At 58.3% G+C, this 57,671-nt stretch carries 50 protein-coding genes and 1 pseudogene (1 of these 51 running past the window's edge); 42 read left to right on the top strand and 9 right to left on the bottom strand.

Annotated elements, in window-relative coordinates; translation table 11 throughout:
- The 3 genes in view from AO068_RS15205 to AO068_RS15195 are tightly spaced (at most 5 nt apart) and all read left to right on the top strand, a layout consistent with a single transcriptional unit that may run on beyond the window.
- A protein-coding gene (locus tag AO068_RS15205) for an SDR family NAD(P)-dependent oxidoreductase (protein WP_058408792.1) crosses the window boundary here: on the top strand, positions 1 to 143 show its 3' end. Its footprint begins 619 nt before the window's first position; 143 of the gene's 762 nt are visible here — the last part of the coding sequence; its start codon lies beyond the left edge, outside the window; the stop codon is at positions 141 to 143.
- On the top strand, positions 140 to 781 hold the full coding sequence (vioB, locus tag AO068_RS15200; protein WP_058401307.1) for a dTDP-4-amino-4,6-dideoxy-D-glucose acetyltransferase VioB: 642 nt from the start codon (positions 140 to 142) through the stop codon (positions 779 to 781). Before AO068_RS15205 ends, vioB begins: the two co-directional genes overlap by 4 nt.
- 5 nt (positions 782 to 786) lie before the next feature.
- Positions 787 to 1,803, top strand: a complete 1,017-nt coding sequence (locus AO068_RS15195) for a ketoacyl-ACP synthase III (RefSeq protein WP_057455990.1) — start codon at positions 787 to 789, stop codon at positions 1,801 to 1,803.
- Between the two features lie 63 nt (positions 1,804 to 1,866).
- On the opposite strand, the gene AO068_RS15190 is transcribed toward AO068_RS15195, so the two are convergent.
- The 3 genes from AO068_RS15190 to vioA form a co-directional block, all read right to left on the bottom strand.
- Positions 1,867 to 5,388 (bottom strand): glycosyltransferase, encoded by a 3,522-nt coding sequence (locus tag AO068_RS15190; protein ID WP_058408783.1) that lies wholly within the window; start codon positions 5,386 to 5,388, stop codon positions 1,867 to 1,869.
- Positions 5,389 to 5,462: 74 nt separating this feature from the next.
- Positions 5,463 to 6,188 carry a class I SAM-dependent methyltransferase gene (locus AO068_RS15185; RefSeq protein WP_057402142.1) on the bottom strand — a complete coding sequence of 242 codons (726 nt, stop codon included), beginning with the start codon at positions 6,186 to 6,188 and terminating at the stop codon, positions 5,463 to 5,465.
- On the bottom strand, positions 6,188 to 7,306 hold the full coding sequence (gene vioA / locus AO068_RS15180; RefSeq protein ID WP_058408782.1) for a dTDP-4-amino-4,6-dideoxy-D-glucose aminotransferase VioA: 1,119 nt from the start codon (positions 7,304 to 7,306) through the stop codon (positions 6,188 to 6,190). The genes AO068_RS15185 and vioA overlap by 1 nt, the downstream gene beginning before the upstream one ends.
- Positions 7,307 to 7,690: 384 nt before the next feature.
- Here vioA and AO068_RS15175 point away from each other — a divergent pair, with 384 nt between their 5' ends.
- Together AO068_RS15175 and AO068_RS15170 are read left to right on the top strand one after the other, a co-directional pair.
- Positions 7,691 to 8,932 carry a glutamine synthetase family protein gene (locus AO068_RS15175; RefSeq protein ID WP_161936592.1) on the top strand — a complete coding sequence of 414 codons (1,242 nt, stop codon included), beginning with the start codon at positions 7,691 to 7,693 and terminating at the stop codon, positions 8,930 to 8,932.
- Positions 8,933 to 8,986: 54 nt separating this feature from the next.
- A complete protein-coding gene (locus tag AO068_RS15170; protein WP_004664422.1) occupies positions 8,987 to 10,396 on the top strand; it encodes an MFS transporter in 1,410 nt (469 codons plus the stop codon).
- A 78-nt stretch (positions 10,397 to 10,474) separates the two neighbouring features.
- On the opposite strand, the gene AO068_RS15165 is transcribed toward AO068_RS15170, so the two are convergent.
- The 4 genes from AO068_RS15165 to flgA all read right to left on the bottom strand — a co-directional run bounded on the left by AO068_RS15165 (position 10,475) and on the right by flgA (position 13,055).
- Complete coding sequence (locus AO068_RS15165) at positions 10,475 to 11,221, bottom strand: flagellar brake protein (protein WP_004658708.1); 747 nt, start codon at positions 11,219 to 11,221, stop codon at positions 10,475 to 10,477.
- A gap of 82 nt (positions 11,222 to 11,303) precedes the next feature.
- Positions 11,304 to 11,771 carry a flagella synthesis protein FlgN gene (locus tag AO068_RS15160; protein WP_002554325.1) on the bottom strand — a complete coding sequence of 156 codons (468 nt, stop codon included), beginning with the start codon at positions 11,769 to 11,771 and terminating at the stop codon, positions 11,304 to 11,306.
- 49 nt (positions 11,772 to 11,820) lie between these two features.
- Complete coding sequence (gene flgM / locus AO068_RS15155) at positions 11,821 to 12,135, bottom strand: flagellar biosynthesis anti-sigma factor FlgM (protein WP_058408781.1); 315 nt, start codon at positions 12,133 to 12,135, stop codon at positions 11,821 to 11,823.
- Positions 12,136 to 12,296: 161 nt separating this feature from the next.
- Entirely contained in the window at positions 12,297 to 13,055 is a 759-nt protein-coding gene (gene flgA / locus AO068_RS15150; protein ID WP_002554323.1) for a flagellar basal body P-ring formation chaperone FlgA, read from the bottom strand.
- 78 nt (positions 13,056 to 13,133) lie between these two features.
- Between flgA and AO068_RS15145 the strand changes: the two genes are divergently transcribed.
- A complete protein-coding gene (locus AO068_RS15145; RefSeq protein ID WP_002554322.1) occupies positions 13,134 to 14,060 on the top strand; it encodes a chemotaxis protein CheV in 927 nt (308 codons plus the stop codon).
- 51 nt (positions 14,061 to 14,111) lie between these two features.
- Positions 14,112 to 14,939, top strand: a complete 828-nt coding sequence (gene cheR / locus AO068_RS15140; protein WP_005744560.1) for a protein-glutamate O-methyltransferase CheR — start codon at positions 14,112 to 14,114, stop codon at positions 14,937 to 14,939.
- Positions 14,940 to 15,031: 92 nt separating this feature from the next.
- On the opposite strand, the gene cynR is transcribed toward cheR, so the two are convergent.
- Entirely contained in the window at positions 15,032 to 15,943 is a 912-nt protein-coding gene (gene cynR, locus AO068_RS15135; protein WP_058408780.1) for a transcriptional regulator CynR, read from the bottom strand.
- Positions 15,944 to 16,016: 73 nt separating this feature from the next.
- Here cynR and cynS point away from each other — a divergent pair, with 73 nt between their 5' ends.
- The 7 genes from cynS (at position 16,017) to AO068_RS15100 (ending at position 22,103) form a co-directional block, all read left to right on the top strand.
- Complete coding sequence (gene cynS / locus AO068_RS15130) at positions 16,017 to 16,484, top strand: cyanase (RefSeq protein ID WP_058408779.1); 468 nt, start codon at positions 16,017 to 16,019, stop codon at positions 16,482 to 16,484.
- 10 nt (positions 16,485 to 16,494) lie between these two features.
- A complete protein-coding gene (locus AO068_RS15125) occupies positions 16,495 to 16,968 on the top strand; it encodes a nuclear transport factor 2 family protein (protein ID WP_058401315.1) in 474 nt (157 codons plus the stop codon).
- A 279-nt stretch (positions 16,969 to 17,247) separates the two neighbouring features.
- Positions 17,248 to 17,655, top strand: a complete 408-nt coding sequence (gene flgB, locus AO068_RS15120) for a flagellar basal body rod protein FlgB (RefSeq protein WP_003370068.1) — start codon at positions 17,248 to 17,250, stop codon at positions 17,653 to 17,655.
- Between the two features lie 3 nt (positions 17,656 to 17,658).
- Positions 17,659 to 18,099, top strand: a complete 441-nt coding sequence (flgC, locus tag AO068_RS15115; protein ID WP_002554316.1) for a flagellar basal body rod protein FlgC — start codon at positions 17,659 to 17,661, stop codon at positions 18,097 to 18,099.
- 15 nt (positions 18,100 to 18,114) lie between these two features.
- Positions 18,115 to 18,801: a flagellar hook assembly protein FlgD gene (flgD, locus tag AO068_RS15110; protein ID WP_058408778.1), complete on the top strand. Its 687-nt coding sequence runs from the start codon at positions 18,115 to 18,117 to the stop codon at positions 18,799 to 18,801.
- A gap of 25 nt (positions 18,802 to 18,826) precedes the next feature.
- A complete protein-coding gene (flgE, locus tag AO068_RS15105) occupies positions 18,827 to 20,152 on the top strand; it encodes a flagellar hook protein FlgE (protein ID WP_054078063.1) in 1,326 nt (441 codons plus the stop codon).
- A gap of 190 nt (positions 20,153 to 20,342) precedes the next feature.
- Positions 20,343 to 22,103: a flagellar hook protein FlgE gene (locus AO068_RS15100; protein WP_058408777.1), complete on the top strand. Its 1,761-nt coding sequence runs from the start codon at positions 20,343 to 20,345 to the stop codon at positions 22,101 to 22,103.
- On the opposite strand, the gene AO068_RS28810 is transcribed toward AO068_RS15100, so the two are convergent.
- Entirely contained in the window at positions 22,104 to 22,295 is a 192-nt protein-coding gene (locus tag AO068_RS28810; protein WP_005754776.1) for a hypothetical protein, read from the bottom strand. It lies immediately after the preceding gene.
- 283 nt (positions 22,296 to 22,578) lie between these two features.
- Between AO068_RS28810 and AO068_RS15090 the strand changes: the two genes are divergently transcribed.
- From AO068_RS15090 to AO068_RS14955, 28 genes and pseudogenes are all read left to right on the top strand, one after another.
- Positions 22,579 to 23,319, top strand: coding sequence for a flagellar basal body rod protein FlgF (locus AO068_RS15090; RefSeq protein WP_058401318.1), 741 nt, complete (start codon positions 22,579 to 22,581; stop codon positions 23,317 to 23,319).
- A gap of 46 nt (positions 23,320 to 23,365) precedes the next feature.
- Positions 23,366 to 24,154: a flagellar basal-body rod protein FlgG gene (flgG, locus tag AO068_RS15085; protein ID WP_058401319.1), complete on the top strand. Its 789-nt coding sequence runs from the start codon at positions 23,366 to 23,368 to the stop codon at positions 24,152 to 24,154.
- An 84-nt stretch (positions 24,155 to 24,238) separates the two neighbouring features.
- On the top strand, positions 24,239 to 24,952 hold the full coding sequence (flgH, locus tag AO068_RS15080) for a flagellar basal body L-ring protein FlgH (protein ID WP_003370084.1): 714 nt from the start codon (positions 24,239 to 24,241) through the stop codon (positions 24,950 to 24,952).
- Positions 24,953 to 24,965: 13 nt separating this feature from the next.
- On the top strand, positions 24,966 to 26,075 hold the full coding sequence (locus tag AO068_RS15075; RefSeq protein ID WP_058401320.1) for a flagellar basal body P-ring protein FlgI: 1,110 nt from the start codon (positions 24,966 to 24,968) through the stop codon (positions 26,073 to 26,075).
- 10 nt (positions 26,076 to 26,085) lie between these two features.
- Entirely contained in the window at positions 26,086 to 27,330 is a 1,245-nt protein-coding gene (flgJ, locus tag AO068_RS15070) for a flagellar assembly peptidoglycan hydrolase FlgJ (protein WP_058408776.1), read from the top strand.
- A gap of 11 nt (positions 27,331 to 27,341) precedes the next feature.
- On the top strand, positions 27,342 to 29,402 hold the full coding sequence (gene flgK / locus AO068_RS15065; protein ID WP_058408775.1) for a flagellar hook-associated protein FlgK: 2,061 nt from the start codon (positions 27,342 to 27,344) through the stop codon (positions 29,400 to 29,402).
- 13 nt (positions 29,403 to 29,415) lie between these two features.
- Positions 29,416 to 31,008 carry a flagellar hook-associated protein 3 gene (locus AO068_RS15060; RefSeq protein WP_058408774.1) on the top strand — a complete coding sequence of 531 codons (1,593 nt, stop codon included), beginning with the start codon at positions 29,416 to 29,418 and terminating at the stop codon, positions 31,006 to 31,008.
- An 88-nt stretch (positions 31,009 to 31,096) separates the two neighbouring features.
- On the top strand, positions 31,097 to 34,672 hold the full coding sequence (locus tag AO068_RS15055) for a glycosyltransferase (RefSeq protein ID WP_058408773.1): 3,576 nt from the start codon (positions 31,097 to 31,099) through the stop codon (positions 34,670 to 34,672).
- A 141-nt stretch (positions 34,673 to 34,813) separates the two neighbouring features.
- Positions 34,814 to 37,720, top strand: coding sequence for a glycosyltransferase (locus tag AO068_RS15050; RefSeq protein ID WP_058408772.1), 2,907 nt, complete (start codon positions 34,814 to 34,816; stop codon positions 37,718 to 37,720).
- Positions 37,721 to 38,004: 284 nt separating this feature from the next.
- Positions 38,005 to 38,931 (top strand): ketoacyl-ACP synthase III, encoded by a 927-nt coding sequence (locus AO068_RS15045; RefSeq protein WP_002554302.1) that lies wholly within the window; start codon positions 38,005 to 38,007, stop codon positions 38,929 to 38,931.
- 327 nt (positions 38,932 to 39,258) lie between these two features.
- A complete protein-coding gene (locus tag AO068_RS15040) occupies positions 39,259 to 40,107 on the top strand; it encodes a flagellin domain-containing protein (protein WP_058408771.1) in 849 nt (282 codons plus the stop codon).
- 72 nt (positions 40,108 to 40,179) lie between these two features.
- A complete protein-coding gene (locus AO068_RS15035; protein ID WP_058408770.1) occupies positions 40,180 to 40,572 on the top strand; it encodes a flagellar protein FlaG in 393 nt (130 codons plus the stop codon).
- Between the two features lie 82 nt (positions 40,573 to 40,654).
- On the top strand, positions 40,655 to 42,133 hold the full coding sequence (gene fliD, locus AO068_RS15030) for a flagellar filament capping protein FliD (RefSeq protein ID WP_058408769.1): 1,479 nt from the start codon (positions 40,655 to 40,657) through the stop codon (positions 42,131 to 42,133).
- A 125-nt stretch (positions 42,134 to 42,258) separates the two neighbouring features.
- Complete coding sequence (gene fliS / locus AO068_RS15025) at positions 42,259 to 42,657, top strand: flagellar export chaperone FliS (protein ID WP_058408768.1); 399 nt, start codon at positions 42,259 to 42,261, stop codon at positions 42,655 to 42,657.
- A 26-nt stretch (positions 42,658 to 42,683) separates the two neighbouring features.
- Complete coding sequence (gene fliT, locus AO068_RS15020; RefSeq protein ID WP_002554297.1) at positions 42,684 to 42,980, top strand: flagellar protein FliT; 297 nt, start codon at positions 42,684 to 42,686, stop codon at positions 42,978 to 42,980.
- A gap of 177 nt (positions 42,981 to 43,157) precedes the next feature.
- Positions 43,158 to 44,633, top strand: coding sequence for a transcriptional regulator FleQ (gene fleQ, locus AO068_RS15015; protein WP_002554296.1), 1,476 nt, complete (start codon positions 43,158 to 43,160; stop codon positions 44,631 to 44,633).
- A gap of 122 nt (positions 44,634 to 44,755) precedes the next feature.
- A complete protein-coding gene (locus tag AO068_RS15010) occupies positions 44,756 to 45,970 on the top strand; it encodes a sensor histidine kinase (protein ID WP_058408767.1) in 1,215 nt (404 codons plus the stop codon).
- Positions 45,970 to 47,385, top strand: coding sequence for a sigma-54-dependent transcriptional regulator (locus AO068_RS15005; RefSeq protein WP_058408766.1), 1,416 nt, complete (start codon positions 45,970 to 45,972; stop codon positions 47,383 to 47,385). Before AO068_RS15010 ends, AO068_RS15005 begins: the two co-directional genes overlap by 1 nt.
- Positions 47,386 to 47,628: 243 nt before the next feature.
- Positions 47,629 to 47,958, top strand: a complete 330-nt coding sequence (fliE, locus tag AO068_RS15000) for a flagellar hook-basal body complex protein FliE (protein ID WP_002554293.1) — start codon at positions 47,629 to 47,631, stop codon at positions 47,956 to 47,958.
- Between the two features lie 15 nt (positions 47,959 to 47,973).
- Complete coding sequence (gene fliF / locus AO068_RS14995) at positions 47,974 to 49,758, top strand: flagellar basal-body MS-ring/collar protein FliF (protein ID WP_002554292.1); 1,785 nt, start codon at positions 47,974 to 47,976, stop codon at positions 49,756 to 49,758.
- Complete coding sequence (gene fliG / locus AO068_RS14990) at positions 49,751 to 50,767, top strand: flagellar motor switch protein FliG (protein WP_002554291.1); 1,017 nt, start codon at positions 49,751 to 49,753, stop codon at positions 50,765 to 50,767. The genes fliF and fliG overlap by 8 nt, the downstream gene beginning before the upstream one ends.
- Before the next feature lie 15 nt (positions 50,768 to 50,782).
- Entirely contained in the window at positions 50,783 to 51,607 is an 825-nt protein-coding gene (fliH, locus tag AO068_RS14985) for a flagellar assembly protein FliH (RefSeq protein WP_058408765.1), read from the top strand.
- A pseudogene (locus AO068_RS14980) lies at positions 51,597 to 52,936 on the top strand (flagellar protein export ATPase FliI). The gene fliH and the pseudogene AO068_RS14980 overlap by 11 nt, the downstream one beginning before the upstream one ends.
- A 6-nt stretch (positions 52,937 to 52,942) precedes the next feature.
- On the top strand, positions 52,943 to 53,392 hold the full coding sequence (fliJ, locus tag AO068_RS14975; protein ID WP_002554288.1) for a flagellar export protein FliJ: 450 nt from the start codon (positions 52,943 to 52,945) through the stop codon (positions 53,390 to 53,392).
- A gap of 85 nt (positions 53,393 to 53,477) precedes the next feature.
- Entirely contained in the window at positions 53,478 to 53,828 is a 351-nt protein-coding gene (locus AO068_RS14970) for an STAS domain-containing protein (RefSeq protein WP_002554287.1), read from the top strand.
- The gene (locus tag AO068_RS14965) at positions 53,785 to 55,491 is read left to right on the top strand and encodes a fused response regulator/phosphatase (RefSeq protein WP_058408764.1); all 1,707 of its coding nucleotides are present in this window, start codon (positions 53,785 to 53,787) and stop codon (positions 55,489 to 55,491) included. Before AO068_RS14970 ends, AO068_RS14965 begins: the two co-directional genes overlap by 44 nt.
- A 33-nt stretch (positions 55,492 to 55,524) precedes the next feature.
- Positions 55,525 to 55,881, top strand: a complete 357-nt coding sequence (locus tag AO068_RS14960; protein WP_058401335.1) for an Hpt domain-containing protein — start codon at positions 55,525 to 55,527, stop codon at positions 55,879 to 55,881.
- Between the two features lie 126 nt (positions 55,882 to 56,007).
- Positions 56,008 to 57,411 (top strand): flagellar hook-length control protein FliK, encoded by a 1,404-nt coding sequence (locus AO068_RS14955; RefSeq protein WP_058408763.1) that lies wholly within the window; start codon positions 56,008 to 56,010, stop codon positions 57,409 to 57,411.
- Positions 57,412 to 57,671 lie beyond the last annotated feature (260 nt).

Raw genomic sequence — 57,671 nt, 5'->3', positions numbered from 1 at the left:
TGGCCGTGGTTGAGCAGAAGCACCCGCTGGGGTTTGGTGAGCCGCTGGACATAGCCTATGCGGTCAATTACCTGTTGTCTCCGGCGGCTCGCTGGGTGACCGGAACATCGATGGTTGTGGATGGAGGATACCTGGCGCAATGAATGCCAATAGATTGCTCATCGTAGGTGCCGGTGCTTTCGGCCGTGAAGTGCATGCGTGGCTGACCGATTGGGTAGAGAAGAACCCTGGATGGCTTATCGCCGGATTCATCAATGACGGCCCCGGCTCGACCGAACGCTTCGAGCATTATCCGCCTGTCGTTTCGACGGTGGATGGCTACCAGCCAAAGCCTGAAGAGTATCTGGTCTGTGCGATCGGCGACCCGAGCGGCAAGCGCCTGGTTGTGGAAAAACTCCTCGCCAGGGGCGCGCAATTTTTCACCCTCATTCACCCTTCGGTCATCATTGGCGAAAATGTTTCCATTGGTCAGGGTGCGGTGATCTGTCCTTCAACGGTGCTCACGGTCGATCTTCGCATCGGCGCATTTGTAACCCTCAATATTGGCTGTCTGGTGGGGCATGACGCAGACATCGGCGACTTCTCCACCTTGAGCGGGCATTGCGATATCACTGGCGGTGTCGTGCTGGAGGAAGGTGTTTTCATGGGGACGCATGCCAGCGTCCTGCCAAAGGTAAGGATCGGCAAACAGGCTGTGGTCGGAGCGGGTAGCGTTGCAATACGCAATGTAGCCGCTGGCACTACAGTATTCGGTGTACCTGCCACACGCATATCGGGGTAACGCTCATGGGCGCTCATGCCAGGATCGTGAACATAGAATATGAACTGCCTGCTCATTCGCTAGACAATGAAACACTGGCGCGCGAATTTCCCGAGTGGGATGTCGAGAAAATCTTCTCGAAGACCGGTATTGGCGAGCGGCGTATCGTCGACAAGGATGAAACTGCGTCCGACCTTGCGTACCGCGCCTGCGAGAAGTTGTTTCTCAACGGAGATATTCAGCGCAGCGAAGTAGACGCGTTGATTTACTGCACGCAAAGCCCGGATTATGTATTGCCCGCCACCGCCTGCATTCTGCAGCACCGCTTGCAGCTCCCCACCCACTGCGCCGCCTTCGATTTCAATCAGGGCTGTTCAGGCTACATTTACGGACTTGGCATCGCCAAAGGGCTGATCGAGTCAGGGCAATGCCGGAATGTGTTACTGGTGACGGCGGAAACCTACAGCCGCTACATTCATCCGCAGGATAAAAGTGTTCGTACCCTGTTCGGTGATGCCGCGGCCGTGACCCTGCTCAGCGCGACCGAGGGCGGGCCTTTCCTGGAGCGTTTTCGTTATGGCAGTGATGGCTCCGGGGCGGAAAACCTGATGGTCCCGATTGGCGGTGCGCGAAGACCCTCGGCGGAAAACCTTCAGCCTGCCGAGTATCAGGATGACGGCGGCAGTGTGCGTACCGATGCACACCTGTACATGAATGGCCCGGCGATTTTCGAGTTTTCCATGACCCGCGTACCGCAGTTGTTCGCGTCGTTGTTCGATGACGAACTGGGTGTAGCCGATGTCGATCTGTTCGTGTTTCATCAGGCCAACCACTTCATGCTGGATGCCCTGCGTCGGCGTTTGAAGTTGCCGGTCGAGAAGTTCGTTTCTGCCTTCCAGCACTGTGGCAATACGGTGTCGTGCACCATTCCCATTGCGCTGAAGGAATCCTTGAACCGGGGTACGCTGAAACCGGGCGACCGGGTTGCTGCGGTCGGGTTCGGGGTGGGCTATTCGTGGGGGGCGTGCGTCATACGCTGGTAAACATCATCGCTCTGCGTCACCGCCCGGACGCAGAGCTTGTTGTCGGTTTGAATCCTTCCCTGATCAGCCCTTCAGCCAGGCATCGCGCCAGGCTTGCAAGTGATCGGCCTCAAGCATCCAGTTATCGATGACTGCCTGCCTCAAGGCATCGCCCTTGCGTGCGCACTCATCCAACTGGTCAATGTGTTGCTCGATGGCACTGACCCAGGCATTGGTTTCGTTTTCCACCCGAGTGACGGGCAGGTCTTCAGGCACGCTGAGCACATCACTGCAAATGACCGGAAAACCGCAGGCACCAAACTCCAGCAAGGCCACCGGGCTTTTGCTCCGGTTGATCAGATTCGACTCGGCCGGCACCACTACCAGATCCAGATTCAGACTGGCCAACGCCTCGGGGAACAAGGTGCCCTCCACGGGCGAACGCAGTTCATGAATGTAAGGGCGTAGCCAGCGCGTGCAAGGTCCCATGATGACCCACTCCACACGGTCTGCCAGCGCCTTGATGACTTCTGACAGAATCAGCAGGTCGCCTGTTTCTGTCGCCGTGCCTACCCAACCTACACGAGGTCTGGGACGAGTCTGGCGCTGGCTTCGCAGATTGCGCCACGGATCAGGCGCAAGTCGGGTTTCAACCACCTGAATGTTGAGGTGTGAGCCCTCTAGCAGCTCCGCCAGTGCTGTTGTGGGGACGGTGATCAGATCTGCCCGCGCCAGCCCGTGGCGCAGGGAAGCCTGCACTGTAGCGAGTGGCGCAGCGCTCTTGTCGATTTCAGCGTACGCCGGGTAGTGCGGCAGGTCGTAGGCCACCCAGGCGTTGGTGTGGTCCTTGATCGCGTTGATGCTGGCAATCAGGCTTTCATCTATCGGCCCCTGGATGACCACTGCATTCGGGCTGAGCCTGGCAATTTCCACGAATGGAAGCGGCGCATGGCTGATGATGCCGTCTGCCTCGCGCTCGGCGCTCAGGCTTTGCAGCGCGGTGCTGATGCGATTGCCGGCAGCCGCATGATTGCAGGGCAGAGCAAGGACCACCGGCAGTGGACGGTGGGTCAACGGCCGCCAGCTCAACTGCGGGTTGCTCTGGGCGACGAAACTGTCAGTCAGCATCAGGTTCTTGTTGTATGCAGGGTCCCAGGCCATGTAATGCAGCCAGCGGTGGTAGAGCGCGCGCGTCGCGAAATCCAGTGCTTCAGCGTCGCTCTGTGCGTTGTTCGGGCGCAGCGCAACGATGGCGTGCGGTGTCCAGACGACCAGATGCCCGGTGCTGCGCGCCTTCAGGCACAGGTCAACGTCATTGAAGTGCAGGGGGAACAAGTGTTCGTCCAGGCCTTGCACCTCTTCATGCACGGACTTGCGAATCATCAGGCAGGAGCCGCTGACCGCGCTGTAGTTCTGGTCTGTTTCCAGACGTTGCGCATCGCTCGCAGACCCTGCGATGTCGCTGGCAGTGACAGTCGCAGCGGTGCCATTGAGGCCTATGATGATGCCGGCCTGCACGACATTGCCATCCGTCGAAATGAGTTTCGCGCCGACAACGCCCACTTCAGGGCGCAGTGCGTGGTTGAGCAGGTGGTTGAGCCAGTCCTGCTGGATGATCAGGGCGTGGCTGTCGAGCATCACAAGATAGTCGCCCAGCGCGTGTTCGGCTGCGGAGTTGAGCAGCGCCGACGGGCTCAGTGCCTGCTCATGGCGAACGATGCGGATCCGTTCCGACTGCATCGACTCGATGGTCGCCAGCCATTGCGTGGTCTGTGCCGACTGGCTGTTGTTGTCGCAGATCAGAATTTCATAGTGCGGATACGTCGTGTTTTCCAGAATGCTCTCTACGCAGGGCAGCAGCGTTTCGAGCTGATCCTGCGAGGTAACGAGAATGGAGACCAGAGGCTGATCGGCATGGCCGTAATCGATCCGGTAAAGTCCCGACTCCAGCGCATGCACCTTACTGCCTGGGTAGCCACGCACGTGCAGATGCCGTTGCACGGTGCGCGCCTGATCGTAGTTCTCCTGTGCCTGCCATAAGGGCGAGATGATCATCGGCTCGCAAGAGTGCGCAAATTCGGTATAGCCCGGACCCTCGATCATGCGCAGGATCAGGTCGAGTTCAATGGCCTGCGCGTGGACTGGGTCGAAGCCGCCCACCTCCAGAGCTTTTTCACGATTGAACAGCCAGTTGCGGCTGGTTGCCGCCGGGCAGGTCAGCAGGTAATCCAGGCTGAAGTCCGGGCGAAAGGCCAGATGCGCGCCTGCCTGCGCATGCAGGGTCACTTCGTCGCCGAACACTGCGCAGGCTTCGGGCGTTTCGATCATTTTCATGACGGCGCACAGCAGGCCGCTCGAGGTGAACGTCGTGCCGGCGTCGACCAGGATCCACCAAGCTTGATCGTTTTCCTGCATCAGCGCGTTGATGACCGTTGCACGATTTTCCATGCTGGCATCCCGCCAAGGCAGTTGCGCTTGCAGCGGCGTCTGCTGGTCCCGGTCGTAGTCGGCAAGGACAAACACCTTGAGCTTGTCGAGCAGCGGCGCGTCGGACGCCAGGCTTTGCAGCGTGCTCAGCACGCTCTCGGGCTGCTGATTGAAATCCGACACGACAATCGCAATAGCAGGGCCGCCGTTGTGTTGTTGCAGGTGCTCGTTGAGCAACGCATGCTGGGCTGGCGTAGGTCTGCGCTGACCGAGCCAGCCAGCGACACGGGTATTTCGAACGGTAGCTTCGGGCCTTCTGTCGAAGTAGGCCAGCAGGTCCATTTCCTGAATATTGTCGCGTTGTGACAGCGGAGCAACCTTGACCTTGCCATTGAACTCGTCAGGCCTTACCCAGCCCAGCTCTGCGGGAATGCGTTTGAAGTTGGCGTGACCTTCGCGAGGCAGGGTCGGGTCTTTTCTGAATGCCTCGCTGCTCTGCTGATCCGACACCCGGAAATAGGAGAGCGGGCGGGCGAGCATCGCCAGGTTGCCATGACGCAAGAGCTTTGCGTACATGGCCAAATCACCCAGCCCCCAGATCAGCACCTGTTGCAGGGACATGATGTCCTGCCCGAATACCAGCAGGTCTTCGCGACGACACATGACTGCACTGGGCTCGCCGACGAAGTTGATCGGGTGACTGGCCAGAAAGGACACCAGCTCCGGACCGTCCAGAACGACGTTTTTGCCGAATGGGTAGGCCGTGTAGAGGTTGTCTGCCAGCAGAGTGCCGTTGGCGTCGATCCTCTTTCTGGTCGCGGACACCACTTTGATATCAGGGCTGTCGTGCATGACATCGAACATCAGGCGCACGCAGTCCGGGAGAAGGATGTCATCGTCGTAGAGAAACTTGATGTACTCACCCTGCGCACGCGCTATGGCGTGTGCGATGTTGTGAGGTTCGCCCAGCGGCGTTGCGTTTTTGAAATAGTGAATGGGCCAGCGGCTGTCCGGGCTGAGCTTTTCGACAATAGCCTTGATGCCATCGTCACGGCAGTCGTCGGTAATGATGATCTCGATGTCGTCGTGGTTCTGGCGCAGCGCGCTGGCAAGCGCTGCTTCGAAGAAAGCCGGTTTGTAAGCGGGGATGACAATACTGACCAGGCGTGAAGAACTCATCGCAATACCACTTTTGAAAAAGTTTTAAAAACCAACCGGGCAACGCAGTCGGCGTCCATGATCTGCAGTTGTCGTCAGCTTTTTTGGCCTATATACAAAACCGACTGTTCCGTAATGCCGTGCTGCTTGAAGACGCCTTCACCGAATGCCTGCGAGCCGAGGGCCTTCACGTCGAAACCGGCCTGCGTCAAACGGGACTGGAAGTCTTGCCTGGCATACATCCGCACATGATCGTCCTGGCCGAAGCGCGCCCAGCGCTCATCGACGCTTGGCTCGTCCGGGTCTTCTTCGGTTTCGGTGGCGGTCAGCAGAATCGGCACCATCAGGATGGCAGAGCCGCCTTTGGCCAGTACCCGAAACAGCTCGGACATGGCCTTGCGGTCATCAGGTACGTGCTCAAGTACGTGCGAGCACACGATGAAATCGAAGGACTCGTCGGCATACATGTGCATGTCCATGATATCGACCACGTCATCAGCCAGCGGCGAGAACAGGTCGGCCGAGCGATATCGGGCGTTGGGCAGGCTGCGCAGAAACTTCGAGAGCACCACTGCTGGCGCGATATCGAGGATACGCAACGGTTTGCCCGGCGGGTTGTCGAGCATGTTCATGGCAAACAGCGCGTAAAGCCGGTCGCGGTCCGACGCCATGCATTCGGGGCAGCTGTATTGCCCGACGTTAAGGGTTTCGAAGTCTTCGATGCAGTAGTGGACGTTCAGGCGGTGGAGGATTTCCAGATGGCTTCTACCCAGCGGATAGAAGTTCGGGAAACGACAGGAGCAGACTGGGCACGTTCGCATTAGCAGTTCTCTTTACTGGCTTTGACGATCACATCAATGATGCTGTCGAAGGCTTCATCCGTCAGGCTGTCGTAGATCGGCAGGCACAGGATCTGACTGGACAGGCCGGTCGCGACACGCAGGCGATCGGGTTTTGCCGAGTCAAGGCCCCGGTACATCGGGAATGTGGAAATGAGCGGGTAAAAGTAACGGCGCGCCAGAATGTTGTGGTCGCGGAACCGCTGATAAAGGTCATCGCGGGAAATCGCGAAGTCTTCGGTGACCAGCACCGGGAAGTACGAGTAATTGTGTTTTTCGGTGCTTTTCCAGAGAATTTTCAGCCCCTGCACCGTTGCCAGCGCATCGCGATAGCGTTCATCGATACGTTGCCGTTTCAAGAGCGCTTCGTCGATGTACTTCAACTGAAGCAGACCGAACGCAGCGTTGATCTCACTCATCTTGCCGTTGATTCCCGGCGCGACTACGGTCACTTCGTCAGCAAAGCCGAAGTTCTTCAGGTAATCGATGCGTTGCTTGGTCTTGGCATCCGGACTGATGATGGCCCCGCCTTCGAAGGTGTTGAACACCTTGGTGGCGTGAAAGCTCAGCACCGACAGATCCCCGTGATTCAGCAGGCTTTGCCCGCGATGCTGGACACCGAACGCATGGGCGGCATCGTAGATGACCTTCAAGCCATAGCGATCGGCGATCTGCTGAATGCGGTCGACGTCACACGGGATGCCGTAGCAGTGTACGGGCATGATCGCCGTGGTAGCCGGAGTGATGGCTTCTTCAATGCGCTCCGGGTCCAGGTTATAAGTACCCGGGTCGATGTCGACAAACACCGGCGTCAGGCTGTTCCAGAGCAGCGAATGGGCGGTTGCCACGAACGAGTAGGGCGTGGTGATGACTTCGCCCTTGATGCGCAGCGCCTGAATGGCGGTCATCAGCGCCAGCGTGCCATTGGAAAACAGCGAGAGATGCTGCACGCCCAGGTACTCGGCCAGCTCCTTTTCAAGCTGCTGGTGAAACGGACCGCCATTGGTGAGCTGGCGGCTTTCCCATATGTGTTCGAGGTAGGGAATGAACTCCTCCAGAGGCGGTAACAGAGGACGAGTTACTGGAATCGGTGCGCTCATGGAGGGTTCTCTGCTCGTGTTTTATCCGATTGCTGTTCGAAAGGGCATCTGCTTCAAGGGCTTCCGGCAAAGGCGTTGCCATTGACATAAAAATGACAGTCGAACTGTTGTGACCGGGGTACACAGCAAGAACCCGGCCAAGACCGCTTTTGCCGGATCAGGTAGAGGTCGGGTAGTGATCCTTCTCACGAAGGTGTTTCAGTGCTTGATATCCCGAACGCCCGCTGCGTATTTTGTACGGGTTGCCGCCGAGCGGCCTGGCCCACGACAAAGGAATGAACCATGACACGCAATGACCCCCATCCGCTGGCACAGCTGCTGATGGGCATTGATGAAGTGGAGTGTGTGACCCCGGACCTGAACGGCGTGCCACGCGGCAAGGTGATGACCGCTGCCGGTTTTCTGCAGGGCAGGCGATTGCAGCTTGCGCGGGGTGTGTTGCTGCAATGCATCATGGGCGGGTACCCGCCGTCACGGTTTTACGGTAGCGATGATGGCGACCTCGCGCTGCTCAGCGATCCGCAGCAGGTCCATCGTCTGCCCTGGAGCGAGCAACCGCGCGCCCTGGCCATCTGCGATGCGGAGGAGTTGAGCGGCGAGCGTTGCATGCTCTCGACGCGCAGCCAGCTCAAGGCCGTCATTGCCCGCTATGCCGCACGTGGGCTGGCCCCGGTTGTGGCCACTGAACTCGAGTTCTTTGTCTTCGCGCCCAACCCCGAGCCGCTGTATCCGTTCGTGCCGCCGACAGGGCTGGACGGACGACGCGAGCAGGGGCATTCAGCGTTCAGTATCAGCTCGAACAATGGCTTGCGGCCTTTTTTCGCCGAGGTATACGCCTGCATGGCGGCGTTGGGCCTGCCGCGGGACACGGTGATGCACGAAATGGGCGTCAGCCAGTTCGAGATCAACCTGCTGCATGGCGACCCGCTGCTGCTCGCCGACCAGACCTTTCTGTTCAAGCACCTGCTCAAGGAAGTCGCGCTCAAGCACGGGCTTATTGTGGTCTGCATGGCCAAGCCGCTCGCGCACACGGCGGGCAGTTCGATGCATCTTCATCAGAGCGTGGTGGCAATAGACTCCGGGGTAAACGTCTTCAGTGACGCAGATGGCCAGCCGACTGACACGTTTCGTCACTTTATCGCGGGTCAGCAGGTCTGCATGGCTGACTTCACCGCGCTGTTCGCGCCCAATGTGAATTCCTATCAGCGCCTGTGCCAACCCTATGCTTCGCCCAATAACGCCTGCTGGTCCTACGACAATCGCGCAGCCGGCCTGCGCATCCCGTCGAGTGCAGCGGCGGCTCGAAGGGTGGAGAACCGTTTGCCAGGCGCCGACGCCAATCCTTATCTGGCCATCGCCGCAAGCCTGGCGGCCGGGCTGCATGGCATCGAGCAAAAGCTGGAACCCACCCCGCCCATGCAAGGCGAGATTGAGGTGCCGGAAGAATTGTCATTGCCGTGTACCCTGCACGCCGCTCTGGAGCGTCTGAAAAGCAGTCAGTTGGCCAAGGAACTGTTTGGTCATGAATTCATCGAAGGCTACATCGCGTCGAAGACCCTGGAACTGACCAGTTTTTTTGACGAGATAACCCCCTGGGAACGGCGCGTTCTGGCTGCTCAGGTTTAAGAATCGCAGTGTTGGGCTCGCCCGGTCGGGCGACTCCCTATTTTTGGAAAGTTGATGCGCCAAATCTGGAAGTCCTTTCGAGCGCTTTATTTTGCCTCGTTGATGATGTTGATCGGTTCAGGTCTGCTGAGCACTTATCTGGCCCTGCGCCTGGCGGCCGATCAGGTCGACAGCCTGTGGGTCGGTGCGCTGATGGCCGCCAACTATTTCGGTCTGGTCCTGGGGGGCAAGATCGGTCACCGTCTGATCGGCCGTGTCGGTCATATTCGGGCCTATGCCACCTGCGCCGGTATCGTTGGTGCTGCGGTGCTAGGGCATGGCCTGATCAGCTGGTTGCCCGCCTGGCTGGTACTGCGGGTGATTGTCGGTCTGGGCATGATGTGCCAATACATGGTCATCGAGAGCTGGCTGAACGAGCAGGCCGCCGCGAAACAGCGCGGCATGGTGTTCAGCGGTTACATGATTGCGTCCTATCTGGGCCTGGTGCTGGGGCAACTGGTACTGGTGGTCCACCCGCAACTGGGCCCTGAGCTGCTGATGCTGGTGGCATTGTGCTTCGCGCTGTGTCTTGTGCCGGTCGCCATGACCCGGGCAATTCACCCCGCACCGTTGCACCCGGCACCGCTGGAGCCGCTCTTCTTCATGAAGCGTGTGCCGCAGTCGCTGACGGCGGTGTTGGGTGCCGGGCTAATCATCGGTTCGTTCTACGGTCTGGCACCGGTTTACGCCGCCGAACAGGGGCTGTCCACCGAGCAGGTCGGTCTGTTCATGGGCTGCTGCATTCTGGCCGGGTTCCTGGTGCAGTGGCCATTGGGTCTGCTTTCCGACCGCTATGACCGATCCGTACTGATGCGCATCTTTGCCGCTGCACTGGTGGTGGCGTCATTGCCGCTGGCGGTGTTTCCGAGTGTGCCGGTCGAAGTCCTGTTCGGCGTCGGCTTTCTCGCCTCGCTGATGCAGTTCTGCCTCTATCCACTGGCGGTGGCATTTGCCAATGACCACGTCGAGGCCGAACGCCGGGTGTCGCTGACGGCCATGTTGCTGATGACCTATGGCATCGGCGCGAGTATCGGCCCGTTGGCTGCCGGCGTGGTCATGAAGCTGTTTGGCGGCCACATGCTGTATGCGTTCGTCTGTGGTGCCGGGGTGATTCTGGTGCTGCTGATCAGACCCAAGGCCGTTACCCATTTGCATCAGGTCGAAAACGCACCGCTGCATCACGTCGCGATGCCGGACAGCATGTCCAGCTCGCCGCTGGTGGTTGCACTGGACCCGCGTGTCGATGAGCAGGTGGTTCAGGAGCAGATGCAGACCACCGTCGAGCCGGAGTCCGAACCTGAGTCTGAGGTGGTGGCCGACGCCGACGCAGAAACCGAGGCACAGGCCGAGCCGGTCGCGGGCACGGAAACAGCCGAAGCTGAAGAGCACGAACGCGAGCGTGAAAGCGAGACCTGGAAGGCTTGAGTGTAGCGGGGGGCAGAGCAGGGGATTACGGTGTGATTGCGGCAGGTTGCCGCAATCACCAGCAAGCAGAAGCGGGGATCAGAAGTCGTCGTCTTTGTCGAAGCGGCGAGCTTCACGCTGCAACTGGTAGACGAAACGCTCAACCTGACGCTGCACAAGCCCACTCATGTTGTGGAAGCGCACGCCGGCAAAGGTGGTGTGAAATCTTTCTTCGAAGTGCAGATAACGCAGCTCTACGGGGGCTGTCATTGCTCCGAATGGCAACTTCGCAATAAAGCGTTCGTATACCTGGCCCAACTGCATGCGCTCGGACACATCGCCTTCAAAGCGCAGTTTGCAACCGGTTGCAGAGATGTCCAGCAGTTTGCCGGTCAGAGGGGATTTCAAACGGTCGCCGCCGATCTCGATGTCGACCAGCTGTGCCAGCTTCAGCGCTGCACGAAATGCGTTGCGCCGCTGGTGGTAAATCACTTCTTCAGGCAGCGGTCCGCGGTACAGGCGCTGCCCGTCGGTATCGACAATCTCCATCTGAGACGAGCTTTCCCAGGCGATACGCACGCCGTCGTGAAAACCTTCGACGCGGAAAGACTCGCCATTACTTAAAAAGCGTTCGCCATCACGGGGGATCATTTCGTCGAGCGCCATGACGTTGCTGTCACGGTCGACTTCAAGCAGGTAGCTCTGAAAGCGTTGGGCACGCTCATGGAAGGTAATGATCAGAGGATCATGACTCTCGAGTAGCAACCGCAGGTTAGCGGCAATTTCCAAAGGTGTGTTGAGGACCTTCGGGGGCTGCGGAGCATCGTCCGCGCTTGAGCCATTCACGTTCTTGAATCTCCAGGCAAAATACTACGGCAACGCAACAACAGGCATTCTGCCACTACGCACGAAACCTTGATACAGGAAGTTACGCCTGACTCAGAGGGCGTGGTTTTGCTCTAAGCGCAGTTGACCCGCGACTGTCATAGAGCGTGGGCGTCTCACCGCCGTTCAGTATGCGAAGCTGATGAGCGGTGCTGATCTGTTGCAGCTGGATCAGACTACCATTCTGCTCGTTCAGCGTCTGGCATTCATTGATCAACGCATTCAGTTCGTCACCGGCCATCAGCAATTGCTCGCCGACATCCGACTGGCTGGCCAGTTGCTGGAGACCACTGCGATTGGCTGGCAGCCCCATGCCCGCAAGCACCTGGCTACGTTTGCGCCCATGTTGATCGAGAAGAATGACCAGCGCCTGTTTCTGCGCCAGCACCTGCTCCATCTCGCCCATGTCGCGGCCGTGAAGAATCAGGGATTCGGCCTGCAGCAGCTCTAGAAGCTGTCGGGCCGAAACCATGTCGTCAGTGATCATCTGCAACAAAGTAGTGTCTTGCATCGCATGCTCTGGTTTTTAAGCGTCCAGAATATCCAGCGCCAGCCTTGGCTTAGCGTTGGGTTTCGAAATTCAACAGCTTGCTGGCGACACGGTTGCTGTCCACTGTGTAACTACCGTCGGCGATGGCCTGCTTGAGCTCGGCAACGCGAGCACTATTGACGGTTGGCAGATCGGTCAGCTTGTCCGTGATTTTCTGCAACTGTTGAGCCTCACTGCTCAAAGAAAAAGTTTCCCCGGTGCTTTTGACACCTGCGGTGGATGCAGGAGCTGTCGCATCGGTTTTGACGGTGTCTTTGCTGGCGCTGGTACGTGATGTACCGGCAACAGACTGTGAATTGTTAAGGCGACTGAAATCTATGACCATGATTGAAAAAACCTCTGGGTGTTTGGACGCTTGCCTTGTTTTCGGCCAACCCCTATCAAACTTTAGGCCGATTGTGAGAAAGCTTCCCAATAGACGCTTTTCACCGTCGGATATTCCCCGCAGTCTAAAAAAAACACACCCTGTGCGCCAGCATCAATGCATTACATGGCCACTTCCACCTGCCCTGGGCCGGTGACATTCGCTTTGATCACCCGCTGGGAATTAAGGTTTTTCACCCGTATCTGTTCGTTGAAACCTCCGTCGGACATCGCTTCGCCGGGCATACGCACCGCCAGCGAACCGCTGCGGGCGATGATGACCACCTGGTCGCCCTTGTGAATCATTTGTGGCTGTTCCAGCGCCACCGGGGTGACGACCTGGTCGATGACCATTTGTCGGACAACCTTTTGACCGACGGCCTGATCAAGAGAGGCCAGAAATCCCTGGCCCAGGCTGCTCACGTCGCGCTCACGCAGCGCAACGTCTTCTTCAGTAACGATGGCATCGCGTTTCAGCGGGCGCATCACGGTCACAACGTTGCGATACAGCAGCACCTGGGCTGGCACAAATACTGTCCAGGGCGAAGAACCTTCGCAGCGTACCCGCACCGTAACCCGGCCGACCGGGCGCGGGCTTTCCAGTGTGGCTGTCAAATCCTTGTCACAGGCACCCATCCGTAAACGCGGGTCGAGCTGCTTGACCTGTATGTCATGACGCCCGTCAATCTGGTTGGTTGCCAAATAGTCTTCTACTGTGAACTCAAGAAACCCTTGGGTGACGCCGATAAGCTGTTCAGGCAGTGTGAAATTCTCTGCGCGAGCGAGGCTCACCGTGCCACAAAGGCACAGCAGAGCGATTGCGCACAGAAGCCTGCGGGTTTCTAATGCGAGGTGTCGAGAAATTGTCGTCTTTGCGTTCATGAGGTAATAAATAGCAAAGCCCGTGCCGCTTGTTGATCTAGTGTCTGGGCGGCGGTCATTTTGGTAAGGGGGTTCGGCATGGCAGGTGTAATGGATTCGGTAAACCAGCGAACTCAGCTGGTGGGTCAGAATCGCCTGGAGCTGCTCTTGTTCCGTCTCGACGGCAAGCAGCTCTACGGGATCAACGTCTTCAAGGTAAAAGAAGTACTGCAATGCCCGAAACTCACCATCATGCCCAAATCGAGCAAGATCGTCCGGGGTGTGGCCAATATCCGTGGCGGCACGATCCCGATCATGGATCTGGCGATGGCGACGGGTTCCACGGGCATGATTTCGCTGGTCAATTCCTTCGTCATCATTACTGAGTACAACACCAAGGTTCAGGGTTTTCTGGTGCATTCTGTAGAACGCATCGTCAACATGAACTGGGAGGAGATTCATCCACCACCCAAGGGGACCGGGCGCGATCATTACCTGACCGCCGTCACCCGGGTGGATAATCAGTTGGTGGAAATTATCGACGTCGAGAAGATTCTTGCCGAAGTCGCACCTATTTCCGAAGAAGTGTCAGTCGGTGTGATCGATGCCGAGGTTCAGCACAAGGCGATTTCGCTGCGTGTTCTGACGGTCGATGACTCGTCGGTGGCCCGCAAGCAGGTCAGCCGCTGCCTGGAAACCGTCGGTGTGGAAGTGGTTGCCCTGAACGATGGCCGTCAAGCGCTGGATTACCTGCGCAAAATGGTCGAAGAGGGTAAAAAACCGGAAGAAGAGTTCCTGATGATGATCTCCGACATTGAAATGCCGGAGATGGATGGCTATACCCTTACAGCTGCGATACGTAATGACCCGCGTATGCAGAAGATGCACATCACCTTGCATACCTCTCTGTCCGGGGTATTCAACCAGGCGATGGTCAAGAAAGTCGGCGCTGATGATTTTCTCGCGAAATTCCGGCCTGATGATCTTGCGGCCAGGGTTGTTGCGCGGATCAAGGCAGCAGAATAACCAGCCGGGGGCGTCGTCCCCGGTGATTCACATGATTTGAGAGGCGGCACCTTGTCTACGGGTAATTTGGATTTTGATCAGTTCCGGGTATTTCTGGAAAAAGCCTGTGGCATCTTGCTTGGGGAAAACAAGCAGTATCTGGTGTCCAGCCGCCTCAACAAACTGATGGAGCAGCAAAGCATCAAGTCGCTTGGCGAGTTGGTTCAGCGCATCCAGACCCAGCCGCGCAGTGGGTTGCGCGAACAGGTTGTCGATGCGATGACCACCAACGAAACCCTGTGGTTTCGCGATACCTATCCGTTCGAAGTGCTGAAGAACAAAGTGCTGCCCGAGCAGATCAAGGCCAGCCCTGGTCAGCGACTGCGCATCTGGTCGGCGGCCTGCTCATCGGGCCAGGAACCGTACTCACTGTCGATGTCGATCGATGAGTTCGAGCGCGCCAATCAGGGCCAGCTCAAATCGGGCGTGCAGATTGTTGCCACCGATTTGTCTGGTGCAATGCTCAACAACTGCAAGACTGGCGAGTACGACAGCCTGGCTATCGGCCGCGGCTTGTCGCCGGATCGTCTGCAGCGTTTCTTTGATGTAAAAAGTCCGGGTCGCTGGGTCGTCAAGACGCCGATCAAGAGCCGTGTGGAGTTCCGCTCGTTCAACCTGCTCGACAGCTACGCCTCGCTGGGCAAGTTCGACATCGTGTTCTGCCGCAACGTATTGATCTACTTCTCCGCTGAAGTGAAGAAGGACATCCTGCTGCGCATCCACGGTACGCTCAAGCCAGGCGGTTACCTGTTTCTGGGGGCTTCCGAAGCGCTCAATGGTTTGCCGGATCACTATCAGATGGTTCAGTGCAGCCCCGGGATCATCTATAAGGCCAAGTGACGGTCTGTCAGTTGCCTGCGATGAAAAAAGAGACCTTCGGGTCTCTTTTTTTGTGCGCAGCTGAAAACAGCTTCGATCATCTGCCCATCGGTTCATGTTTGCGTACTGTTACTCACCAGTTTTGCAAAAGCGTTGGCGGCGGCGCTCTGGTAGCCGTTTTTACGCCGCAGCAGCGCAACCGTCCGCCCAGGCAGGGCAGGGGTCGTCTGAACTTCGCGCAACCCGGGCTGCTCGCGAACGATGGCATCGGGAAGAATGGTCGCCATACGCCCCTGGGCAACGACCTTGAGCAAAATGGCGATCGAGTTCGCCTCCAGGCCGACCGTAGGCTTGAAATTCTGCGTCTGGCACCAGGCATCCAGTAGCTGGCGAGTGGCGAATCCGGGGGCGAGCAAGGCAAAGCGAAGCGTTTGCAGGTCCTCAAGTGTCAGTGCGGTCTGTTTTTCGGGGGCAGACTTGGCCATGACCAGGCACAGTTGTTCATCGAACAGAGGCTGGCTGTCTATCTCGACGGCATGACTGCCGGCAAAACCGATGGCCAGATCGAGCGCGTCACTGATCAATGCCTCGGTGATCTGCTCCAGAGGCAGCTCCGTGAGGATGATTGTTACGCCGGGATACAGCGCGCTGAAGCGTTCGATCAACGGCGCTATCAGGTATTCACTGAAGGTTGGCGTGACGCCGAGGCGCAATTGTCCGCGTGACAGATCGCTGACATCGTTGAGCGCACGCTTCCCGGCCTCCAGCTCAAGCAGGCAGCGACGCGCGTGGTCCAGATACACGCGGCCAGCATCGGTCGGCACGACGCTGCGGCGGGTGCGGTCGAACAGTTGCACACCCAGGCTGCTTTCCAGCTGCCTGATCTGTTGCGACAACGCCGGTTGTGAGACATGCAGGGCCTCGGCCGCCCGGGTGAAATTGCCATGGTCGGCGACTGCCAGCAAATAACGTATATGGCGTAACAGCACGGCATCACCATAAGGCAGGATTATGGCGATGATCATAAATCAGTCTTGGATCTTATGGTGATAGTTGCCGATGCTGTGATTGATGTGAATTCATTCCGGAGGTTTACCTATGCCGCACAGCAACATTTCCAGAGCGCCGCGCCAGAATCTGACTGAACGTGTGCTGCAGGCCAAGACCGCAAAGAACCTGACGTGGGCAGGGCTTGCAGAAGGTACGGGGTTGAGCGTGGTGTATGTCACGGCTGCATTGCTCGGTCAGCACCCATTGCCGGAAGCGGTGGCCGAGGTAGTCGCCGAGCGTATCGGGCTGGACAGGGACGCGGTCGCCGAACTGCAAACCATCCCGTTGCGCGGCAATGTCGAAGACGTCTCCAGTGACCCGACGATCTATCGCTTCCACGAAATGGTTCAGGTCTACGGCACAACGCTGAAGGCATTGGTGCATGAGCAGTTCGGCGACGGCATCATCAGCGCAATCAACTTCAAGCTCGACATCAAGAAAGTCGAAGATCCGGAAGGGGGCGAGCGAGCCGTGATCACCCTTGATGGAAAATTTCTGCCCTATAAACCGTTCTGAGGACGCTGAGATGAGTGATAAAGGAAGACCGCCATTTCCACCCTTTACCCTGGAGACGGCTGTCCAGAAAGTCCGTGGCGCCGAGGATGGCTGGAACTCTCGCGATGCAGCGAAAGTTGCGCTGGCCTACACCGAAGACACGTATTGGCGTAACCGTAGCGAGTTCATCAATGGTCGTGCAGAGGCTCAGGCCTTTCTGGAGCGCAAGTGGCGCAAGGAACTGGACTATCGGCTGATCAAGGAGCTCTGGGCATATACCGATAACCGCATTGCCGTGCGCTATGCCTATGAATGGCATGACGACTCTGGCAACTGGTTCCGTTCGTATGGCAACGAAAACTGGGAGTTCGCTGCAAACGGCCTCATGCAGCGGCGCTTTGCCTGCATCAACGATTTGCCGATCGCCGAGTCCGAGCGCAAATACCATTGGCCACTGGGGCGCCGACCTGATGACCACCCTGGGTTGAGTGAGCTTGGCCTCTGATTCAGTCGTCAAAGAGACCTTCGGGTCTCTTTTTTATTGGGTGTCCGAATGAGGCAGTAATGAAGTGCCGCCATTGTCAGGCGGCAAGCCGATACTGGCAAAAAAACGGCACCCCTCTTGCCGCTTTCTTCTCCCACAGCGGAAATGCCTTGCCGCTTTTCTGGCATTGCCGCCTCGCCGCTGGCTGTGGCCCCCGCAATCATTGGCTTTTGCAACATGGCACGCTGATTGCTTTGTCAGTAACAACAGAATCAGGTCAACCGGCAAAGGTTTCCCGAAATGAGCATCAGCTTCGATAAAGCGCTAGGCATACATGAAAAGGCTCTGAACTTCCGGGCTCAGCGTGCAGAGGTGTTGGCCAACAACATCTCCAACGCCGATACCCCGAACTTCAAGGCTCGCGATCTGGACTTCTCGTCGGTGCTGGCTGCCGAAAACGACAAGGTGCAGAACGGTCATTTCGCGCTGAACAAGACCAACAGCCGCCATATCGAAGCCGAAGGCATGGGCAATGATGACGGGACGCTGATGTATCGCACCCCGTCCCAGCCTTCGCTGGACCAGAACACCGTCGATTCCCAGGTCGAGCAGGCCAGCTACACCGAGAACGCCATGGGCTTCCAGGCCAGCTTCACATTGCTCAACAGCAAGTTCAAGGGGCTGGTTGCAGCCCTTCGCGGAGAATAATTCATGTCACTAGCCAATGTGTTCAACATTGCCGGTAGCGCCATGAGTGCCCAGACCACGCGTCTGAACACTACGGCCAGTAACATCGCCAACGCCGAGACCGTGTCTTCGAGCATGGACCAGACCTACCGCGCCCGTCATCCGGTGTTTGCCACCGTGATGCAGGGTCAGCAGTCCACAGGCGGTTCGCTGTTCCAGGATCAGGGCGAAGCCGGGCAGGGCGTGCAGGTCAACGGCATCATCGAAGACAGCTCGAACCTGGAAGCACGTTACGAGCCCAATCATCCTTCCGCTGACAAGGACGGGTATGTCTACTACCCCAACGTCAATGTCGTGGAAGAAATGGCCGACATGATTTCTGCCAGCCGGTCTTTCCAGACCAACGCCGAAATCATGAACACCGCTAAATCCATGATGCAGAAGGTTCTGACCCTCGGTCAGTGATAGAAGGCGAACGTTATGGCCGATAACACCACAGCAAGCAGCGTCTCATCGACGTTCTTGAACACACTGCAGAATCCGACGCCGACCGCGACGAATTCCACCGGTACGCTGGGCAAGGACGCGTTCCTGCAGCTGCTCGTGACGCAGATGAAGAACCAGAACCCGCTGGACCCACAGGACAACACGCAGTTCGTGGCCCAACTGGCGCAGTTCAGCAGCCTTGAAAGCATGCAGAACCTGACGTCGACGGTTGACACGATTGCAACCAGTTACAAGTCGTCCCAGGCGTTGCAGGCATCGTCGTTGGTGGGTCGCTCGGTGATCATCGATTCGAGCTCCACCACCGTGGATACCACCAAGGGTATGACCGGTTCGATTGTTGTTCCGAGCGCCACTACCGCGACAAGTATCAAGGTTTACGATTCGCAATCGAACCTGGTCGACACCGTCGAACTGGGCGCGCAGAAAGTCGGCACCACCAGCTTTTCCTGGGACGGTACGGACAGCGACGGTACAGCGCTTGCGTCGGGCAACTACACCTTCAAGGCTGAAGGCTCGGTTGACGGCAAGAACACACAGCTTTCGACTTACCTGCCTGCCACGGTCAACAGCGTTACGTTGGGTGTGAATGGTGCAGAAACAATGCTCAACCTGGCCAGCGGCAGTGTTGCCCTGTCCAAAGTTCAAACCATCGGATTGTAGAGCCTACCAGGCGCAGGAGTGAAACATGTCTTTCAATATCGGCCTTAGTGGGCTCTATGCTGCAAACAAGAGTCTCGACGTTACCGGCAACAACATTGCCAACGTTGCGACCACCGGCTTCAAGTCTTCGCGTGCGGAGTTTGCTGACCAGTACGCCCAATCGATTCGCGGCACTTCCGGCCAGACCAACGTGGGCAGCGGCGTAACAACCGCAGCGGTTTCCCAGCAGTTCTCGCAGGGCAACCTGACTACCGGTACTGCCAACAGCCTCGACCTTGCCATCAACGGCAACGGTTTCTTCATGCTCAGCAATAACGGCGAGAAGCTGTACACCCGTGCCGGTGCATTCCACACCGACAAGGAAGGCTACGTCGTCAACAGCGGCGGCATGAAGTTGCAGGGTTACAACGTCGATGCCAACGGCAGTGTGGTGACAGGTGCATTGAGCGACCTGCGCGTGGACTCGTCCAATCTCCAGCCCAAGGCAACTACCGCCATTACCAACGTTGCCAACCTGAATTCGACGACTGCCTTGCCGTCCCTCACCACGTTTGATGCGACTGACACCAAGTCGTACAACATGAAGTACAGCACGCCGACCTACGACACTCAGGGTAACGCGCACACGCTGGATCAGTATTTCGTCAAGACCGGCACCAACACCTGGTCCATGTACTCGCTGATGGACGGTCGCAGCATTTCCGACCCGACCACCACTACGGCCGACAAGAACGACCTGACATTCGACTCATCGGGTAATCTGGTTGTCGCAGCGCCGGGCGCCGTACCAACCGACAGTGCGAACATCAAGTTCAACACTGATGGCACCTTCACTGTCGCCAACTGGGTACCAGGTGTGCAGTCCGGCACCGGCACGACCACCAGTTGGGGCGCGAACGGCGCTACAGGTGCCTCCATCAAACTGAACATGGCCGGCATCACCCAGACCGCGTCGGTCTCGGGCCTGATCACTCAGGACCAGGACGGCTACGCCACTGGCCAGCTCAGCGCAATGAGCGTTGATGCAACCGGTAACCTTTTCGCCACCTACACCAACGGCAAATCCCAGGTGATCGGGCAGACCTCGCTGACCAACTTTGCCAACGTGCAAGGCCTGGCGCAGGCGGGTGGCACCAACTGGCGTGAAACCTTCGCTTCGGGCGTACCGGTCAGCGGCACGCCGCAATCGGGCACCCTCGGCTACATCACTGGTCAGGCGCTGGAAGAGTCCAACGTCGATCTGACCATGGAGCTGGTGAACCTGATCAAGGCGCAGAGCAACTACCAGGCGAACGCCAAGACCATCTCCACTCAAAGCACCATTATGCAAACCACTATTCAGATGACTTGATAGTGTAGAGCGTTAAATAAAGCCCCTTTTCGAAGGGGCTTTATTTTGCTTGTTTTTTATAAAGTGATGCACGTTCGAGTTTAATTAAACTTGCGGAAAGTTCGGTCAATGTACTTGGAAATCTCCTACGCGCGATGATGTGAGAATCAAAACTCCTCTATGAGTTGCCCTTTGGGGCGAAGGAGTTTTCATGTCGTTCAATACCGCGATCAGCGGCATTCATGCCGCGAACAAAAGGCTGGAGGTGGCCGGTAACAATATTGCCAACTCCGGCACCATCGGGTTCAAGTCCTCGCGTGCGCAGTTCTCGGCGCTGTATTCAGCCAGCCAGTTGGGCAGTGGTCGCAATGCAATAGGTGATGGCGTACGCCTTGCTTCAACACAGCAGAACTTCAATCAGGGCGAAAGCATGACCACGTCGGGTAATCCGCTCGACATGCGTATTCAGGGCAACGGCTTTTTTGTGGTGAGTGACGGTGGGGCTCTTGCCTATACCCGTGCCGGAGCGTTCCTCAAGGACGCGGCGAACTTCGTTGTCGACAGCGAGGGTGGACGATTGCAAGGCTATGCGGCAAACGAGCAGGGCGAGATTAAACGGGGATTGCGTACCGACTTGCAGATTGACACGTCGAATGTGTCTGCCAGAGCCACCACGCGGGTTGCCGAGAACATCAACCTGGACGCCTCGCTGCCTTCGCTCGCGCGTTTGCCGGTCTTCGATCCGGCCGATCCTGCGACCTACACGCGGGCCGTTGGCCGTACCATTCAGGACGCGGGGTCTGGAGCGGGAGCTACTGCTTTGCCTGCGGCGGATCATGAGCTCAAGCAGTACTTCGTCAAGACCGGCGACAGTCAGTGGTCCATGTATGTGCTGATCGATGGGCGCAATCCGGTGGATCCGAACAGCGTGGCGCCGTTGCACGTCACCCTTGAGCAAAGACCAAACGGATCGCTTTCATACAGCGGCAATAGCCAGCACCTTCGTAAGGTCTCGGACACAGAATTTGCCCTTCAAGGCTGGCGGCCGGCTGAAGAGGTCGGTGGTGCCTGGGTCAGCAACGGCGCTGCCAATGGCGGCACAGTGTCGCTGCCGTTGAATAATGGATCGATCAGCATGCTTGATCCTGGTGATGCGTTGATGGATCGCCCGGTTCCGGCGTTCGATCCATCGGACCTGAAGACGTACAGCGATATGTTTGCCAATGCGATTTTCGACAGCCAGGGCAATCAGCACGAGCTGAAGCAGTATTTCGTGAAGGACGGCACCAACAGCTGGCGCATTCATGCGCTGATTGATGGCCGCAACCCGCAGATGCCTGATTCCACCGACCCGCTGACGGCAAACATCGTGTTTGATTCTGGCGGCTGGGTACAGTCATTGACCGGCGGCCCTGGTTTTGCGAGTACCCATAGCAACGGTCTGCAACTGACCGGCTGGACACCGGCCATGCCTGCCGAGCGCGTCACAGGGCCAGAAAAATGGGTACCCAACGGTGCGGCTGGCAGTGCGAAGGGCATTACGATCGACTTCACCAACCTGCTGCAGCACAACGCCGCCAGTTCGCGTTCTTCCACGCATGTTGATGGCCATGCGGCGGGGCAGTTGAGCAGCCTGAGCGTGGGGCGCGATGGCATCCTGCGTGCCGGGTTTACCAATGGCATGAACAAGAATATCGGTCAGGTGATACTCGCCAGCTTCGCCAATCCGCAGGGGTTGCAGGCGCGCAGTGATACGCGCTGGACCGAATCCGCCGACTCTGGCGTTGCCGATTACGATGTGCCGGGCGTCGGCACGCTGGGCAGCCTCATTGGCGACGGGCTGGAGGGGTCCAATGTCGTCCTGGCTGATGAGCTGATTGCTCTCATCCAGGCGCAGACGGCTTATCAGGCCAACTCCAAAGCCATATCGACAGAGGCGACCGTGATGCAGACGCTGATTCAGTCGACCTGATCAGATTGAGCAGTCGGATTTGATGAAGTGACCTTTCAGCCGTGTCCAGCCAGGCCCGGGGCTGGTCTGGGCGCAGACAATCCGGCTGTCGCCCTGCCATTTGTAATAGTGGGCGGGGGCGGCCTGGGCGAGGAGGGCGAGGGTCATCAGGCTCGCGCTGGCGATGCCGGCAATGCATGCACGAAAAAGCATGAGGGTTCCCGTTCAGGGCTGCGGTGTCGGCAAGATTATCACTGTCGATCCGCTTGTCAGCCCATACCAATGAAGTTTTTTTGGCGGTGCTCGCTGCTTGATGATCGGCAGGCGGCAGTCCTCCGCCGCTATTGGGTGGCGCTTTGCCCGCAGGGCATCATCGAATGCCGGTTTTTGCTGGTTAATCAGGCATTTGTATCGAGCCTGACAAGTTGGTTCAAAAATTGCTTTAACCCTTTCAGAACAGCTACAGGCGGCAAGCGTCTGTCGGAGGAGGAAGACTGTGGACAAGTTGCTTTACGTCGCAATGAGCGGTGCATCCGAAAACGCGATCGCGCAGAAGGCTCACGCCAACAACCTGGCAAACGTATCAACCAACGGTTTCATGCGTGACCTTGAACAGGCCCGCTCGATGCCGGTGTTTGGCGAGGTCATGCCGTCGCGCGCCTATGCGATGAGCGAACGTCCGGGGACCGACTTTTCCTCCGGTGCCATGGTTGAGACCGGCCGTGAACTGGACATCGCCGTCAAGGGTGATGGCTGGATTGCAGTGCAGACTCCCGACGGTGGCGAAGCCTATACCCGCAGTTCCGGCATGAACATCGATGCCCTGGGTGTGTTGCGCGACGGCAGCGGTTTGCCGGTAATGGGCAATGGCGGTCCGATTGCCGTGCCGCCTCAGCAGCAGATCGAGATCGGTGCCGACGGCACGATCAGCATTCGCTCGCTGGGCGAAAGCCCGCAGGTGATGGCGCAGGTCGACCGGATCAAGCTGGTCAAACCTGACCTCAAGACCATGGAAAAAGGCCCCGATGGCCTGATCCACACCAAGAGCGGCCAGCCTGCTGCTGCCGATGCCACCGTTCAGGTCGAGTCCGGCTTTCTGCAGGCGAGCAACGTCAATGCGGTCGAGGAAATGACCTCGGTACTGGCCTTGTCCCGTCAATTCGAATTGCACGTCAAGATGATGAAGACCGCCGAAGAAGATGATCAGTCTATGGCTCGCGTCTTGCAACTTGGCTAATCAATGACAGCTTGCGCCGACAAACCGGCGCTTGAGGAGAACACACATGCTTCCTGCACTATACGTCGCTAAAACCGGCCTTGCCGCTCAGGACACCAACCTGACCACCATCTCCAACAACCTGGCGAACGTTTCGACCACAGGTTTCAAGAGTGACCGTGCCGAGTTTCAGGACCTGCTGTACCAGATCAAACGCCAGCCGGGTGCCCAGTCCACTCAGGACAGCGAGCTGCCATCCGGTCTGCAACTGGGTACCGGTGTGCGCATCGTCGGCACGCAGAAGAACTTCACGGCCGGTAGCCTGCAGACCACCAACAACCCGCTGGACCTGGCGGTAAACGGTCGTGGTTTCTTTCAGGTGACCCAGCCGGACGGCACTGTTGCCTACAGCCGCGACGGTACTTTTCACCTGAACGCCAACGGCCAGATCGTGACTGCCAACGGCTACGCCCTTGAGCCTGCGATTGTCGTTCCACAGAACGCCCAGACCTTCACTGTCGGACAGGACGGTACTGTTTCCGTCACGCTGGCCGGTGCAACCGCCACACCGCAGATCATCGGCAACATCCAGACCGCTGACTTCATCAACCCGGCTGGCCTGCAGGCCATCGGCGGCAACCTTTATCTGGAAACCGGTTCAAGCGGCGCGCCGCAGATCGGCACGCCAGGCCTCAACGGTCTGGGTCCGACCCTGCAGAACACTCTGGAAAACTCCAACGTCAGCACCGTTGAGGAACTGGTCAACATGATCACCACCCAGCGTGCTTACGAGATGAACTCCAAAGTGATCTCGACCGCCGACCAGATGCTGCAGAACCTGACTCAGAACCTGTAAGTGTCTGATGTTGTCGCTCGTAAAACTGCTCAATCCGATGGGGCGCCTGATAAGCGCCTGTTACACCGCGAGGTTTCAAGTGTCATGAACCGCCTTAGTGTTCCGCGTTTTTCAGTGTTGATCGCTTCATTGTGCGGGATCACCCTGCTGTCTGGCTGCGTTGCGCCGACGGCCAAGCCCAATGACCCTTATTACGCTCCGGTGTTGCCGCGTACACCCATGTCGGCCGCTGCCAACAATGGTGCCATCTATCAAGCCGGTTTCGAGCAGAACCTGTATGGCGACCGCAAGGCTTTCCGTATCGGCGACATCATCACCATCACGCTTTCCGAGCGTATGGCAGCCAGCAAGGCGGCCACTTCGGCGATGACCAAGGACAGCACCAACAGTATTGGTCTGACCTCGCTGTTTGGTTCGGGCCTGACTACCAACAACCCGATTGGTGGCAATGACCTGAGCCTTAACGCGGGCTACAACGGCGCCCGTACTACCAAGGGCGATGGCAAGGCCGCACAGAGCAACAGCCTGACCGGTTCGGTCACTGTGACCGTGGCGGATGTGTTGCCCAACGGCATTCTGGCGGTGCGTGGCGAGAAGTGGATGACCCTCAATACCGGTGACGAGCTGGTGCGTATTGCCGGTCTGGTTCGGGCTGATGACATCGCCACCGACAACACTGTGTCGTCGACCCGTATTGCCGATGCACGTATTACCTATTCGGGGACTGGAGCCTTTGCCGATACCAGCCAGCCAGGCTGGTTCGACCGGTTCTTCCTCAGCCCGTTGTTCCCTTTCTGATAGCGGGATAGACATGATCAAGCTCAAGCAACTGATAGCGGCGACCTTGTTGTTGTCCACAGCGTTCGGCGTTCACGCCGAGCGTTTGAAGGACATCGCAAGCATCTCCGGCGTGCGGGCCAACCAGTTGATCGGTTACGGTCTGGTCGTGGGTCTCAACGGTACGGGCGACCAGACCACCCAGACCCCGTTCACCCTGCAGACGTTCAACAACATGCTGTCGCAGTTCGGCATCAAGGTGCCGTCCGGTTCCGGTACTGTGCAGTTGAAAAACGTTGCAGCAGTTGCTGTGTACGCGGATCTGCCAGCGTTTGCCAAACCGGGTCAGACGGTCGACATCACCGTTTCCTCGATCGGTAACTCCAAGAGCCTGCGCGGCGGTGCGCTGTTGATGACGCCAATGAAGGGTGTCGACGGTAATGTCTACGCCATTGCACAAGGCAACCTGGTGGTCGGCGGTTTTGATGCGGAAGGCCGTGACGGCTCGAAAATCACTGTCAACGTTCCGTCGTCGGGCCGTATTCCCGGTGGTGCTTCGGTTGAGCGCTCGGTGCCGAGCGGCTTCAATCAGGGTAATACCCTGACCCTCAACCTGAACCGGTCCGACTTCACCACTGCCAAGCGGATTGTGGACAAGATCAATGAGCTGCTCGGCCCTGGCGTTGCTCAGGCGCTGGACGGCGGCTCGGTACGTGTGACCGCGCCGCTTGATCCGGGCCAGCGTGTCGACTATCTGTCGATTCTGGAGAACCTGGAAGTCGACCCAGGCCAGACCGCTGCCAAGGTCATCATCAATTCGCGGACCGGCACTATCGTGATCGGTCAGAACGTCAGGGTTTCGCCTGCTGCGGTAACGCACGGCAGCCTGACCGTGACCATCACCGAAGACCCGATTGTAAGCCAGCCGGGCGCATTGTCCGGTGGCCAGACAGCGGTCGTGCCGCGTTCGCGGGTCAATGCCCAGCAGGAGCTGCACCCGATGTTCAAATTCGGCCCAGGCACCACGCTGGACGAGATTGTTCGTGCGGTCAATCAGGTGGGCGCTGCGCCCGGTGACCTGATGGCCATCCTCGAAGCCCTTAAGCAGGCCGGCGCGTTGCAAGCCGACCTGATCGTCATCTGAGGACTCGATTATGGACATGCCCAAGAGCGGAATTTCGTCAGCGGTCGACTCCGGTGCCTATACCGACGTCAACCGTCTGGCAGCGTTGAAGCATGGCGACAAGGACAGCGTGGCCAACCAGAAGAAGGTTGCTCAGGAGTTCGAGTCGCTGTTCGTCAGCCAGATGCTCAAGGCCATGCGTTCGGCCAACGAAGTGCTGGCCAAGGACAACCCGATGAACACTCCGGCGACGCGGCAGTATCAGGACATGTATGACCAGCAATTGGCGGTCACCCTGTCTACCCGTGGCAACGGCATCGGTTTGCAGGACGTGCTGATGCGTCAACTGTCCAAGGACAAGGGTATTCAGCACGCAGCACCGACCGATACGACGGCCACGCCTGCAACGACTGGCGATACGACCCCGGCCAAAGCCGGCCTGGCGACCAGTGTCTATCAGCGTCCGCTGTGGGCCACGCGCTCGGCGGCGGCAGATCAGGCGGCTGCCGCAGTTTCTGCATCTGGTGATGGACGCAATGACATGGCGGCGCTCAACTCGCGTCGTCTGTCGTTGCCAACCAAACTCACCGACCGATTGCTGGCCGGCATCGTGCCTTCCGCCACCGCAGCCGTCAGCAACAGCCCGGTACCTGCTCGCGCAACCGCCAGCAGCGACGGCTCCAATGGTGACTGGACACTCGACCCCAACCTGGCACCCGCGCCCGAGTACGTGCGTTCCATTGCCCAGCCACCGCTGGCACCGGCCAAGCGCGCATTCAGCAGTGCCGACCAGTTTGTCGAAACGATGTTGCCGCTGGCCAAGGACGCAGCCGCACGCATTGGCGTCGACCCGGTGATGCTGGTGGCGCAGGCTGCGCTGGAAACCGGCTGGGGCAAGTCGATCATGCGTCAGCAGGATGGCAGCAGCAGTCACAACCTGTTCGGCATCAAGGCGGCGGGTAGCTGGAAAGGCGCTGAAGCGCGCGCCATTACCAGTGAGTTCCGTGACGGCAAGATGGTCAAGGAAACCGCAGACTTCCGTTCCTACGATTCCTACGCCGACAGCTTCCACGACCTGGTCAGCCTGTTGCAGAACAACAATCGGTATAAAGAAGTGGTCAATTCGGCCGATAAACCGGAACAGTTTGTAAAAGAATTGCAGAAGGCCGGGTATGCAACTGACCCAGCCTACGCCAGCAAGATTTCGCAGATCGCGAAGCAGATGAAGAGTTACCAGACTTACGCTGCTGCATCGGGCTCTTCCACGACTTTATAAGGTTTTGAATCATGTCGCTGATTTCAATTGGGCTCTCAGGTATCAATGCCAGCAGTGCCGCGATCAACACCATCGGTAACAACACGGCCAACGTGGATACCGCCGGTTACTCGCGTCAGCAGGTAATGACCACGGCTTCGGCACAGATCAATATCGGCCTGGGTGTCGGTTACATCGGCACCGGTACGACGCTGTCTGACGTGCGTCGTATCTACAACAGCTACCTTGATGCCCAATTGCAAACCAGTACTGCCCTGAGCGCCGACGCGGTTGCGTACTCCGGCCAGGCCAGCAAGACCGATACGCTGCTGTCCGACAGCGCGACTGGCGTGTCGACGCAGCTGGCTGACTTTTTCACCAAGATGCAGGGCATTGCCACCAACGCTACGCAGTCCTCGGACCGTTCGGCATTCCTGACTCAGGCTTCTGCGTTGAGCTCGCGCTTCAATTCGGTCGCTTCGCAGTTGTCATCGCAGAATGACAACGTCAACGCTCAGCTCACCACCTTCACCAAGCAGGTCAACGAGCTGACCACGACCCTCGCAAGCCTGAACAAACAGATCACTCAGGCAGGGGCTGGCAACACCACGCCCAACTCGCTGCTCGATTCGCGCAATGAGACTGTGCGCCAGCTCAACGGGCTGGTGGGTGTCAAGGTAATCGAGAACAACGGCAACTACGATATCTACACCGGTACGGGCCAATCGCTGGTCAGCGGTGGCACGTCGTACACTATGTCGGCGACCCCGAGCCCTGCCGATCCTCTGCAGTACAACGTACAAATCGCTTACGGCCAGACCAAGACTGACGTCACTTCGGTGATCAGCGGTGGCTCGATTGGCGGTCTGCTGCGCTATCGCTCCGATGTGCTGGTGCCTGCGACCAATGAGCTGGGCCGTGCCGCGATGGTGCTGGCCGATCAGGTCAACAGCCAGATGAGCCAGGGCATCGACAGCAAAGGCAACTTCGGTTCCAGCCTGTATTCCAACATCAACAGTGCCGACGCCATTTCGCAGCGCAGTACCGGCAAGACCACCAACAGCGCCGGTTCCGGCAACCTGGACGTGAGCATTGGCGATACCAGCAAACTGACCGCCGACGATTACGAAGTCACCTTCAGCGACGCCTCCAACTTCACGGTTCGTCGCCTGCCCAACGGCGAAAGCGTCGGCACCGGTGCGCTGACTGACAACCCGCCCAGACAGTTCGATGGCTTCAGTGTCAGCCTCAATGGCAATGCGCTGGCTGCTGGCGACGTTTTCAAGGTTACTCCGACACGCAACGGTGCCTCGGGCATCTCGGTGGTGTTGACCGATCCCAAGGACATTGCAGCCGCCGCACCATTGACCGCGACTGCCGGGTCCAGCAACTCGGGTACAGGCGGCTTCACGCAGCCAGTGCTCAATACCAAATCTGACATCTACGACAGCGTTCAGACCTCCGACCTGCGTAACGCGATCAAAGACTCCGCGCCGATGAAGCTGGTGATGGGTGCGGTCAGCAGTACCGGTGTGCAGAGCTACACGCTGATCAATGCCAGTGGTGCGCCCGTGCTTGACCAGAATGGCAGCGCGGTGAGTGGCACGATCATTCAGGGTCAGAGCAACGCTGTAAAGCTGAGCATCGGTTACACCGATAACACCACTACCCCGGCAGGCAAGACCGCGTTCGAAGTGCAGATGACCCTGTCCGGTTCGCCATTGGTCAATGACACGTTCAGCATCGGCCTGACCGGTGCCGGCTCTTCGGACAACCGCAATGCGCTGGCAGTGGTGGGGTTGCAGACGGCCAAGACCGTCGGCGTCACCAACGGCGGCGTGGGCACCAGCCTGTCCGGCGCTTACTCCGATCTGGTCTCGGTCGTCGGTACATTGGCAGGGCAGGGCAAGAGCGATGTCACCGCCAGCGCTGCCGTCGTTGCACAGGCCAAGTCCGCGCGTGATTCGGTCTCGGGCGTGTCGCTCGATGAAGAAGCGGCCAACCTGATCAAGTATCAGCAGTACTACACGGCCTCTTCGCAGATCATCAAGGCGGCCCAAACCATTTTCAGCACGCTGATCAACAGCCTTTAAGGAGTCGTGAACCATGCGGATCTCAACTACCCAGTTCTACGAATCCACCAACACCAATTATCAGCGTACGTATTCGAATGTGCTCAAGACCAGTGAAGAGGTCTCCAGCGGCATCAAACTCAACACCGCCAGCGATGATCCGGTCGGCGCTGCACGTGTCCTGCAACTGGCTCAGCAGAACTCCATGCTGACCCAGTACGCGTCGAACATCGGCACGATCAATACCAACATCGTCAACTCCGAGACCGCGCTGACCAGCATCGTCGATACGATGCAGACGGCCCGTGAAGTGATCGTGTCGGCAGGCAACGGTGCCTACACCGATTCCGACCGCCTGGCCAAGGCTGCTGAACTCAAGCAGTATCAGAGCCAGCTTCTCGGCTTGATGAACAGCCAGGACTCCAACGGCCAGTATATTTTTGCCGGGTCCAAGTCTTCGGCGCCGCCGTACGCGCAGAATGCCGATGGCACTTACAGCTACAGCGGGGACCAGACCAGCGTCAATCTGGCGATTGGTGATGGCCTGGTTTTGCCGAGCAACACCACAGGCTATGAAGCGTTCGAGCAAGCCGTCAACACTACCCGTACGTCGTCGACGCTGCTTTCGCCTGCGACCGACGACGGCAAGGTCGGCCTGACTGGCGGTCAGGTGACGTCCACCAGCGCCTACAACTCGGGCTATCAGGCTGGCGAACCGTACACCATGACGTTCCTCAGCGGTACGCAGTTCAAGATTACCGATGCCAGCGGCACCGATGTCACGACCGATGCGTCAACTGCCGGTAAATTCAGCTATGGCTCGTTCGCTGATCAGACCTTCACCTTCCGCGGTGTAGAGCTGACCATGAACATCAACCTGTCAGCTGCCGAATCTGCCACGCCTGCAACGGCCGCTACTGCACTGACCAATCGCAGCTATGAACTGGCCTCGACGCCAGACACGGTCTCGACCTCGCGCAGCCCGGGTAACACATCGGCCGCCACCATCAGCAGTTCGGCAGTGGGCAACACAACGGCTGACCGCACGGCGTTCAACAACACTTTTCCGCCCAATGGTGCGATTCTCAAGTTCACCAGCGCCACTGCCTACGACCTGTATGCGTCGCCTGTCACCAGCAGCAGCAAGCCGGTGTCGAGTGGCACGTTGACCGGTTCGACGGCCAATGCGTCGGGCGTCAATTTTACGGTCAGCGGCACGCCAGCAGCCGGTGATCAGTTTGTCGTGGAGTCCGGCACGCACCAGACCGAGAACATCCTCAATACGCTGACAGCGGCGATCAAGGCGTTGTCGACACCCACTGACGGCAATCTGGTTGCCTCGCAAAAGCTTGATGCCGCATTGGGCTCGGCGCTTGGCAACATTGCCAGCAGCATCGACCAGGCGTCCACGGCGCGCTCCGCCGGCGGCGCACGCCAATTGGCGGCGACGGCGCAAGGCACGACCAACGAGTTGCTGAAGGGTAACAACACGGTTGAGCAAGGCACCTACGTCAACGCCGATATCGTTGAGGCCACCACCCGGTTGACGCTGCAGAAGACCATGCTGGATGCCTCTCAGCAGGTATTTGTCCAGTTGTCCAAGCTGAACCTGTTCAGCCAGCTGTAACCCTGGCATTGAGCATCCGCCGTCTTTATTTCAGCGGTGAGGGAGGTTACTTGACCGGTAGCTTCCCGCCGCTCGCGAGTCTGCAATAGTGAATTCAGTCCCCCTCGTCAGTATCGTCATTCCCGCCCTCAATCCCCGGTTCTTCCGCGCCGCGCTACAAAGTGCCTTGAATCAGGTTTACGACAACCTGGAAATCATTGTCTGCGACGATTGCCGCACCGATGAAATCAAGGCCGTTTTCGACGAACTGGTGCCCGCATCCGGCAACCTCGCGCGTTACGTGCGCAACCCGCAGCGGCTGGGGTTTCAGGGCAACCTGCTGAAGTGCCTTGAAGAATCACGCGGCGAATACATCAAGTTTCTGTGTGACGACGACCGCCTCTTTCCGTACTTCATCGCTAACCAGGCAGGCGTTCTGGATGCCTATGAAGACGTGAGTCTGGTCGTTGGCCGACGACATCTGGTCGACATCGATGACTACGTATTGCCACCCCGTCTGGAAAACGTCGGGCTCGTGCCCTACGACGCCGTGTTCAAAGGCGAGGACATGCTGGCGATTTTCGAGCGTACGCCACGCAATTATCTGGGTGGGTTCAGTGCTGCTTTGATGCGCCGGGCCGATGTTATGGAGTACCTGCCTTCGATTGCCCAGTCGGGACAGGGGTTTATCGCGCTGCTGGATTTTGCGCTGTTCATATGCCTGTTGCGCCGTGGCAACCTGGTGGCGCTGCACACTATTCAAAACGTCGAGCGCCGGCACCCGGATCGTTTCAGCGGCCAGCCCGACGTGATTCAAAAGGCCGCCACTGAATGGGGCTGGCTGAACGAAATGCTCAAGGCACGTAGCGGTGAGCAGGCCCCGGCCCAGGGCTGGGTGCGCTTTTTGCCCTTGCGCAAGGCGCTGGAACAGCCCCGTGAGTGGGACGAGGTCGGCCTTTACGGGATAATGGCCAGCCGTCAGGGTGTCATGCACAGCCGGGTGGGCAGCAAGAGCGAAACCTACGTCGAGCTTTACACCGAGTGGCTGTCGTGTCGGCAATTTACCGCCCCGCAGAGAAAACTGATCGAGAAACGCATCGGACACTGGACGTGGCAGCCGCGCATCGTTCCGGTGGTCGTTGACCCGTTTGGCGATGCCGAAGGGCTGGACATCACCCTGCGCAGCATTGCCGAGCAGGATTACGCCGCTGATTCAGTGGTTGTGTTGACCAATGCCGATGTTGACGATCCGCAGGTGCTGCGCTTCTCGTTGCAGCCGGATTGGGCGCGCCAACTGAACGAAGTGCTGCCGCTGCTGGAGAACGCCGACTGGGTTTATCTGCTGCGTGCCGGGGACCGGCTGACTCAGCCGTCACTGCTGGTGCTGGCAGAGCGAGTCGCGCAAAGCGAGGGCCTGTTGTGCGTTTACAGCGATGAAGGCGCTCTGGTCGATGGGAAATCCAGCGAGCCGATCTTCAAGCCTGATTTCAACCTGGACCTGATGCGGGCCTATCCTTATGTTGGCCGCACGCTGGCGTTCCAGCGCCGCAATCTGCTGGACACAGGCGGCTTCGACCCTGTGCACGGCGAACTGGCACCGCACGATTTCATCTGGCGTCTGGTGGAAGGCGTCGGGCCTCAGTCTGTCGAACACATCGCCGAGGTTCAGGTTGAATCGACCCTGACCTACGCTGAATGGCTTTCGCTGCCTCAGGTGATCGAGCATAACGAGTCGGTCGTATCGGCCCATCTTTCGCGCATTGGCCGAGAGCACGTCATCCACCATGATCAGCTGCCACTGCTGAACCGGATCGAATACCGGCATGCTACAACCCCGCTGGTATCGGTGATCATTACCACCCGGGATCAACTGGCAGCCCTGGAGCGGTGTGTAGAAAGCCTGCTCAGCAACACCACTTACCCTTATTTTGAAGTGCTGATCGTCGACAACGCCAGCGAGAGCGCCGATACCCGCGCCTGGTTTGCCGCGATGAGTGAGCTGGGCAGCGACAAGCTGCGCATTTATGCGCTGACCGAGCCCGGCAGCGAAGCCAGTGCTCAGAACCTCGCCGCCCGGCACGCCAACGGCGATTATCTGCTCATGCTCAGCCCGCATGCTGTGCTGCATCAGGCTGACTGGCTGCAAAGTCTGCTCAACCATGCCCAGCGTCCCGAGGTGGGCATCGTCGGGCCACGAATCCTCACCCCGCAGGGCAATATTCTGTACGCAGGGATGGTGATGGGCATGGACGGGCTGGCGGGGCGGCCCTTCATCAATTATCCGGCAGGCTCAAGCAGCTACATGCAGCGTCTGCAGTTGACGCAGAACTGGAGCGCGGTCAGTGGCAATTGCCTGATGGTCCGCAAGGAAGTTTTCGACCAGGCAGGCGGCATGGAGGCTGCAACCTTCACTCAAGGGCTGCAGGATCTGGACCTGTGCATGCGGGTCGGGCGTGACGGCTACCTGATTGTCGGCACACCCGATTCGTCACTGGTATTGGCCGAGCCTGCCGCTGCCGAGCGCTCTGAAACGTCTCGTCAGGCGCTGGATAACGAGCAGCAATCGTTCTTTGAAAAATGGCTGCCAAAAATGGCTCGGGACCCGGCCTATAACCCCAATCTTCACCTCAGTGAAGTACAGGCTTTCGATCTTGACCCAGGTCTGCAAGTGGGCTGGGAGCCGTTCTGCACCCGCCATCTGCCTTCGATTCTGGGCATGCTGGTCAACTCGTCGGCAGTGGGTCATTACCGTGTCAGCCAACCGTTGCTTGAGCTGATAGCGGCCGGGCGAGTGGTTGGCCGAATGTCCTATGAGTCGACTACGCCCGTCGAGATCGAGCGCCAGCGTCCGGACGTCATCGTTTTTCAAGGGCGTTATTCCGAACCCAAGATCAAGGATATCGTTCTGGCCAAAAACTACTCCAGTGCCATGCGCATTTTTGAACTGGATGACTACATCATCGATGTGCCCGAGCGAAACGAGCACCGGCGCAGCATGCCCGACAACATTGCCGAGATGCTGCGCAAGGGCATAGGCCTGTGCGACCGCGTGGTGGTGTCTACCCAGCCGCTGGCTCAGGTGCTGTCGAGCATGCACGGCGACATTCGTGTCGTGCCGAACATGTTGGCGACGCACTTGTGGAGCAGCCTCAAAAGCCAGCGCCGCACCTCCGGCAAGCCGCGGATCGGCTGGGGCGGCGGGACCAGTCATCGCGGCGACCTGGAATTGATTGTCGATGTCGTGCGTGAACTGGCCGATGAAGTCGAATGGGTGTTCTTCGGCATGTGCCCGGACTTGCTCAAGCCTTACATTCATGAGTATCACGCAGCTGTAAGCCTGCAAACCTACCCGGCCAAACTGGCCAGCCTGAACCTTGATCTGGCCCTGGCACCGCTGGAATTCCATATCTTCAATGACTGCAAGAGCAATCTGCGTCTGCTGGAGTATGGTGCGTGCGGCTACCCGGTCATCTGTTCGGACACCGAGGCGTACCGCGGCCATTTGCCGGCTACGCGGGTCTACACCAACAGCTCCGAAGAATGGTTGCAGGCGATTCGCATGCACCTGTCAGACCCCAATGCGAGCTATCGTATGGGCGACGAATTGCGCGAAACCGTCTTGCGCGATTTCATGTTGCGTGGAGAAAACCTGCAATATTGGGCTAACGGCTGGTTGCCCGACTGACCCGACCTGTTTGATGCGCTCCAGCCACTGATGGCTGGAGCTGTGTTGTTTGCTCTTGCGTTGACCGGGTCTTTTGGTTATCAGGGTTGCTTCTGGTCACCAGGATTAGAGACGCCATCGGCACGCTATCAAGGAAAGCTCATGCAAAGCCATTCTGGAAATGAAACCACACCGTTGAGCCAGCGTTTGACCCTGCTGTTGCTCGCCGAGAATCAGCCGGATTTCCTGCGTCGTGCGCTGAAGTACTACAGCAGTTATCCGTGCAATGTGATTGTGGTCGATGCCTCGCCTGCGCCCGACGCGCAGGTTGCGGAGCGTGCCGGGCTGCAGTACATCCACAACGCCGCCCTCAGTGAAACCGGGCTCAGCGCCAGAATTGCAGAAGGCCTCAAGCAGGTGTCCACGCCCTTTGTGGTGTACGCGCAGGTCGACAGTTTCCTGCTGCCTGACGCACTGACCGAGGCCGTGAGTTTCCTTGAAAGCAACGAGCGTTACGGTGCTTGCCAGGGCTATAGCCTGGGTTACCAGGCTTACGTCGATCACGTGGATTATTTCCGCCGCGACCGCAAGGTTCATGAGGACTACGCGTCTGATCAGGCCGACGAGCGGCTTCTGAGCTTCATGGGTCAGAGCGTGTCACTGCTCAACGCCGTGACCCGGACCAGGCTGGCGCGTCAGTGGTTCACGTCAGTGCCTGAGGGCACCGAGCTGCACTGGCAGGAAATCGGCCATATGGCCTTTCTGGTTGCGGCTGCTGCATTGCGCATCCTGCCCATTCCCTATGCGTTGCACGTCAACGCCGGCAGGGAGGCAGAGCATCGCTATGGCGCTGCCATTGCAGGCGCAGTCAAGCATATCGACCCCAAGGCCAAAGCCGAGCGCGAAACGCTTGCGCGCCTGGTTGTTTCGTCGCTCGGCAATAGCCGCGATCTGCAAGGTGAGCAGGGCGAGCACGCTGTACTGGCCGGCTTGGCAGCCATGGCTGAATGCCTCGAAACCCAGCCGTATCAGGGCGACGAAAAAATCATCAGTTCAGCGTGGAACGTTGCCCTGACGCAGGCAGATGCGCAGTTCGAGCCTCGCCAGTTCGTTGAACTGCCGTTCTACAACCAGCCGTTGTTCGACGAACTGGCGCAAATCGAGTTTCTGATCCATCTCTTGCCGGCAGGGCAGGTGCAGATGGAAGGGCTGGAGTCCGTGCTGGTCAAGCAGGCCGAGCTGTTGCGTGTACAGAGCAACCCGGACGCCGAGTCGCTTTTGAGCCGTCTGTGGCAAGCCTATGCACACTACTCCTTCAGTCACAGCGTCGTGCAACGTCTGGCCGATGAGTTGGGCAAGTCCGAGGACGAGGACGACATCGAGCGCGCCGAGCGCATCGTTGCCTGGGGCCAGCGCCTGCAGTCTGATTCCGCTTTCGATAACAGCCAGCTGTTGCGTGGCATGCCTTCCGGCAAGTTGCTCGACTGGCTCGATTCGCGTGATCCGGCACCGGCACAACTGAAAAAGCTCACCACGCAGCTGGCGCGTCGGCCAGCCGGTTCGCAAATCGGTATTTTGCTGCTTGATCTGGAAGCCGACGTGTTCAAGCTGCAGGCAACCTTCGACAGCCTGATCAACAGCCATTATCGAGCGTTCAAGGTCGTGGTATTCACCACCGGTGATCTGCCGGCAACCACCAGCCTGAACGACACACTGCACTTCGTCACAGTCACCGAAAGCAACTATGTCGACAAGATCAATCAGGTCGTCAAACAGGCTTCCAGCGACTGGCTGATGCTGGCGCAGGCGGGTGAAGAGTTCACCCGCAGCGGTCTGCTGCTGGCCAGCGCCGAGCTGATTGACGCCGGGCAGTGCCGAGCCGTTGCTGTGGATGAAATTCACCGTCAAGCCAACGGCACCCTGGCGCCGTTGTTCCGTCCGGGCTTCAACCTCGATCTGCTGCAAAGTGTGCCGACGCTGGCCGCTCGGCACTGGCTGATTCGCCGCGAACTGCTGGTCGAGGCGGGCGGCTATTCGCGAGAGTTTCCCAAGGCGCTGGAATTCGACCTGCTGCTGCGCCTGATCGAGCAAGGCGGCATGAGCGGTCTGGCGCATTTGAGCGAGCCGGTACTGATCTGCGATGCCCCCGAGCTTGAAGAGAATCAGGACGAGCAAAAGGCGCTGACGCGTCATCTGGGACAGCGGGGTTATCAGGCTGAGGTCAGCTCGGCGTTGCCCGGCACCTACAAGATCGATTATCGCCATGCCCATCGGCCGGTGGTCTCGATTCTGCTGCACAGCCAGGACAATCTGCCGGAACTGCAACGTTGCCTGCACAGTATCCTGCAACGCACCCGCTATCAGCGCTATGAAGTGTTAATCGGTGATAACGCCAGCACCTCTGCCGAATTATCGACGTGGCTTGATCAGCAGCAACAGCTGTCCAGCCGGGTACGCGTATTTCGCGCCGAGCAGCGTGTCAGTACGGCCGCCTTGCGCAATCTGGTCAGCCAGGAAGCCAGGGGCGAGTACCTGATTCTGCTGGATGCCGAAAGCCAGATCGTCAATGTCGGCTGGATCGAGTCGCTGCTCAACCAGGCACAGCGTCCGGAAGTGGGCGTGGTCGGGGTGCGTCTGGTGGACCGTGAAGGAACCATTACCCAGGCAGGTCTTGTTCTGGGACTCAATGGCGGTGTCGGTTCCGGCTTCGTTGGCGAGCCGAAGACGTCACATGGCTATATGCAGCGACTGGTGGTCGAGCAGAACTACTCCGCCGTGTCATCAGCCTGCCTGATGATTGCCAAGGCGTTGTACGACTCACTGGACGGGCTGGACGAAGAGGCTTTTGCCGAGTCGCTGGGCGATGTCGACCTGTGCCTGAAGGCTGCACAGGCGGGCTATCTGACCGTCTGGACCCCGCATGTTCAGGTGGTTCATTCAGGCGTGGTAAATGCTCCCGAACCAGCGCTTGGCGCGCTGAGCGGAAAGTGGGCGGCGCAGTTTGCCCAGGACGAAGCTTATAACGCCAATCTCGATCTCAACGGCAAGGGGTTCACGCTGGCGGTTTAAGCTGCATGCATCATGCGATCCGGCTGTTTTACGGCCGGATCGTCTCCCTTCTGCTGTGGCGTCATTTTGTTTTTTCCCTCCGCCAATAATCGCAAAGCGTACAAACCGGCGTGACCTGCGGGTCATAACGTGCATCTTCACTGTATTGTGTTACAGGGAGCGACACGCGCCTGGCTTGCTTTCACATGCCTTGCGCCCTGAAAATGTCTGCAATCACCCTTATTCGGTAGCGCCCTGATCTTATCGGGACGAAAAATGACCTGTTTACTCATCGGGAAGCCATGATGATTGGCATTAAAAGCATAGCGAGTTACGTGCCCACTGCTGGCGTGGATAACTACGCTCAAGGTGCCAGTTTCGGCAAGGATGAAGATTTCATCCTCGGGAAAATCGGTTCCACGTTTCTGCCGCGTAAAGACGCTGGCCAGGAAACCTCGGACCTGTGCGTTGAAGCGGCCAATACCCTGTTTGCCAACAACCCGCAGCTCAAGCGCGAAAGTATTGACGTTTTGATCGTCGTCACCCAGAACGGCGACGAAGAGGGGCTGCCGCATACCGCAGCCATCGTTCAGGACAAGCTGGGTCTGTCGACCAATGTCGCTGCGTTCGACATTTCGCTGGGCTGTTCCGGCTATGTCTATGGCATCTACGCGATCAAGGGGTTCATGGAAGCGGCAGGGCTGAAAAACGGTCTGCTGATAACCGCTGACCCGTATTCGAAAATCGTCGACCCGCAGGATCGCAACACCACCATGTTGTTTGGCGATGCAGCCACAGCGACCTGGATGGGCGAGGACGCTGCCTGGCAACTGGGCAAGGCTAAATTCGGCACCGACGGTTCGGGTGCGCCGCACTTGAAGGTCAGCAATGGCGTGTTTTTCATGAACGGTCGTCAGGTGTTCAATTTTGCGCTGCTGAAAGTACCGGCGCACCTGCATGAACTGTTGGGAGAGTCAGACCTGACGCCTGACGATATCGATGCATTCTGCATTCACCAGGGCAGCGCTGCCATTGTCGATGCCGTGGCGCGCCGCTTTGAAGACAAGCCCGAGAAGTTTCTCAAGGACATGGTTGAGACGGGTAACACCGTGTCGTCGAGTATTCCATTGCTGATTGAAAAGCACGTACTCAACTCTTCGTGGCATCGAGTAGCGCTGAGCGGTTTTGGCGTGGGGCTTTCCTGGGGTTCTGCGATTATCTATAAAGCCTGAATCGCCGCAGGCTAAAACAGCGCCCGTGACTAGTTCACCGGGCGCTTTTTTTTGAATAATCGATTCTGGTCACATTTTTGAACTTCAACAGTGGCCTGCTCTTTCTGGAACGTGAAGTTCAGACAACAGGTTTCCTCGCGTCATGTTGGTTTGGTTTCGCCTCAAACCCTTGTTTTATAAGGGGTGCAGGCATGATGGCAAAATATTCAAAAAAAACACTCAAGCAACCTGCCATCGCGACGATAACTATTACGAAGGTTCTCTAGGCACACCCGGCGCTTGCAGGGGCCGGAAGCCACGTAGTACCAAACCAACGAGGAATTCATCATGGCTTTAACAGTAAACACCAACGTAGCATCGTTGAACGTCCAGAAGAACCTGGGTCGCGCTTCCGACGCACTTTCGACCTCGATGACTCGTCTGTCTTCCGGTCTGAAAATCAACAGCGCCAAAGATGACGCTGCCGGCCTGCAAATCGCTACCAAGATCACTTCGCAGATCCGCGGCCAGACTATGGCGATCAAAAACGCCAACGACGGTATGTCCCTGGCGCAGACCGCTGAAGGCGCTCTGCAAGAGTCGACCAACATTCTGCAGCGTATGCGTGAACTGGCTGTTCAGTCGCGAAACGACAGCAACAGCTCCACTGACCGTGACGCGCTGAACAAAGAATTCACCGCGATGAGTTCCGAGCTGACCCGTATCGCTCAAAGTACCAACCTGAACGGCAAGAACCTGCTTGACGGTTCCGCCAGCACCATGACTTTCCAGGTTGGTTCCAACTCTGGCGCTTCGAACCAGATCACCCTGACTCTGAGCGCAAGCTTTGACGCCAACACCCTGGGTGTCGGTTCGGCAGTAACCATCGCTGGTTCCGATAGCACCACTGCAGAGACCAACTTCTCTGCCGCTATGGCCGCCATCGACTCGGCTCTGCAGACCATCAACTCCACCCGTGCTGACCTCGGTGCTGCACAAAACCGTCTGACCAGCACCATCTCCAACTTGCAGAACATCAACGAAAACGCCAGTGCTGCACTGGGTCGCGTACAAGATACCGACTTCGCTGCTGAAACTGCACAGCTGACCAAGCAACAGACCCTGCAACAGGCTTCCACCTCTGTTCTGGCTCAGGCTAACCAGCTGCCATCCGCTGTACTGAAACTGCTTCAGTAATAGCGACATGAGTTTTAGCGGGGGAGTGCGTAATAGCGCTCTCTCGCTTTTTTACTTTCGGAGGTGATGGTTATGGATATGAGTGTAAAACTGAACGTTTCTTATCCGGCCGCCCAACCGGCGAGTCAGGCTCCAATGCCGGACAAGTCTGTTGACAAGCCTGCCGATACGCCGTCAGTCGAGCGTGTTGCCGCTACAGCGGAAAGTAAAGGCTCAGATCTGCACAAGGATGACTCCCACGACGAGGCGAAAGTCAAAGCCGCGGCAGAAGACATCCAGAAATTTTTTCATTCGGTGAAGCGCAATCTCGAGTTTTCGATCGATGAAGCTTCTGGCAAAGTGATCGTCAAGGTCATTGCCAGTGACTCGGGTGAAGTGGTAAGACAAATTCCCAATGCAGAAATCCTGAAGCTGGCCGATAGCCTGAGTGATGCGAACAGTTTGTTGTTCCGAGCCAAGGCCTGATTGTCAGTACGGTATTTGTTGCCGTTTTGCGAGACCTGTGAAAAGGCAGTGAAACCGGCGACTTCTTGAAGGGAGAAGCAAAATGGCAAGTCCAATTACATCTTCAACAGGCCTGGGTTCGGGTCTGGCAATCACGGCCATCGTTGAAGGTCTGGTGGGTGCCGAGAAAGCGCCCAAGCAAAACCAGATCGACAAGCAGACCGCCGCTACAACCGCATCGCTGTCGGGTGTGAGTCAGCTGACGTCGGCATTGGCTGCGTTCCAGAAAACCCTGGATACCCTGGGCAGCTCCACGACGCCTGCGTTTCAGGGCTTTGCTGCGACATCTGCCAACGAGGCGGTGGTCAAGGCAACTGCCGGTAACACGGCCGTCAACGGTACTTACGCGATCGGTATCACCCAGCTGGCAACGCCTTCCAAGGTGGCCACAGCCGCACTGAATTCCACGCAGGCAAGTGCTATTCCGAGTGGTACCCTGAAAATCACTCAGAATGGCACTGATTACAGTGTCGCGATCGACAAGACCTCGACGTTGCAGGAAGTGCGCGACAAGATCAACTCGTCGCTGCAGGGTAAGGGCATTACTGCCAACATCATCAACGACGACAATGGTGCCAGGCTGGTATTCAGCTCGACGACCACCGGCAAGGGCAGTGACATTTCGGTCGTGGGTGCTTCTGGTCAGGAAGCGCTGAATATCGATGGCACCAAGCTGATGAGCGACACCAGCACGGGGACCGATGCCAGCGGCAAGGCGATTCCCGGTGCTGGTGCGATTACTGATGTGGCGAAAGACGCAGCATTCACCGTCGATGGCCTGAGCTTGACCAGCAAGACAAATACAGTCAGTACCGCGATTTCCGGGTTGACCTTCGATCTGGTCGCGCCAAGCGCTGCTGGAGCAACCACTACCGTCACGGTGGCGACCAATACCGATGGGTTGAAGGCATCGCTGCAGTCCTTTGTGGACTCCTACAACACGCTTGCCACCTTGGTGACCTCCCTGACCAAGGGCTCGATCAGCGACAAAGGCGTTTACACGGCTGCCGCGCTTACCGGCGATGCTACGCCGCGTGCGCTGCTGGCGACTATCCGTGATCAACTGGCGAGTGCCTCTTCAAGTGCCGGTCTCAGTTCTCTTTCGCAGTTGGGCATCAAGACCCAGCAGTCCAACGGTACGCTGTCACTGGACACTGCTACATTCACCGCAGCACTGAACGACAAAAAACTGGGCAGTCAGATTCAGACGATGTTCACTGGTACGGGTGCAAAAAATGCCGACGGTACGGTTGATGGCGGCCTGGTTTCGCGTATGACCAAGGCGCTTCTGCCCTACACAAAGTCTGACGGTGTTCTGGCAAGCAAGACGAGCAGTCTCAATAAAATACAGACCCGTATTGCCAGCGATCAGGACGCTCTTGATCGTCGTATTGCCAGCTTGACGACCAGTCTGACCAAGAAATACAACGCCATGGACCTGGTGGTCGGGCAGCTCAAGGCGACCGCTACCAGTATCACTTCGATCTTCGAAGCGATGAACGCGCAGAAAAACGCTTCTTAAATTCGTTTTACAGAAGTATCCAGAACCCGACTCCGTGTCGGGTTTCTGCTTTTAGGCTAAAGTTTCTGCGCCATGCGTCGATAGCTTGAGTATCAGTATTATGGATTTGCGACGAGGTCCCCTTTATGAATCCGATGTTAGCGTTGCGGCAGTATCAGAAGATCGGCTCCCAGGCTCAGACCTCGGAAGCCAGTCCTCACCGTCTGGTTCAAATGTTGATGGAGGGTGGCCTTGACCGTATCGCTCAAGCCAAGGGTGCCATGGCACGCAAGGACGTCGCCAACAAAGGCGTGTTCATCAGCAAGGCTATCGGCATTGTAGGTGGTCTGCGTGAAGGGCTTGACCTGGACAACGCCCCCAGCGAAGCGCTGGTCAGGCAGGACAGCCTTTATCACTACATGATGACGCGTTTGGCCGAAGCCAACGCACGCAACGATCAGAAGATGCTTGACGAGGTTGCCGGGCTGCTGATTACCGTCAAGGAAGGCTGGGACGCTATCGGTACCGCACAAGCACAACAATAAGTTGCTGCCCTGAGGAGAACAACAAGATGAGTGCTGCGCTCAAGCGTATCGAAGAAACCCGGGAAGCCCTGGTGGGGGCGCTTGCCGAACGCGACTGGGAGGCTATCGTCAAACTTGACCTGGCGTGTCGCGAATGTGTCGATGCGGTAGTCAGCGAAGCACCTGCTGACGAACCGGCTCTGCGCAGCAATCTCGAGGAGTTGTTGGGGGTCTACAGGCAACTGATTGATGTTGCAACCGGGGAGCGTCAAGCAGTCGTCGATGAAATGACTCAAATCCAGAATGCGAAGAACGCGACGAAGGTATACCATCTGTTCGGTTAATGTTTAATTGTCATTTTTATTGTTCGACAAGAATTTCGCCATAAATTTGACTGTGTTCGTTTTTTTGACTTAACTAGTGATGTTTACTATTTTCTGGCGTCTCAAGGTTTATACGGCTGAGATGCCAAGCTGCCCCCCAATCATGGGCATTGAGTTGACTAGGGAAGTTGCTATTGCATGTGGCGTGAAATCAAGATTCTGCTAATCGATGACGATAGCCAGCGCCGCCGGGATCTGGCGGTTATCCTGAATTTTCTTGGCGAAGAAAACCTCTCCTGTTCAAGCCAGGACTGGCAGCAGGTGGTCGGCTCTCTGGCATCTCCGCGAGAAGTCCTTTGTGTGCTGGTCGGTAGCGTAAGTGCTCCGGGCAGCCTTCAAGGGCTTCTTAAGACCATCGCAGCATGGGATGAGTTCCTTCCTGTGCTGCTTATGAGCGAAAATTCTTCTGTCGAGCTGCCGGAGGACCTGCGCAGGCGGGTTCTTTCCGCGCTCGAAATGCCGCCCAGCTACAGCAAGCTGCTCGACTCCCTGCACCGTGCCCAGGTCTATCGCGAGATGTACGACCAGGCCCGCGAGCGTGGGCGTCATCGTGAGCCGAACCTGTTCCGCAGTCTGGTGGGGACCAGTCGCGCGATTCAGCATGTGCGGCAGATGATGCAGCAGGTCGCTGACACTGACGCCAGCGTTTTGATTCTCGGTGAGTCGGGGACCGGCAAGGAAGTGGTAGCGCGCAACCTGCATTATCATTCCAAGCGTCGCGATGCGCCGTTTGTGCCGGTCAACTGCGGTGCCATTCCGGCCGAGCTGCTCGAAAGCGAGTTGTTCGGGCATGAAAAGGGCGCGTTTACCGGGGCAATCACCAGTCGTGCCGGCCGTTTCGAGCTTGCCAACGGCGGTACGCTGTTCCTTGATGAAATTGGTGATATGCCGCTGCCCATGCAGGTCAAGTTGCTGCGCGTGTTGCAGGAGCGCACTTTCGAGCGCGTGGGCAGCAACAAGACGCAGAGCATCGACGTGCGCATTATTGCCGCGACGCACAAGAATCTCGAAAACATGATCGAGCTTGGCAGCTTCCGCGAAGACCTTTATTACCGTCTCAATGTGTTCCCCATCGAGATGGCACCGTTGCGCGAGCGTGTTGAAGACATTCCGCTGTTGATGAACGAACTGATTTCGCGCATGGAGCATGAAAAGCGCGGCTCGATTCGTTTCAATTCCGCCGCCATCATGTCGCTGTGTCGTCATGCCTGGCCGGGCAACGTTCGCGAGCTGGCCAACCTGGTCGAGCGCATGGCGATCATGCACCCGTACGGCGTGATCGGCGTGGCCGAGCTGCCGAAGAAATTCCGCTATGTCGATGACGAAGACGAGCAGATGGTCGACAGCATGCGCAGCGATATCGAAGAGCGCGTCGCCATCAACAGCAACACGCCGAATTTCGCGTCGGGCGCAATGCTGCCGCCTGAAGGTCTGGACCTGAAAGACTATCTGGGTGGTCTGGAGCAGGGTCTGATTCAGCAGGCGCTCGACGACGCGAACGGTATTGTTGCCCGTGCTGCAGAGCGTTTACGGATTCGTCGCACCACGCTGGTCGAGAAGATGCGCAAGTACGGTATGAGCCGTCGCGAAGGTGATGAACAGGCAGATGATTGACGCCTGTCTATAGCGCCAAAAATCAAGCCCCTGAATTTTCAGGGGTTTTTTTTCGGCACGAGGATTGCAAAGTCCCTCTCAACACACCGTTTACTGACGGTTCGCCACGAGAGAGATGAACTATGTCCCAGGCCGCCCAACTGACTTCCGCCCTATCTGCTCAGGCTCAATACTCCCCGGAGCTGGAAAGTCGTCAGGGGCTTGAGCAGGCGTTCTCGCTGTTCAATCAAATGTCGGCGCAATTGACCGACTCCTATGGTCTGCTCGAAGCGCGTGTCACTGAACTCAAGGGCGAACTGGCCCACGCCGGTGCCCAGCGTCTACAAGAGCTGGCGGAAAAGGAGCGGCTGGCCAACCGCCTGCAAAACCTGCTTGATCTGCTCCCCGGTGGCGTAATCGTGATTGATGGCATGGGCGTGGTGCGCGAAGCCAATCCTGCGGCAATCGATCTGCTGGGCCAGCCCTTGCTGGGCATGCTCTGGCGTCACGTCATCAGTCGGTGTTTTGCCCCGCGCGAAGACGATGGCCACGAAGTCTCGCTCAAGGACGGCCGCAGGCTTTCCATTGCAACCCGCTCGCTGGACGCTGAACCCGGGCAGTTGGTGCTGCTTAATGACTTGACCGAAACCCGCCATCTCCAGGAGCAACTGGCGCGTCACGAGCGTTTGTCATCGCTGGGTCGGATGGTCGCTTCTCTGGCGCATCAGATTCGTACACCGTTGTCGGCCGCGATGATCTATGCCAGTCATCTGACCGAGCAGGAATTGCCGGTGGAAACCCAGCAGCGCTTTGCCGCACGGCTCAAGGATCGTCTGCATGAGCTCGAGCATCAGGTTCGCGACATGCTGGTGTTTGCCCGTGGCGAGTTGCCGCTGACGGATCGCCTGACGCCCGTTGCCTTGTTTCAGGCTTTGCAAAGCGCTGCGGTCACCCATGTGCAGGGCGTACCGGTGCGTTGGCAGTGCGACAGTATTGAAGGCGAGTTGCTGTGCAATCGCGACACGTTGGTTGGTTCGTTGCTCAACCTGATTGAAAACGCCGTCCAGGCCAGTGCTGGCCGGACACTGCTGAAAGTTCATGTGTACAGCCGCGGCAATGTGTTGCGCATATGCTTCAGCGATAATGGCAGTGGTATGGACAAGGCTGCGCTGGCGCGTATCGGCGAGCCGTTTTTCACCACCAAGACCACCGGCACCGGGCTCGGTCTGGCGGTGGTAACTGCCGTTTCGCGTGCACATCAGGGCGGCGTGCATTATCTGTCGCGGGTCGGTCGTGGCACCTGTGCAATCGTCAGCCTGCCATTGATTCCGTCTTCCGGCTCGTTGGGTAGCAACTGATGTCGATCAACGTGCTGTTGGTCGAGGACGACCGTTCACTGCGCGAGGCGCTTGGCGAAACCCTGGAATTGGCCGGCTATGGATACCAGGCGGTCGGCTCTGCCGAAGAAGCGCTGGTCGCTGCCGAGGCGCAACCGTTCAGCCTGGTTGTCAGCGACGTCAACATGCCGGGCATGGACGGTCATCAGTTGCTGAGCCTGTTGCGCAGTCGGCATCCGCAACTGCCGGTATTGCTGATGACCGCTCACGGTGCCGTTGATCGCGCGGTCGATGCCATGCGTCAGGGCGCGGCCGATTATCTGGTCAAGCCTTTCGAGCCCAAGGCTCTGATTGCTTTGGTTGCGCGGCATGCACTGGGTCGCCTGGAACCTGCCGAGCGTGACGGGCCGATTGCTGTTGAACCCGCCAGTATCCAGTTATTGAACCTGGCCAGCCGTGTGGCGAAGAGCGACTCCACTGTGCTGATCTCCGGTGAGTCCGGCACAGGCAAGGAAGTGCTGGCGCGTTTCATTCATCAAAATTCTCCGCGTGCCGATAAGCCTTTTATTGCGATCAACTGCGCTGCGATTCCGGACAATATGCTGGAAGCGACGCTGTTCGGTCATGAAAAGGGCTCGTTTACCGGCGCCATTGCCGCGCAGGCCGGCAAGTTCGAACAGGCTGACGGCGGGACAATCCTGCTTGACGAGATTTCCGAAATGCCACTGGGGCTGCAGGCCAAACTGTTGCGTGTGTTGCAGGAGCGGGAAGTCGAGCGCGTGGGTGCGCGCAAGCCGATCATTCTGGATATTCGCGTTGTGGCTACTACCAACCGCGATCTGGCAGGGGAAGTGGCGGCGGGGCGCTTTCGCGAAGATCTGTTTTATCGCCTGTCGGTATTTCCACTGGCCTGGCAGGCGCTGCGTCAAAGGACTGCCGATATTCTGCCACTGGCCGAGCGGCTTCTGGCCAAGCACGTCAATAAAATGAAGCACGCGCCGGTTCGTCTTTCTGCCGAGGCGCAGCAGTGTCTGGTCAGCTACCCCTGGCCTGGCAATGTGCGTGAGCTGGATAACGCCGTGCAGCGAGCCTTGATTCTGCAGCAGGGCGGGGTGATACAGGCGCAGGATTTCTGTCTGTCCGGGCCGGTGACAAGTCTTCCATCCGCTGCGGTGGTGGAGGCGTTGCCGTCTTTGCCTGTCACATCCTCGCCTGATAATGCAGGTACAGGTGGCAATGCGGAATCTGTCGGTGCACTGGGTGATGACCTCAGGCGTCGCGAGTTTCAGATGATTATTGACACGCTGCGTGCGGAGCGCGGTCGTCGTAAAGAGGCTGCCGAGCGCCTGGGCATCAGCCCGCGTACCTTGCGTTACAAGCTGGCGCAGATGCGCGATGCCGGGATGGATGTGGAGGCCTATCTGTTCGCTACCTGAGCCGGTGCCGCTGATCGGTGGTTGTGATCGCCGGTCACTGAATATTCGTATAAACGGCGCAAGCCGGAAATATCCGGATACCCCCATGAATACGGGAGGTCTGGAGTGATTTGATGTCGGGCAACATGGCATTCCCATTTGGTGTGGCAAATAGCCGCCATCTAGCTGGCACCGTTGTTGCTATGTCTTCTGTACCCGCTGAATCAGTGTCAAAAATTTGCGGGCCTTACGAGAGAAACGTCCATGAGCCAAGGTGTTGAATTTAATCGCTTGATGTTGGATATGCGGGCCATGCAGATGGATGCGATGTCTGCACCCAAGCCCGTGTCCGGCGCGCAGGAAGCCGGCGCCAGCAGCTTTGCCGACATGCTTGGCCAGGCCGTCAACAAGGTCGCGCAGACCCAGCAGGCCTCCAGTCAGCTGGCCAATGCATTTGAAATCGGCAAGAGCGGCGTGGATCTGACCGACGTCATGATTTCGTCGCAGAAAGCCAGCGTGTCTTTTCAGGCGTTGACCCAGGTGCGTAACAAGCTGGTTCAAGCTTATCAAGACATCATGCAGATGCCGGTTTAAGGGACGTACTGAGTCATGGCCGAAGCAACTGCCGATCCCGTTCCAGCAAGAGCGGGCGCTTCCGATAAGAAACCGTTGTTCGGTTTGTCTTTTCTGGAAAACCTTTCTGAAATGACCATGCTGCGTCAGATCGGCCTCATGGTCGGTCTTGCCGCGAGCGTGGCCATCGGCTTTGCCGTGGTGCTCTGGTCCCAGCAGCCTGACTATCGTCCGCTTTATGGCAGCCTGGCGGGCATGGACAGCAAGCAGATCATGGACACCCTGACTGCGGCGAATATCAACTACACCGTCGAACCCAATTCCGGCGCGCTGCTGGTCAAGTCCGATGATGTGCAGCGTGCGCGTATTCAGCTGGCGCAGGCAGGCGTGGTGCAGAACGACGCCAACATCGGTTTCGAAATCCTCGACAAGGATCAGGGTCTGGGGACCAGTCAGTTCATGGAAGCCACGCGTTATCGTCGTGGTCTGGAAGGCGAACTGGCACGTACCATCTCCGCCCTGAACAACGTCAAGGGTGCCCGTGTGCACCTGGCGATTCCGAAGAGTTCGGTGTTTGTCCGTGACGACCGCAAGCCAAGCGCCTCGGTACTGGTCGAGCTGTATGCTGGCCGCTCGCTGGAGCCCAGCCAGGTTATGGCCATTATCAACCTGGTGGCCACCAGTGTTCCCGAGCTGAGCAAGTCGCAGATCACCGTTGTCGACCAGAAGGGCGCTTTGCTGTCAGATCAGGCGGAAAATTCCGAACTGACCATGGCCGGCAAGCAGTTCGACTACAGCCGTCGCATGGAAGGCATGCTGACCCAGCGCGTGCAGAACATTCTGCAGCCGATTCTGGGCAATGATCGCTACAAGGCTGAGGTCTCGGCAGTGGTCGATTTCAGCGCCGTCGAATCGACCGCCGAAAGCTTCAACCCTGACCAGCCTGCCTTGCGCAGCGAGCAGTCGGTCAACGAACAGCGCTCCAGCAGTTCAAGCACGGGGGGTGTTCCGGGGGCGTTGAGCAACCAGCCGCCAGGTCCTGCAACTGCTCCACAGAATGCAACTGCCGGTGCGGCCGGTGCTGCCGGCCCTATCGCGCCAGGCCAGCCGCTGCTGGATGCCAATGGTCAACAGATCATGGACCCGGCGACCGGTCAGCCAGCGTTGGCTCCGTACCCGGCCGACAAGCGCGTGCAGTCGACCAAGAATTTCGAGCTGGACCGTTCGATCAGCCATACCAAGCAACAGCAGGGCCGTCTGACTCGTCTGTCGGTTGCGGTGGTAGTCGATGACATGGTCAAGACCAACGCCGCCAACGGCGAAGTCACTCGTGCTCCGTGGAGCGCGGCTGACCTAGCTCGCTTTACCCGTCTGGTGCAGGATGCCGTCGGTTTCGACGCCAGCCGAGGTGACAGCGTCAGCGTGATCAACGTGCCATTCTCCAGCGAGCGCGCTGAAGTGTTGCCAGAGGCGTCGTTCTACTCGCAACCGTGGTTCTGGGACATCGTCAAACAGGCGGTGGGTGTGATCTTCATCCTCATCCTGGTGTTTGGCGTGTTGCGTCCGGTGTTGACCAACATTACCACCGGCAAGAGCAAGGAACTGGCCGGTTTCGGTGGCGACGCCGAGCTGGGTGGCATGGGCGGCCTGGATGGCGAGTTGTCCAACGACCGCGTCAGCCTGGGTGGCCCGCAAAGTATTCTGCTGCCTAGCCCGACCGAGGGTTATGACGCACAGCTGAACGCAATCAAGAGCTTGGTGGCCGAAGACCCGGGTCGTGTGGCCCAGGTCGTGAAAGAGTGGATTAACACTGATGAATGATCGAGCCATGGTAGCCAAACTCTCCAAAGTCGAGAAAGCCGCAGTGCTGTTGCTTTCCCTTGGCGAAACCGACGCAGCTCAAGTGCTCCGGCACATGGGTCCCAAGGAAGTCCAGAAAGTGGGCGTAGCGATGGCTCAGATGCGCAACGTGCATCGCGAGCAGGTCGAAGAGGTCATGAGCGAGTTCGTCGATATCGTCGGCGATCAGACCAGCCTTGGTGTCGGTTCCGATGGCTATATCCGCAAGATGCTGACCCAGGCACTCGGCGAAGACAAGGCCAACGGCCTTATCGACCGGATCCTGCTGGGTGGCAACACCAGCGGTCTGGACAGCCTCAAGTGGATGGAGCCGCGTGCCGTCGCCGACGTGATCCGTTTCGAGCACCCGCAGATTCAGGCCATCGTGGTGGCTTATCTTGACGCCGACCAGGCGGGCGAGGTGCTTGGGCATTTCGATCACAAGGTCCGTCTGGATATCATCCTGCGCGTTTCTTCGCTCAATACGGTGCAGCCAGCAGCGCTCAAAGAGCTTAACCAGATTCTCGAGAAGCAGTTCTCCGGTAACGCCAACACGTCGCGTACTACCCTGGGTGGTATCAAGCGTGCAGCCGACATCATGAACTTCCTCGACAGCTCCATCGAAGGCGCGCTCATGGATTCGATCCGCGAGGTCGACGAAGACCTTTCGGTACAGATCGAAGACCTCATGTTTGTCTTCAACAACCTCTCCGATGTGGACGACCGCGGTATTCAGGCGTTGTTGCGCGAAGTATCCTCGGACGTGCTGGTACTGGCGCTCAAGGGCTCGGACGAGGCGATCAAGGAAAAAATCTTCAAGAACATGTCCAAGCGTGCCGCCGAACTGTTGCGCGACGACCTGGAAGCAAAAGGTCCGGTGCGTGTCAGCGACGTGGAAACCGCCCAGAAAGAAATCCTCACCATTGCGCGTCGTATGGCCGAGGCCGGCGAGATCGTACTCGGTGGCAAGGGTGGCGAGGAAATGATCTAAGGATTCAGCCGACTCATGTCCAGTTCCAATAAAGAATCGGCCAGCGACCTCATTCGCGCCAAGGACGCCGGGTTGCTCGATATCTGGGCGCTGCCCAGCTTCGATCCACATGTGGAGCCCGAGCCCGAGCCTGAGCCCGAACCGGAACCGGTCGACGAACCGGCCGAGATGGAAGAAGTACCGCTGGACGAAGTTCAGCCGCTGACCCTGGAGGAGCTGGAAAGCATCCGCCAGGAGGCCTGGAACGAAGGCTTTGCCACCGGTGAAAAGGAAGGATTTCACAGCACACAGTTAAAAGTGCGCCAGGAAGCGGAAGTTGTTCTAGCGGCCAAGGTCGCCAGCCTGGAACAACTGATGGGCCACCTGTTGGCACCTATCGCCGAGCAGGACACGCAGATCGAAAAGGCCGTCATTCATCTGGTCGAGCACATCGCGCGGCAGGTCATTCAGCGCGAACTGGTCACTGATTCCGGTCAGATCGCCAGCGTGTTGCGCGATGCGCTCAAGCTATTGCCGATGGGTGCGCAGAACCTGCGAATTTTCATCAATCCTCAGGACTTCCTGCTGGTCAAGGCCATGCGCGAGCGTCATGAGGAGTCGTGGAAAATAGTCGAAGACGAAGACTTGCTGCCGGGTGGTTGCCGTATCGAAACCGAGCATAGCCGTATTGATGCCAGTGTCGAAACGCGAATAGCGCTGGCTATTTCCAAAATGCATGATCAGTTGCATGAGCAAGTGACGCATCCGGCTGCGGCGGACCTCAGCGTCGAGCTGGAGGCTTCGCCCGGCAAGGCTTCCAGTGCAGCCGAAGCTGACGCGGACACGCTCGATGCGCCTTGATCGCACCAGTTTCGGCAAACGCCTCGGTTCCTATGCCGAGTCGATCAGTCTGCCTGCCCAGCCGGTAGTAGAGGGTCGCCTGCTGCGTATGGTTGGCCTGACGCTTGAGGCCGAGGGCCTGCGTGCGGCGATGGGTAGCCGTTGCGTGGTCATCAACGATGACAGTCATCACCCGGTCGAAGTCGAGGCCGAAGTGATGGGGTTTTCTGGCGGCAAGGTGTTTCTGATGCCGGTCGGCAGCGTGGCGGGCATTGCGCCCGGCGCGCGCGTGGTGCCGCTGGCCGATACCGGTCGCCTGCCGATGGGCATGAGCATGCTGGGCCGCGTGCTTGACGGCGCGGGCCGGCCGCTGGACGGCCGCTCGCCGATCAAGGCTGAAGACTGGGTGCCGATGGATGGCCCGACCATCAACCCGCTCAAGCGTGACCCCATCAGCCAGCCGCTGGATGTCGGCATTCGTTGCATCAACGGTTTATTGACGGTTGGCCGCGGCCAGCGTCTTGGGTTGTTTGCCGGTACTGGTGTGGGCAAGAGTGTGCTGCTGGGCATGATGACGCGCTTCACCGAGGCGGACATCATCGTCGTCGGCCTGATCGGTGAGCGGGGTCGTGAGGTCAAGGAGTTCATCGAGCATATTCTTGGCGAAGAGGGTCTGAAGCGCTCGGTGGTGGTTGCATCGCCAGCCGATGATGCGCCGCTGATGAGGCTGCGCGCTGCCATGTATTGCACGCGGATCGCCGAATACTTTCGTGACAAGGGCAAGAATGTCCTGCTGCTAATGGACTCGTTGACCCGTTTTGCTCAGGCTNCATCGGCGAGCCCCCAGCCACCAAAGGCTACCCGCCCTCTGTGTTCGCCCGGCTGCCCAAGCTGGTGGAGCGCGCTGGCAATGCCGAGGCGGGTGGTGGTTCCATCACGGCCTTTTACACGGTGCTGTCGGAAGGCGATGACCAGCAGGACCCGATTGCCGACTCCGCGCGGGGTGTGCTCGACGGTCACATCGTGCTGTCCCGGCGTCTGGCTGAAGAAGGTCATTACCCGGCCATCGATATCGAAGCTTCCATCAGCCGGGTCATGCCTGCGGTGGTCAGCCCCGAGCACATGGCGCGCGCGCAGCATTTCAAACAGTTGTGGTCGCGTTACCAGCAGACTCGCGACCTTATCAGCGTGGGTGCCTATGTGGCGGGTGGCGATCGCGAGACCGACATGGCGATTGCGTTGCACCCGGTGTTGGTGCGCTATCAGCGCCAGGGCCTGCGAGACAACGAAAGCATGCAAGGTAGTGGCGAGGCGCTGGCGTCGATATTCGCACCGGCACCCGGCGGCTGATAGCCTATGGCTCAGAGTCGAGCGGCGCGTCTGGCGCCAGTGGTCGAGATGGCGGAAGCCGCCGAGCGAACGGCGGCTCAGCGGCTTGGGCATTTTCAGGGGCAGGTCAATCTGGCCAACAACAAGCTGCAGGAACTTGACCAGTTTCGTCAGGATTATCAGCAGCAATGGTTGCAACGCGGCAGTGCCGGGGTTTCCGGGCAGTGGTTGCTGGGTTATCAGCGCTTTCTCAGTCAGCTCGATGTCGCCGTTGCCCAGCAATACAAAAGTCTTGAGTGGCACAAGGCCAATCTCGATAGGGCGCGTAGCGCCTGGCAGGATTGTTATGCGCGGGTTGAAGGCTTGCGCAAGCTGGTGCAGCGTTATATGGATGAAGCACGCAGACTGGAGGACAAGCGGGAGCAGAAATTGCTCGACGAGTTGTCGCAGCGTCTGCCTCGTCACGAACAATTCTGACGTTTGACTCAATCAGACCCGCGGTGATTTCTCTGGCTGGTCTACGCTATCAATGTCTCGGTGATGAAACACCTCGAGGTTCCTCATGACAGTCACTTCCGAACGCTCTGCCGATGGCCAGACGCTGACCCTTTACATCGAGGGGCGCTTTGATTTTCAATCCCATCAGGCGTTTCGCGCAGCCTACGAGGATTACCCGCAGACGCTGAACTATGTGGTCGACCTGCGGGGTACGCATTACCTGGACAGTTCTGCGTTGGGGATGCTGTTGCTGTTACGCGACCATGCCGGTGGCGATAAAGCGGTGGTGCACCTTGTCAATTGCACGCCTGATGTACTGAAGATTCTGGCTATTTCCAATTTCTCGAAGTTGTTTGAACTGAGCATACCCAGTGCAGTCATCCCCGAAAAAACTGTGCATTCTGATCGCCGATGACAGTGCCAGTGACCGGTTGCTGCTTTCAACCATCGTTGCGCGGCAGGGGCACAGGGTTCTCAGTGCTGGCAATGGTGTCGAGGCTGTGGCCATCTTCAAGGCCGAAAGCCCGCATTTGATCCTGATGGACGCCATGATGCCGGTCATGGATGGCTTCGAAGCGGCGCGACGGATCAAGGCGATGAGTGGTGAGTCGCTGGTGCCGATCATCTTCCTCACCTCGCTGACTGAAGGCGAAGCGCTTGCACGCTGTCTGGATGCCGGTGGCGACGACTTCATGTCCAAGCCTTACAACCCGCTGGTGCTGGCCGCCAAACTCAACGCCATGAACCGCTTGCGGGTGTTGCACGAAACTGTCCGTCAACAACGTGACCAGATCAGCAAGCACCACGAGTACCTGCTCAACGAGCAGCGTGTCGCCAAGGCGGTGTTCGATCAGATTGCCCACGCCGGTTGCCTTGGGGCCGGCAATATTCGCTACTTGCAGTCTCCTTATGCCTTGTTCAACGGCGACCTGATGCTGGCTGCCTACACGCCGGCCGGGCACATGCAGGTCTTGCTTGGGGATTTCACCGGGCACGGCTTGCCGGCTGCCGTCGGGGCGATGCCGCTTGCCGAGGTGTTCTACGGCATGACCGCCAAGGGCTACGGCCTGGTTGAAATCCTTCGTGAAATGAACGCCAAGCTCAAGCGCATCCTCCCCGTCGACATGTTCTGTTGTGCAACGCTGCTTTGTATCAACCTGGCACAACGGCAGGTCGAGGTCTGGAGCGGGGGCTTGCCGGACGGCTACTTGTTGCGCGGCGCGCAGGGTGAGCATGTGCCGCTGGCTTCCAGTCACCTGCCATTGGGCGTGCTGAGTGTCGATGCTTTCGATGCACGCACCGAGGTCTATCCGTTGGCGCCGGGCGATCGCATCTTCCTGCTGTCCGACGGGGTGCTCGACACCAGTAACAACAATGACGAACTGTTCGGTGCGCAGCGTTTGCGCCAGGTGCTTTCTGCCAACCGCGAGCCGCACTTGCTGATTGAGGAAATTCTCGTAGCGCTCAACGATTTTGGTGGCAAGGCACGTGACGATGTCAGTCTGCTGGAAATCAGCGCCGTCGATGAGCCATTGCAGAGTCTGCCTGCCCTGACCTATTCGGACAGCGGCGCCTCCAGCCCGCTGGACTGGTCGGCCAGCTTCGAGTTTCGCGCTTCGACCCTGAGGCGCTTCAACCCGCTGCCGTACGTCTTGCAGTTGCTGCTTGAAGTTCATGGCCTGCGCGATCAGGGCGCTGCACTGCATATGGTGCTCGGCGAGCTTTATAGCAATGCGCTGGAACATGGTGTGCTAGGGCTGGATTCGTCGCTCAAGCATGATGCGGCAGGTTTCGCCCTGTATTATCAGCAGCGCGCCGAGCGTCTTGGCATGCTTCAGACCGGGTTCGTCCGCGTGACTGTGCGGGTCGAGCCAGTTGCAGAGGGTGGTCGGCTGACCCTCAGCGTGGAGGACAGTGGTCAGGGATTTGATGTTGAAAAAGTCCGGATGCAGATACCTGCGAGCAATGAACTGTATGGTCGCGGGCTACGCCTGGTGTGTGAATTGAGTCGTGAGGCTCGGTGGTCTGCGGATGGCAGGACGGCGTGCGTGGAATTTTCCTGGGAGGGAGTGGCATAATCCCCCCTGGAGTCTTGATCAAGGAGTGAACAAGTGTCGATTCATCTGGATTACAGCGTGCTGAATGCCTTGCAGGAAGTCATGGAGGACGAGTATCCGACCTTGCTGGATGTGTTCCTCAAGGATTCCGAGCAGCGTATCGCGCAACTGCGTCTTGCTGTTCAAACAGGCCATCCTGACTTTCAGGAATTGAGCCTCACCGCGCACAGTTTCAAGGGCAGCAGCGGCAATATGGGTGCCTTGCAACTTTCCGAGCTGTGTCGTCAGTTGGAAGAGCAATCCCGTCAGCAGTTGTTCACCGGTCTGCCAGAGCTGATCGGCAAAATCGACAGCGAATACATGACTATTCGCGGCTTGTTTAACGCAGAGCGGCAGTTGTTTGTCAGCTGATCGCTGATTTCCAGATCCCCGATCTTCCTTTATCCGGCAACCTTATCAAGCGGCCGTGAAAGGTTGGCCCGCATATTGCTAAATATTCTGGTAAGGCGATAACCAGCAGCTTATGCGGAGACCGAAATGCCCCTCGCTACCAATGCGCTTCTTCAGGCCACAAGCACTGCGACCTCAAGGTCCGGTACGGCCAATAATGCGGTCAAGTCTGCTGACAGCAGCAAGGACGGGGCCTCCAGCTTTTCCAATGTGTATGCCAAACAAGCCAGGGATGCTGTTCCTTCGCGTGATGATGCGCCAGTCAAATCGGCTCGCGACAAGGCAGCGCCTGACAAGGACAAGGTTGCCGCCGGCAAGGACAAGTCTTCCGGTGATCAGACCAATGCCGCTGACACGTCGAGTGTTGCCGATAGCGGCAATGATTTGCCAACCCGTTCGACTGCCGCTGAGGATGATGCTGCCAGTGCCGGTTCAAAGCAGGATGATGCACAGGCATCTGCAGACCCTGCATTGACTGAAGGGCTGGCGATTGTCGACCCGGTGCTTGACCCGGCGTTGCAGGCGATGGCTGCGCAAGCGCCTGCCTTGCCGGTCGCCAGGCCACAAAGCCCTGACGTCACGGCTGCGCCCGCAGCGACCGCGCTCACGGTCACTCAGGCTGCTCCGCCCGCAGCGACTGAAGAAGCATTCAATCCGGACGCCGATCCGCTTGATGGTCTGGATGCGGTGCAATTGGCGCTGGAGAATGCCAACGCCAAAACGCAGCTGGCTGCGCAGAATACCCATGCTGCCAACAAAGCGACGCCGACCAACGCAGAAGCTGATCCAAACCAGAATCTTGTCAATAACCTGTCGGCCCTGAGCGAGCAGCTTCCCTCTGAAGAGAGCAGCACGGAAAGCAGTGACAAGTCGTTCAGCGGCTTGATCGGCGAAGGACTGAAGGATGTCAAAAGCGCCGCTGGCGACACGCGCGTCGACAACTTTGCCGATCGCCTCGCTGCGCTGAGTCAGGCCGCGCAACCGGCCCGTGTTGCGGCAACACCTGCCGCCGTGCCGTTGATGAGTCAGCCGTTGGCCATGCATCAAAGCGGCTGGACCGAAGGCATTGTCGACCGCGTCATGTACCTGTCGAGCCAGAACCTCAAAACCGCCGACATCAAGCTGGAGCCCGCCGAACTCGGACGTCTGGACATCCGCATCAACATGGCACCGGAGCAGCAGACCCAGGTAACGTTCATGAGCGCCCACATGGGTGTGCGTGACGCACTGGAAAGTCAGATGTCGAGGTTGCGTGAGTCGTTCGTTCAGCAGGGGCTTGGCAACGTCGACGTCAACGTTTCCGACCAGTCGCAACAGCAGGCCCAGCAACAGGCTCAAGAACAGGCCAGTCGCGCCCAGCGCAACGGTCGTGGCAATGGCGTGAGCTCAGGCGACACTTCGGATGAGATTGCAGGCGTCGATGCTGCTGTTCCGGTCAGCCAGCCGGCTGCACGCGTGATCGGCAACAGCGAGATCGATTATTACGCGTGATGCTCCTGCGTCACATGGCAGCCGCGACGCGAAGTCATGCCTTGCCTGCTAGTTGTTAACGCAGAAATGTTTTTCGAGCTCGATGGTACAGACGACACAAATTGCGACCTTAGTGACGGCTGAGTACTGGCGCTGATCCGGGGGTAGCCTGGCAGGACGCCAGGCTAGACGTACCGGGCCATGGATGGCCCGTTGCGGCGACCCCCGGATCAGTGACAGGGCGAAGGAACCCGACGAAGTCGGGCCGGAAACAGGAGCGA

The organism is Pseudomonas sp. ICMP 3272, from assembly GCF_001466905.1.
Taxonomy (GTDB): Bacteria; Pseudomonadota; Gammaproteobacteria; order Pseudomonadales; family Pseudomonadaceae; genus Aquipseudomonas; species Aquipseudomonas amygdali.
Note: the sequence above shows the minus strand (reverse complement) of the source record. Positions and strands in the feature narration are given on the sequence as shown.

Bases quoted from the DNA above. Each gene is read 5' to 3' on its own strand.
- vioB (WP_058401307.1), top strand. From the start codon at position 140: ATGAATGCCAATAGATTGCTCATCGTAGGTGCCGGTGCTTTCGGCCGT.
- AO068_RS15195 (WP_057455990.1), top strand. From the start codon at position 787: ATGGGCGCTCATGCCAGGATCGTGAACATAGAATATGAACTGCCTGCT.
- AO068_RS15190 (WP_058408783.1), bottom strand. From the start codon at position 5,388: ATGAGTTCTTCACGCCTGGTCAGTATTGTCATCCCCGCTTACAAACCG.
- AO068_RS15185 (WP_057402142.1), bottom strand. From the start codon at position 6,188: ATGCGAACGTGCCCAGTCTGCTCCTGTCGTTTCCCGAACTTCTATCCG.
- vioA (WP_058408782.1), bottom strand. From the start codon at position 7,306: ATGAGCGCACCGATTCCAGTAACTCGTCCTCTGTTACCGCCTCTGGAG.
- AO068_RS15175 (WP_161936592.1), top strand. From the start codon at position 7,691: ATGACCGCTGCCGGTTTTCTGCAGGGCAGGCGATTGCAGCTTGCGCGG.
- AO068_RS15170 (WP_004664422.1), top strand. From the start codon at position 8,987: ATGCGCCAAATCTGGAAGTCCTTTCGAGCGCTTTATTTTGCCTCGTTG.
- AO068_RS15160 (WP_002554325.1), bottom strand. From the start codon at position 11,771: ATGCAAGACACTACTTTGTTGCAGATGATCACTGACGACATGGTTTCG.
- flgM (WP_058408781.1), bottom strand. From the start codon at position 12,135: ATGGTCATAGATTTCAGTCGCCTTAACAATTCACAGTCTGTTGCCGGT.
- flgA (WP_002554323.1), bottom strand. From the start codon at position 13,055: ATGAACGCAAAGACGACAATTTCTCGACACCTCGCATTAGAAACCCGC.
- AO068_RS15145 (WP_002554322.1), top strand. From the start codon at position 13,134: ATGGCAGGTGTAATGGATTCGGTAAACCAGCGAACTCAGCTGGTGGGT.
- cynR (WP_058408780.1), bottom strand. From the start codon at position 15,943: ATGATCATCGCCATAATCCTGCCTTATGGTGATGCCGTGCTGTTACGC.
- cynS (WP_058408779.1), top strand. From the start codon at position 16,017: ATGCCGCACAGCAACATTTCCAGAGCGCCGCGCCAGAATCTGACTGAA.
- AO068_RS15125 (WP_058401315.1), top strand. From the start codon at position 16,495: ATGAGTGATAAAGGAAGACCGCCATTTCCACCCTTTACCCTGGAGACG.
- flgB (WP_003370068.1), top strand. From the start codon at position 17,248: ATGAGCATCAGCTTCGATAAAGCGCTAGGCATACATGAAAAGGCTCTG.
- flgC (WP_002554316.1), top strand. From the start codon at position 17,659: ATGTCACTAGCCAATGTGTTCAACATTGCCGGTAGCGCCATGAGTGCC.
- flgD (WP_058408778.1), top strand. From the start codon at position 18,115: ATGGCCGATAACACCACAGCAAGCAGCGTCTCATCGACGTTCTTGAAC.
- flgE (WP_054078063.1), top strand. From the start codon at position 18,827: ATGTCTTTCAATATCGGCCTTAGTGGGCTCTATGCTGCAAACAAGAGT.
- AO068_RS15100 (WP_058408777.1), top strand. From the start codon at position 20,343: ATGTCGTTCAATACCGCGATCAGCGGCATTCATGCCGCGAACAAAAGG.
- AO068_RS28810 (WP_005754776.1), bottom strand. From the start codon at position 22,295: ATGCTTTTTCGTGCATGCATTGCCGGCATCGCCAGCGCGAGCCTGATG.
- flgG (WP_058401319.1), top strand. From the start codon at position 23,366: ATGCTTCCTGCACTATACGTCGCTAAAACCGGCCTTGCCGCTCAGGAC.
- flgH (WP_003370084.1), top strand. From the start codon at position 24,239: ATGAACCGCCTTAGTGTTCCGCGTTTTTCAGTGTTGATCGCTTCATTG.
- AO068_RS15075 (WP_058401320.1), top strand. From the start codon at position 24,966: ATGATCAAGCTCAAGCAACTGATAGCGGCGACCTTGTTGTTGTCCACA.
- flgJ (WP_058408776.1), top strand. From the start codon at position 26,086: ATGGACATGCCCAAGAGCGGAATTTCGTCAGCGGTCGACTCCGGTGCC.
- flgK (WP_058408775.1), top strand. From the start codon at position 27,342: ATGTCGCTGATTTCAATTGGGCTCTCAGGTATCAATGCCAGCAGTGCC.
- AO068_RS15060 (WP_058408774.1), top strand. From the start codon at position 29,416: ATGCGGATCTCAACTACCCAGTTCTACGAATCCACCAACACCAATTAT.
- AO068_RS15050 (WP_058408772.1), top strand. From the start codon at position 34,814: ATGCAAAGCCATTCTGGAAATGAAACCACACCGTTGAGCCAGCGTTTG.
- AO068_RS15045 (WP_002554302.1), top strand. From the start codon at position 38,005: ATGATTGGCATTAAAAGCATAGCGAGTTACGTGCCCACTGCTGGCGTG.
- AO068_RS15040 (WP_058408771.1), top strand. From the start codon at position 39,259: ATGGCTTTAACAGTAAACACCAACGTAGCATCGTTGAACGTCCAGAAG.
- AO068_RS15035 (WP_058408770.1), top strand. From the start codon at position 40,180: ATGGATATGAGTGTAAAACTGAACGTTTCTTATCCGGCCGCCCAACCG.
- fliD (WP_058408769.1), top strand. From the start codon at position 40,655: ATGGCAAGTCCAATTACATCTTCAACAGGCCTGGGTTCGGGTCTGGCA.
- fliS (WP_058408768.1), top strand. From the start codon at position 42,259: ATGAATCCGATGTTAGCGTTGCGGCAGTATCAGAAGATCGGCTCCCAG.
- fliT (WP_002554297.1), top strand. From the start codon at position 42,684: ATGAGTGCTGCGCTCAAGCGTATCGAAGAAACCCGGGAAGCCCTGGTG.
- fleQ (WP_002554296.1), top strand. From the start codon at position 43,158: ATGTGGCGTGAAATCAAGATTCTGCTAATCGATGACGATAGCCAGCGC.
- AO068_RS15010 (WP_058408767.1), top strand. From the start codon at position 44,756: ATGTCCCAGGCCGCCCAACTGACTTCCGCCCTATCTGCTCAGGCTCAA.
- AO068_RS15005 (WP_058408766.1), top strand. From the start codon at position 45,970: ATGTCGATCAACGTGCTGTTGGTCGAGGACGACCGTTCACTGCGCGAG.
- fliE (WP_002554293.1), top strand. From the start codon at position 47,629: ATGAGCCAAGGTGTTGAATTTAATCGCTTGATGTTGGATATGCGGGCC.
- fliF (WP_002554292.1), top strand. From the start codon at position 47,974: ATGGCCGAAGCAACTGCCGATCCCGTTCCAGCAAGAGCGGGCGCTTCC.
- fliG (WP_002554291.1), top strand. From the start codon at position 49,751: ATGAATGATCGAGCCATGGTAGCCAAACTCTCCAAAGTCGAGAAAGCC.
- fliH (WP_058408765.1), top strand. From the start codon at position 50,783: ATGTCCAGTTCCAATAAAGAATCGGCCAGCGACCTCATTCGCGCCAAG.
- fliJ (WP_002554288.1), top strand. From the start codon at position 52,943: ATGGCTCAGAGTCGAGCGGCGCGTCTGGCGCCAGTGGTCGAGATGGCG.
- AO068_RS14970 (WP_002554287.1), top strand. From the start codon at position 53,478: ATGACAGTCACTTCCGAACGCTCTGCCGATGGCCAGACGCTGACCCTT.
- AO068_RS14955 (WP_058408763.1), top strand. From the start codon at position 56,008: ATGCCCCTCGCTACCAATGCGCTTCTTCAGGCCACAAGCACTGCGACC.